Here is a 57,671-nt window from a genome sequence, read left to right on the forward strand (position 1 = left end):
GACGAACGCCGGCCCGAGCAGGTACCAGCTCGTTTTGAGCGAGGCCTGCGTGCTTTGCGCCAACGTATCGACCCTCGATCCACGTCCCCGAATAGAAATGCGAGGTTAGCCGAACCGCCCGCCCCGCAGCCATTCGCGGGTTACCAACGACGCCCTGCGCTACGCGGCGGTGCTGCTCAGCCCCTCGCCCCGGTCACCCGGGAACGTAGAGCCCCCGACCGGTGACCAGCGGCAGGTCCAGGGTCGTGACGATGCCCGGCGGGGCGGCCACCACCGCGGGGATCGCGTTGACCACCCGCATCGCGGTGGCGACGAGCCCGGCGTGGTTGTGATCGCCCAGTCGGCTGCTCAGGCAGATGTCCATGGCGTATGACGGTTCGCCGGTCAGCTCGATGCGGTAGGAGCCGCCGGGCTGAGCCGGCTGCGGCCAGTCGGGGCACAGGTCCTCGCGCAGCCGGGTGACGTGTTCGAGGGCGACAACGGGATCGCCGTTGACCATTCCGAACACCTCGAACCGCAGCGCCGCGGCGGTGCCCTTGGCGATGTGCCCCGATGCGATGTCGAAGTCCTCGGGTGCCGGCTCGCGGACGTATTCCTCGGCGACCGAGTCGAGCGAAAGGCCAAGGCCCGCCGCCAGTTGCCGGACAACCGACCCCCACGCCAGGCTCAGCACTCCCGTCTGCAGCAGCATCGGGATCTCGTCCAGGGGCTTACCGAAGCCCATCACGTCGAACATGACCGCGGCGCTGTTGTAGGTGGCGTAGTCGACGATCTCCATGCAGCGGATCTGCTGGATGTTCTGGCAGGTGCCGGCCAAGGCCAGCGGCAGCAGGTCATTGGCGAAGCCAGGGTCGATCCCGTTGACGTAGAGGCTCGAATTGCCTTTGCGCGCCGCATCTTCCAGCGGCTTGATCAACTCTTCGGGAATCACCTGCCACGGGTACTGGAGAAAGACCGGCCCGCTGCCGACGATGTTGATCCCGGCCGACAGGACGCGTCGATAGTCCTCCAGGGCCTCGGGCAGCCGGTTGTCGGCCAGGGCGTTGTAGACCGCGCATTCCGGCCCGGTGGCCAGCACGGCTTCCAGGTCGGTGTTGGCGAACACGCCGGTCGAATCCTCAAGGCCGGCAAGCTCCGCCGCGTCCTTGCCGGCCTTGGCGTCCGATGACACCCACACGCCGGTGAGCTCGAACTCCGGGTTGGTGATCAGCGCTTTGAGCGCGTGGACGCCGACGTTGCCGGTGCCCAATTGAACGACGGATATGGCCATTTACGGCCTCCTTAGCGGTCTTCGGTGGTCTTCAGTTCACAGGTCCGGCACGGGAATGTCGAGGTTGGGGAAGGTGAGCCCGCCGTCGACCTCCAGCGTCTTGCCGGTCAAGAAGCTGCCGGCGGGCGACGCCAAATAGACTGCGGCAGCTGCGATGTCGACGGGATCGCCGAGGCGGCGCATCGGCGTGACCTTTTCCATCGGTGCCCGCAGCTCCTCGTTGGAGGCCACCACGTCGAGCGCGGAGGTCAGGATCGACCCCGGTGCGATCGCGTTGACCCGGATGCGGGGGCACAGATCCAGCGCGGACAGCCGCGTGTAGTGCGACAGCGCGGCCTTCGCGGTGCCGTACGCGGCGAAACCGCGTCCCGCCAGCCGGCCCATGGTGGAGGTGATGTTGATGATGCTGCCGCCACCGGAGTGCTCCAGCATCAACGGCACCGCCGCGACGGTGAGCGCGTGGGCGGTGGCGACGTTGAAGGTGAATGCGTCCTTGAGGTCCTTGGTCGAAGTGGTCAGCAGGGTGTTGGGCATGGTGCCGCCGACGTTGTTGACGACGATGTCTAGTTTTCCGAAAGCCTCGACCGCTTGACCGGCCAGCTCCGCGGTCGCCTCCGGATGGGCCAGGTCCGCGGCGACGGCGTGGGCCCGTCGGCCGGTGGCACGGACCTGTTCGGCGACGGCGTCTAGTTGCGATTGTGTGCGCGACGCGATGAGGACATCGGCGCCTGCCTCGGCAAACGCCAAGGCGATGGCGGCGCCCAGGCCGCGGCCGCCCCCGGTAATGACGGCGACTTTGTCGTCCAGACGGAACCTGTCAAGGATCATTGCGGCCTCTCTATTTGAATTGTCGGCGAAACGGTAGCAAGCCTCGTCGGCCGGGATCGCGGCATTTCTGAAACAGGTTCTAGTTTGTCATAACGGCGCGACAATGCGACACCCCCAACGCTCGCCAGTGCGGCGCCGGTCGTTCGGCTTGAACGCCGGACAGAATTCGCCGAACGTTAACTTTGTTACTGTTAGCTTCATGGCTGCGAGAGATGACAGGTTGACGAGCCGCAGCCACCGGCAGCGGCGGATGTTTCATCCCTACTGTTAAGGAACTGAATTGAGACTCAACCAATTTGGCGCCGCGCTGGGTGTCCTGGTCAGTGCCGCGCTGGTGTTGTCCGGATGCGGAAATGACAACAACAAAGCCGCGGGAGGAAGCGCGTCGACGAGCGCCTCGGCGGGCAAAGTGAGTTGCGGCGGGAAGAAGACACTGAAGGCCAGCGGGTCGACGGCGCAGGCGAACGCGATGACCCGGTTCGTCAAGGCGTTCGAGCAAGCCTGCCCGGGCCAGACCCTCAACTACACGGCGAATGGTTCCGGCGCCGGAATCAGCGAATTCAACGGCAATCAAACCGATTTCGGTGGCTCGGACTCACCGTTGGCGCCGAACGAGTACGCGGCGGCGCAGCAGCGCTGCGGGTCGCCGGCGTGGAACTTGCCGGTGGTGTTCGGTCCGATCGCGATCACCTACAACATCAACGGCGTTAGTTCGCTGACTCTGGATGGTCCGACCGCGGCCAAGATCTTCAACGGTGCCATCACCACCTGGAACGACCCGGCGATCGCAAACCTCAACGCCGGTGTGACGCTGCCCGCGGAGCCGATTCACGTGGTGTTCCGCAACGACCAGTCCGGGACCACGGACAACTTCCAGCACTACCTCGATGCGGCATCCAACGGCGCGTGGGGCAAGGGCGCCGGAAAGACCTTCAACGGTGGCGTCGGTGAGGGTGCCAAGGGCAACGACGGCACCTCGGCGGCGATCAAGGCCACCGAAGGATCGGTCACCTACAACGAGTGGTCGTTCGCCAAGGCCCAGAACCTGAATATGGCCAAGATCATCACCTCGGCCGGTCCCGACGCCGTCGCGATCAGCGCCGACTCGGTCGGCAAGACGATCTCCGGCGCCACCATCAAGGGGCAGGGCAACGACATGGTGCTCGACACCAACTCGTTCTACAAGCCCACGCAGGCGGGCTCCTACCCGATCGTGCTGGCGACCTACGAGATCGTCTGCTCGAAGTACCCCGACTCTCAGGTGGGCACGGCGGTTAAGGCTTTCCTGCAGAGCACCATCGGCGCCGGCCAGAATGGCCTGGCGGACAACGGCTACATCCCGATCCCGGACTCGTTCAAGTCCAGGTTGTCGGCTTCGGTCGACGGGATCGCCTGATCCGGGATGTCATGACGCGCGGAGTACTCGCCAGTCCGTCGACCGGAATTCAGCCTGCGCTGAAGGCGACTAATCCGCACAGGGCGCGGCGGGGCGACCGACTGTTCAAGTTGGTCGCCGCCGCGGCCGGTTCCACGATCGTTCTCGCGATCCTGCTGATCGCGATATTCCTGCTGGTTCGCGCCGTGCCGTCATTGCGCGCGGACCACGCGAATTTCTTCACCAGCGCGGAATTCAACACCACGAAGGCCGAGCACCTGGCGTTCGGTATCCGCGACCTGTTCATGGTCACGGTGCTGAGTTCGGTCACCGCACTGGTGCTGGCCCTGCCTATCGCGGTAGGGATCGCGGTGTTTCTCACCCAATACGCGCCCAAACGGCTCGCGCGGCCGTTCGGTGCGATGGTCGATCTGCTGGCCGCGGTGCCGTCGATCATCTTCGGCTTGTGGGGAATTTTCGTGCTGGCGCCCAAAATCGAGCCCGTCGCGGAATTTCTCAACCGGAACCTGGGCTGGATTTTCCTTTTCAAGCACGGCAACGTCTCCCTCGCCGGTGGCGGCACCATCTTCACCGCCGGCATCGTGCTTTCGGTGATGATTTTGCCGATCATCACCTCGGTGTCGCGAGAGGTGTTCCGGCAGACGCCGCGCATTCAGATGGAAGCGGCCCAGGCCCTGGGCGCCACCAAGTGGGAGGTAGTGCGGATGACCGTGCTGCCGTTCGGCCGTAGCGGGGTCATCGCGGCGTCGATGCTGGGATTGGGCCGCGCGCTCGGGGAAACCGTGGCGGTGCTGATCATCCTGCGCTCGGCGGCCCACCCGGGCAATTGGTCGCTGTTCGATGGCGGCTACACCTTCGCGTCCAAGATCGCTTCGGCCGCATCCGAATTCAGCGAACCGTTGCCCACCGGCGCCTACATCGCCGCCGGATTCGCGCTGTTCGTCCTGACGTTCATCGTCAACGCCGCCGCCCGCGCGGTCGCCGGTGGAAAGGTCAACGGATGACCGGCGCCGGCGACGATGCAGAGCGAAGCGATGGGGAGGAGTGGCGCGCATGACCTCGCTGACGCGCACCGACGCGTTCGACCGGCCGGTCAAGCCGGAGCTCTTCAGCCATCTCAGCCTTCGGCGGCGATTCGCAAACAGCGCCGCCGCAACGTTTTTCCTTGCCTCGTTCGTCGTGGCCCTGGTGCCGCTGGTATGGGTGCTGTGGGTGGTGGTGCAACGCGGCTGGTATGCCGTCACCCGCTCGGGCTGGTGGACCCACTCGCTGCGCGGCATCCTGCCGGAGGAGTTCGCCGGCGGCGTATACCACGCGGTGTACGGAACGTTGGTGCAAGCCGGGGTGGCCGCCGTGCTGTCGGTGCCGCTGGGGTTGATGACCGCGGTCTTTTTGGTCGAATATGGCTCCGGGCGACTGGTGCGGGTGACGACGTTCATGGTCGACGTGCTCGCCGGGGTGCCCTCGATCGTGGCGGCGCTGTTCGTCTTCAGCCTCTGGATCGCGACCATGGGATTCGAGCAGAGCGCGTTTGCAGTGTCGCTGGCGCTGGTCCTGCTGATGTTGCCGGTGGTGGTGCGCTCCACCGAGGAGATGCTCCGATTGGTGCCCGACGACCTGCGCGAGGCCAGCTATGCCCTGGGCGTTCCGAAATGGAAGACCATCGTGCGGATCGTGTTTCCCATCGCGGCGCCGGGGATCGTCTCCGGGGTGCTGTTGGCGGTCGCGCGCGTGATCGGCGAAACCGCCCCGGTGCTGGTCTTGGTCGGTTACAGCCACGGCATCAACGTCGACATCTTCCACGGCAACATGGCTTCGCTGCCGCTGCTGATCTATACCGAACTGACCAACCCGGAGCGCGCCGGGTTCCTTCGGATCTGGGGCGCGGCACTGACCCTGATCATCATCGTGGCCGCGATCAACCTGGCGGCCGGGGCGTTCCGGTTCATTTCCAGCCGGCGGCGCTAAACGCGCCGAGGCCCACGGTCAGGATTTCGACGCCGCTTTGGAACGGGCCTTCTTCGCCGGTGCCTTCTTGGCGGTCGTTTTCGCGGGTGCCTTCTTGGCCTGCGAACCAGCCGCAGCCTTCTTGGCGGGCGCCTTCTTCGCCGGCGCCTCGCCGTCGCCCGAGCGCGCCTTCACGCTGGCCTCCAGCTTGGCCAGCAGGTCGGAGACGTCTTCGGTCTCGTCCAGTTCCTTCGGCTGCTCCTCGGTCGTAAAAGCCTCACCACCTTCGAGTTTCGCTTCGATCAGCTCCTGCAGCTGCTCTTGGTAGGTGTCGTGGTAGCGGTCGGGGTTGAAGTCGTCGGCCATCGACTCCACCACCTGCCCGGCCATCTTGAGCTCGGCCGGCTTGATGTCGACCTTCTTGTCCAGCACGGGGAAGTCGGGGTCGCGGATCTCGTCGGGCCACAACAACGTGTGCACCACCATCACGTCGCGCTTGCCGAAGTCCTTGACGCGCAACGCGGCCAGCCGCGTCTTATTACGCAGTGTGAAGTGAACGATCGCCATCCGATCAGTCTCCGCGAGCGTCTTGGCCAGCAGCACATAGGATTTCGACGACTTCGAATCCGGCTCCAGGAAGTAACTGCGGTCGAACATCATCGGGTCGACCTCGCTGGCGGGGACGAACTCCAGCACCTCGATCTCGCGGCTGCGCTCTTCGGGCAAGGTGGCGATGTCGTCGTCGGTGATGATCACCATCTGACCGTCGTCGGATTCGAAGGCGCGCGCGATGTCGCGGTATTCGACGACCTCGCCGTCGATCTCGCACACCCGCTGGTATCGGATGCGACCGTTGTCCTTGGCATGTACCTGACGAAACTTGATGTCATGATCCTCGGTCGCGCTATACACCTTGACCGGGACGTTGACCAGCCCGAACGCGATCGAGCCCTTCCAGATGGAGCGCATGTAAGTCAGTATGCCCATACTTTTCGGCCGCGTAACAGCGCGCCCCGGCCCTTGCCGCCCAACCGAGTGTCCGCGGGCGTAACGGCGCTGCGAGCTTCCGCTGAGTATTTCGCCGTGCGGTTACGCTCGCGAACAGTGACGGCATGTGGAAAGGCTATGGCCCCCAGTATGACTGACCGTTGAGCGCGGCCCGGTCGGGCAGGTCGGCACCGGCACGGCCGACCGTCAGCGCCGCCGACAGGCTGGCCGCCTCCAGCACCGCCGTCAGCGCGTCGAGCCCGACCCGGCCCAAATCGGCGCGCCGGCCGGCGCCCAACAGATCCAGCCCCCACAGCGCGTCGAGCAGGCCGACCATGAACGCGTCACCCGCTCCCACCGTGTCCACCACCGCAACCGGCCTGGCGGCCACCTCTGACTCGCCGGCCGAGCAGAACGCCACCGCGCCGCGATCGCCCCTCGTCACGACGACCATCGCGGGGCCCGACGCCAACCAACCTCGGGCAGTCCACTCGGGTTCGTGGTCGGGATCGATCCAGCTCAGGTCGTCGGCGCTGGCCTTGACGACGTCGCTGCGCTCGACGAGGCGGGCGATCCGTTCGGTGGCCAGGTTCCAGTCGGTGATCAGCGACGGACGTACGTTGGGGTCGAAGGTGACGGTGGCCGATGTGCGATAGGTGTCGAGCAGCGCCGCGACGGCCAGGCACCCGGGCTCTCGCACGCCGGCGATCGAGCCGGTGTGCACGAACAGGGGCGGCCCGACTTCGGGCGTACCGGAGAGCCGCCACTCCAGGTCGAAGCTATAGGCCGCCGAGCCGTCGTCGGCGATCGTCGCGAAGGCCGTCGGCGTCCGGCTTGCGGACATGCTTCCCGGAACTAGCTGTGCCCCAGAGGATTTGACGTATTCGGCGATGCGGCGGCCGGGCTCGTCGTCGCCGATGTGGGTCAAGAAGTCGACATCGCGCCCGAGCCTGGCCAGCCCGACGGCAACGTTGAGCGGGCTGCCGCCGACATGCTCGGCGCGGCCGTCGATGATGTCGATCAGCGCTTCACCGATCACCAGCCCGCGGGTCATCCGATCGCCCCCTCGTTGTGCAGCAACACCTCCAGCGTCGCCCGCGCCCCCCGAGCATGCAAAGACTCCAGCGCCCAGCCGTAGGCCTCGACAAAGCGGGGCACCCGGGCCAGATCCCCGAACAGCGCCGCGTTTTCGATGAAGGCCGTGGGACGTTGCCGCTGCGTGCGCGCGAGCGGCACCAGCGAGTCGGCCAGATTGTCGACGATCTCGATCGGCTCGCCACGCTCGTCGACAGCCTCGGCGTAGCGGGCCCAGCTGGCGACCGTTGCGGACGCCAGCCGGATGGGCCCGCCGGTGTCCAGGTTGTCGCGGATCACCGGCAGCAGCCATTTCGGGATGCGATCCGAGGAATAGGCGCACAACCGGGCCACCGTGTCGCGCACACCGGGGTTGGCGAAGCGTTCGATGAGGCCGCGGGTGTAAGCGCGCAGGTCGATGCCGGGGACTGGCCGCAGTGTCGGGACCGCCTCGGAATCGAAATAGGCAAGCAGGAATTCGACCAGCAGCGGGTCACGGGCCGCGTCGTGCACCATGCGATACCCGCACAGCACGGCGAAGTAGCAGAGACACTGATGCCCGGCGTTGAGCAGCCGCAGCTTCATCGCTTCGTACGGGCCCACGTCGTCGACCAACAGGACACCGGCCTCGTCCAGCGGCGGCCTACCGTCGGCGAAGTCATCTTCGAGCACCCATGCCGCGAACGCCTCGGCCACCACCGGCCACTGGTCGGCGACACCGTAGTCGCGCTCCACGGCGGCCACGACGTCCGGGGTGGTGGCCGGGGTGATGCGGTCGACCATCGAACTCGGGAAGCGGGCCTGCTCCGCAATCCAGTCGACGAGGTCGGGACGCAGCAGTTCGGCATGGGCCATGACGGCCCGCCGCGCGACCTCGCCGTTGTGCTCGACGTTGTCGCAGGACACGATCGCCGGCGCGGCGATACCGCGGTCGCGGCGCCGGGCCAGGGCCTCGACGATCAGGCCGAAGACGGATCCGGGGTCCGTGGCCTGGTAGCCGCCCTCGGTGATGGTCATCGACACGATGCGGGTCGTCGGTGCGGCCAGCACCTCGATCGTGGCGAGCGGGTCGTCGGGGGCGTAGCGGTAGTCGACGATCGAGCCGATCACCCGCGCGTCACGTCCCCCGTCGGGGCGTTCGAGGATCAGCGTGTACAGGCCGTCCTGGGCGCGCAGCACGTCTCTCATCCGGCGGTCGGCCGGCATCACCCCGATGCCGCAGATGCCCCAATTACGCGCCAGGCCCCGCTCGAGCAGCCGGTCGATGTACGTCGCCTGGTGGGACCGGTGAAATCCGCCGACCCCGAAATGCGCGATGCCCACCGCCAGGCTGTCGCGGTCGTAGCTTGGCGCCGCGAGCGGTAGCCGCCCCAGGGTGGCGCTGTTCAGGCGAACCACGGTGTCGACGGTACCGGCGGGCTTCAAGGTGCCGAAGCTTTCAGGACGCCTTCGTCGTCAACCGACCCGTGAACGACGTACGTTGACACCATGGGCACTGTGTCCACCGGGGCGGAGCAGCGGGTCAAGCTGACCAACGCCGACAAGGTGCTGTATCCGGCGACGGGCACGACCAAGGCCGACATCTTCGACTACTACACCCGCATCGCCGAGGTGATGCTGCCGCACATCGCCGGACGCGCGGTCACCCGCAAGCGCTGGCCCAACGGCGTCGGGCAGGAGTCGTTCTTCGAAAAGCAGCTGGCGTCGTCGGCGCCCGACTGGCTGCCGCGGGCCAGCGTCGCCCACCGGTCGGGAACGACGACCTACCCGATCATCGACAGCGCGGCCGGACTGGCGTGGATCGCGCAGCAGGCCGCGCTCGAGGTGCACGTGCCGCAGTGGCGGTTCGTCGCCGAGTGGACGCGCAGCAACGCCGAAGAGCTCAAGCCCGGCCCGGCAACGCGATTGGTGTTCGACCTGGACCCGGGCGAGGGCGTGACGATGGCCCAACTGTGCAAGGTGGCGCACGCTGTGCGGGACCTGATCACCGGTATCGGGCTGACCACCTTCCCGCTCACCAGCGGCAGCAAGGGCGTGCACCTGTACGCGCCGCTGGACGAGCCGGTGAGCAGCAGGGGTGCCACGGTATTAGCCAAACGCGTTGCGCAGCAATTGGAAAAGACGATGCCCAAACTGGTCACCGCGACCATGACCAAGAGTCTGCGGGCTGGCAAGATTTTCCTGGACTGGAGCCAGAACAACGGCTCGAAGACTACCATCGCGCCGTATTCGCTTCGTGGGCGCGAACATCCGACGGTCGCCGCACCCCGCACCTGGGAGGAACTCGAGGACCCCGCCGTGCGCCAGCTGCGCTACGACGAGGTACTGGAACGGGTCGCCCGCGACGGCGATCTGCTGGCGGCGCTGGACGCGGACGTGCCGATCCGCGATCGGCTGACCAAGTACCGCAGCATGCGTGACGCGTCGAAAACTCCAGAGCCGGTGCCGCCCTCCAAACCCGTCGTCGGCCAAGGCAACACCTTTGTCATCCAAGAACATCACGCCCGCCGGCTGCATTACGATTTCCGGCTGGAACGAGACGGTGTGCTGGTGTCGTGGGCGGTGCCCAAAAACCTGCCCGAGACCACATCGGTGAACCACCTGGCGGTGCACACCGAGGACCATCCGCTGGAATACGGCACGTTCGAGGGCAACATCCCCAAGGGCGAATACGGCGCCGGCAAGGTGGTCATCTGGGATTCCGGCACCTACGAGGCCGAGAAGTTCCTCGAAGACGAGGTGATCGTGAATCTGCACGGCAGCCGGATCTCCGGGCGCTACGCGCTGATTCAAACCAACGGCGACCAGTGGCTGGCGCACCGGATGAAGGACCAAAACGTCTTCGAATTCGACAAGGTCGCGCCCATGCTCGCGTCGGAGGGTTCGGTGTCGGCGCTCAAGGCCGGCCAATGGGCTTTCGAGGGCAAGTGGGACGGCTACCGGGTGCTGGTGGAGGCCGACCATGGCGCCCTGCGAGTTCGGTCCCGGCGCGGCCGCGAAGTCACCAACGAATATCCCGAACTTCGTTCGCTGGCAGCCGATCTGGCCCAACATCACGTCGTGCTCGACGGCGAGGCTGTCGTCCTGAACAAGTCGGGCGTGCCCAGCTTCAACGCGATGCAGAACCGGGGCCGCGGCACCCGCGTCGAGTACTGGGCGTTCGACCTGCTCTACTTGGACGGCCGTTCGCTGCTGCGCGCGCGCCACCAAGACCGGCGAAAACTGTTGGAAACGCTTGCGATTGGAAGCAATCTGGTCGTTCCCGAACTGCTGCCGGGCGACGGCGCGCAGGCCCTGGAGCACTCACGCCAACACGGCTGGGAGGGCGTGGTCGCCAAGAAGCGCGACTCCACGTATCAGCCGGGCCGGCGTTCGGCGTCGTGGATCAAGGACAAGAACTGGAACACGCAGGAAGTGGTCATCGGCGGCTGGAAGGCCGGGGAAGGCGGGCGCACCAGCGGCATCGGCTCGCTGCTGATGGGCATCCCCAGTGACGGTGGGCTGCGGTTCGCGGGGCGCGTCGGCACCGGGTTCACCGAACGTGATCTGGCGAACCTGAAGAAGACGCTGGCGCCGCTGCACACCGACCAATCGCCGTTCGACCCTCCGCTTCCCAGGAGCGAAGCCAGGGGTGTGACGTACGTCGAGCCGGTGCTGGTCGGGGAGGTGCGCTACAGCGAGTGGACCCCGGATGACCGGTTGCGCCAATCGAGTTGGCGCGGGCTGCGGCCGGACAAAAAACCAAGTGAGGTGGTGCGCGAGTGAAGTGGGTGACCTACCGGGGTCCGGACGGCGAGCGCACCGGCGTGCTCTCCGGCGACACCATCCACGCGACGCCACCGGGCGTGACGCTGCTCGACCTGGTCGGGCGCGGTCCCGACGGGCTGCGCCAAGCCGGTGAGGAGGCGTTGCGTTCGCCGTCGGAGGCGCTGCGGCTCGGCGAGGTGAGCCTGATGGCGCCGATACCGCGCCCGCCGTCGATCCGCGACTCGCTGTGCTTCCTGGACCACATGCGCAACTGCCAGGCGACGCTGGGCGCCGGCCGGGTGCTCGCCGACACCTGGTACCGCATCCCGGCGTTCTACTTCGCCTGTCCCGCAACCATTTTGGGGCCTTACGACGACGCCCCGACCGCCCCCGGAACCGCTTGGCAGGACTTCGAATTGGAGATCGCCGCCGTCATCGGCGCCGGCGGCAGGGATTTGACTGTCGAGGAGGCCGATCGGGCCATCATCGGCTACACGATCTTCAACGACTGGTCCGCCCGAGACCTGCAGCAGATGGAGAGCCAACTTGGGATCGGGCAGGGCAAGGGCAAGGACAGCGGCGTCACGCTGGGCCCTTACCTGGTGACCCCCGACGAGCTCGAGCCGTACCGGCGGGACGGCAGGCTCGACCTGCAGGTGACCGCGCTGGTCAACGACACGGTGATCGGTTCGGGGTCCACCGCCCAAATGGATTGGACCTTCGGGGAAGTCATCTCTTATGCCTCGCGCGGGGTGCCGCTGATCCCCGGCGACGTCATCGGCTCGGGAACGGTGCCCACCTGCACCCTCGTCGAGCACCTCAGCCTGACGGCGCTGGAGTCGTTTCCCGGCTGGCTGCGCGACGGCGACGTCGTCACGCTGCGGGTGCAGGGGCTGGGGGAGACCCGCCAGACCGTCCGCTCCAGCGGCGCGCCGCATCCGTTGGCGCCGCGGCCCAACCCCGACGGCGCCGCCGCCGCCGCCCGGGTCAACCGGGCGCCCGCCAAGCTGCCCTACACCCGCGGCCTGCACGAGGTGGCCGGCCGGGTGTGGGCGTGGACGCTGCCGGACGGGGGCTACGGCTGGAGCAACGCCGGGCTGGTCGCCGGCGAGGGGGCCTCCCTGCTGGTCGACACCCTGTTCGACCTGGCGCTGACCCGCGAGATGCTCACCGCGATGAAGCCCATCACCGATGGCGCGCCGATCACCGACGCCCTGATCACCCACTCCAACGGCGACCACACCCACGGCAACCAGCTGCTCGACGCCTCGGTGCGCATTATCGCCGCGCGGGGCACCGCCGACGAGATCGCGCATGGCATGGCCCCGGAGATGCTGGCGATGGTGCAGACGGCCAACCTCGGCCCGGTGGCAACCCCGTACACGCGAGATCGCTTCGGCCACTTCGACTTCAGCGGCATCAGAGTGCGCAACGCCGACCAGACCTTCGACCGCGAACTCACCGTCGAGGTCGGCGGGCGCCGCGTTAACCTGCTGAATCTGGGCCCCGCCCACACCGCCGCCGATTCCGTGGTGCACGTGCCCGACACGGGGGTGTTGTTCGGCGGCGACCTGCTGTTCATCGGCTGCACCCCGATCGTGTGGGCCGGCCCGATCGCCAACTGGGTCGCGGCCTGCGACGCGATGATCGCGCTGGACGCCCCGACGGTGGTGCCCGGCCACGGCCCGGTCACCGATCCCGATGGGATCCGCGCCGTGCGAGGCTATCTCGCGCATGTGGCCGAACAGGCCGAGGCCGCCTATCGCAAGGGGCTGTCGTGGTCGGAGGCCGCCGACACGATCGACCTCGGCGAGTACGCGACCTGGCTGGACGCCGAACGCGTCGTCGTCAACGTCTATCAGCGGTATCGCGAACTCGACCCGCAGACCCCGCAACTCGAGGTAATGGCCCTGCTGGTGATGCAGGCCGAATGGCTGGCCAAACGGTCGTGACGACCGCGCGACGACCTAGGGGCGCACGGCCCGCACGAAGCGGATCGTGCTGGCCGGCGCTTGGTCGACCTCCTGCAACTCGGGCAGGCCGGCGGCGGCGAAGAGGTCGGGGAGGTCGAATGTGGTCGTCTCCCAGCCGCTCGCGCCCAGGTGTGCAGCGACGTCGGTGTGCTCGCCGGGATAGGTCAGCTCGGAGATGTCTAGGTCCAGTCCCAGCTCACGCCAGCGGTCGGTCATTCGCTGCGCCTGCTCCCGCTCCTCCTCGGATTGTCCGGCGACCTGCCCGTAGTCGGCGGCGAATCGGCTGCCCTCGCTGGACAGCGGCGTGATGGAGTCCAGCAACCGAACCTCGGCCTCGGGCGGAAGGAACCCGATGAGCACACCCTCGGCCAGCCACGCCGTGGGCTGAGCCGGGTCGAAGCCCGCCTCCTGCAGCGCCGCCGGCCAGTCTTCGCGCAGATCGATTCCGACCGTGCGGAGCTCGGCGGTCGGGGCGGCACCGATGTCGGCCAGCGTCGCCGTCTTGAACGCGATGACCTCCGGCTGGTCGATCTCGTACACCGTCGTCCCGGCCGGCCATGACAGCCGGTAGGGGCGGGCGTCCAACCCGGATGCCACGATGACGACCTGGCGCACGCCCGCCTTGCCGGCCGCGGCGAAGTAGTCGTCGTAGAACCGGGCGCGGGCGGCGAACGTGTCGATCATTCTCGGGAAACCGACCCCGTCGTCGGCGTCGACGGCGTCCAGCTCGCCGGCGGCGATCCGGGTGAACAGGTCGATGCCGACCGCCCGCACCAGCGGCTCGGCGAACGGGTCGTCGATCACGGCCCCGGCGCGCCGGGCCGCGGCCGCCCGTGCCGCGGCGACCATCGTGGCGGTGGCTCCGACGCTGTTGGCCAGGTCCCAGGTGTCGCCCTCGGTGCGTCCCATGTTTTCTCCTTCTGTCGCAGGCAAGACCACCGTAGGCGCGACAGGTAAACGCCGACGTCGCTTACGGTTCTGCTATGCCCGCAGTGGAATTGAAAACCCTCGAAGACAACATCGCCTGCATCACGCTGAACCGGCCGGAGCGGCTGAACGCAATCGACGGGGCGCTGATCGACGGCGTGGACGACGCCCTGGATGTGCTCGGCGGCGGCCAGTTCCGGGTCGCGATCCTGACCGGCGCCGGACGCGGCTTCTGCGCGGGCGCCGACCTGAGCGGCACCGGCGAGCCGTGGACCAAGCCCAAACCGACCACCGCGCCGTTCAAGGTCAACTACGACTCCCAGGTTCGCCTGGCCGAGCTGTTCACCCGGATTTACGAGCTGCCCATCCCGGTGATCGCCGCGGTCAACGGCGTCGCGGTCGGCGGCGGGCTGGCCTTCACGCTCGTCAGCGACATCCGCGTCGCGTCCGAACACGCCCGGTTCGGGTCGGTGTTCATCAAGGCCGGCTTCTCGTCGATGGACATGGGCACCAGTTACCTGCTGCCGAAGATCGTCGGCGCGGGGGTGGCGCGTGAACTCATGTTGACGGGCCGCATCATCGACGCGTCGGAGGCCTACCGGATCAAGCTGGTGCACGAGGTGGTGGCGGCCGACGACCTGATGGCCGCGGCGCTCAGGATGGCCCGTTCGATCGCGGAGAACAACGCATATGGCGTGTGGCAGACCAAGATTGGGCTCAACGCGGCGCTGGATGCGCCGAGTTTGCGGCATGCCATCGAATTGGAGAACCGCACTCAGATCCTCAGCGGCTTCACCAACAATCCGCTCGAGGCCGCCACGGCGCACCGGGAGAAGCGGGCCCCGAAGTGGGACCCGCTGTGACGGTTAGAGTTTCGCGATCACGTTCTCGGCGAACATCTCCAGGTTGCGGATCTTCTTATCGAGCGGCTCGGTGTCGTCCCCCTTGATGTAGGGGATGCGGAAGCCGACGATGACGTCGGTGACGCCTTTGTCCTCGAGTCGCTTGATGCCGTCCAGGGTGTAGGCGTCGGCCGAGATGACGTGAATCTCGAACGGGCCCGTCTCGCCCTCTTCCTCGCGAAGTTGCTTGAGCCTGGCCAGCAGCCGGTCGAGTTCCTCGGGGTCGCCGCCACCGTGCATCCATCCGTCCGCGCGCGCGGCGCGGCGCAGCGCAGCGTCGGCGTGGCCGCCGATCAGGATCGGAATCGGCTGGGTGGGAGCCGGGGTCATCTTGGTCTTCGGGATGTCGTAGAACTCGCCGTGGAATTCGAAGTACTCGCCGGTCGTCAGGCCCCTGATGATTTCGATGCATTCGTCCATCCGCTTGCCGCGCTTGGCGAATGGGACGCCCATCAGCTCGTAGTCTTCGGGCCAGGGGCTGGTGCCGACACCCAGCCCCACCCGGTTGCCGATCAGCGCGGCCAGCGAACTGGCCTGCTTGGCCACCAGCGCCGGCGGCCGGATCGGCAGCTTGAGGACGAAGAAGTTGAACCGCAGCGTCGACGTCACCGCGCCCAATGCCGCAGTGAGGACGAAGGTTTCGATGAACGCCTTGCCGTCGAGGAATTCGCGGTTGCCGTCGGGCGTGTACGGATATTTGGAGTCGGACTCGAAGGGGTAGGCGATGCTGTCGGCGATGGTCATGCTGTGATACCCGGCGGCCTCGGCCGCCTTAGCCAACGGGATGTAGTACGTAAAGTCCGTCATTGCCTCCGCATAGCTGAACCGCACGTCATCCGCCTTCCTTGGGTGCCCCTTACCCGACACTAGAACGTGTTCTAGTTTTACTCGCGCTCGGGGCCCCGAACAAGAAGGCGGGTTACAGCTGGTTTTCTGGGCCGATGACCGCCCACACCGTCTTGCCCGACGAGGTGGGGGTGCTGCCCCACGCGCGCGACAACGCGTCCACGATCGCCAGGCCGGACACGTCGATGCCCTTGTCCGGCGACGGCAGCCGTACGGCCGGGGTGGTGCTGCCGTCGGCGACCGCGATGGTCGCGCTCGCGCCGTCGGTTTCCACCCGCATCATCGGGACGCTGGCGGTGTGTTCCAGCACGTTTTCGATGAACACGTTGACCACCACCAGCGCGACGGGAATCAGTGCCGACTGCGACCACGCGGTGAGCCACTCCCGGACCAGGCGGCGGGACTCCCGCAGGCTGGTGAGATTCGCGGGCAGCTCGGCATCGGCGTGCCGAAGGGTGCGACGGGCGAGCCGATCGAGCGCCTTCATTGCCCCCTTTTCGGTCGCATACACCGGCATGAAGCGCGAGACCTCGCTGTGGCTGATGGCGTCGCGGGTAGCGCGATCGGTGCACACCAGAATGATCGGGACGTGGGGCTGAGTGCCAACCTGCCAGCGCGCCCCGATGAAGGTTGACCAGGCCGATTTGGCGGGCACTTGGAGCGCGGTGACATTGACTATGACGGCGGAGGGCTCTTCGAGGGTGGCCTGCATGATGATGTCGCGCAGCACCGCGGAGTTGCTGTTGTTGAGCTCGCCTTCGACGGTCAGCACGACCATCGATTGATCGGTCCGACTCGCAACCGCCAGCGAGCTCGGCGACTCAGCTAACGAGCTCACCGCAGTCACCCCCTTCTCCGCAGGGCTTTATCCTCGCCGATCGGGAACCGCAAACCAATAGTTTGCGAGTCGGGGTGTCGCAGCCGCAATTCGGGCGCCCGGATGCCCCATGCGGCCGCCAACAGGCGCGACGTCGTATTGCGCGGCACCCGACCCCCTCGGCGTCAAGCCGTCCAAGCCCAGAAGAGAGCGGCATGGGTAACGGGATGTGGTGTTCGGCCGCATCACGTGCACGCACCGGGGTACCCCCTTCGCCTTTTGTGGCCAACCGCCGGTGTGGGGTGAATTCAGACTATTCCGATTACCCGAACGCAGCGCCAGGCAAACGCGAATTGACGCGGCCGGCGCCGTTGGGTCAGCTCAGCGCGTACGGCGGAGCGCCCACTCCGGCGACCGTATGCGTGCCCCACGGGGTTTGTTCGACGATGCGGGCCGGCGCACTGCGCGCGCCGACGGTCAGCGTCGCGGTCCTTGTCTGCTTGAGCGCCTCGTCCGGCACCGAGCTGAAAACCGTTCCCTGCCAATGGTATTGCCCGTCGATCGGGTCCAGGTGGCCCGCGAGCCGGACCCGCACCGAGTGTTCGGCGCCGGCGATCGCCAGTGTCGCGGCGCCGTCGTAGGTGTCATCATCCGCGGGTGCGTTCGAGGAAAGGTCGAAGGTCGACGACGCCCGATGTGGCTGGGCGGGCCGCACGTTGATCCGCTCGTTGAACACCTGATGGGTGCTGCGCCGCACCTCGATGCGGGTGCTGGCGGTGCGCTTCAGGAGGCCTACGCACTCCGCGATGTAGCGTGCTTGCGCGCCGGTGTCGGGCCCGGTGAGGAAGAAGTAGTTGGGGAAGCCGTGGAACGCGACCCCGAAGTAGGGCTCCATGCCGTCGCCCCAGGCCTGCCGGATCGTCAACCCCCCCGCACCGATCAGCGTCCCGTCAGGGGTGTCGTGCGGAATCGCGAACCCGGTGCCGTAGACGATGGCGTCGGCGTCATGCTCGACGCCGTCGGTGGTTCGGATGCTCGACGGGGTGATCGCGGCGATCGCCGATGCCACCAGTGCGGGTCCGTTGTCCGGAGTCGGCCGCAGGCGGCGGCGTAGCCAGCGTCTGGCGCGGGTGGCCGGCAGCGGCAACTCGTCGACGATCCGGCGCGGTGGGTGCGCGAAGACGGTGACCGACGCCGCCGATTGCATCAGGCGCGGCACCCAGTGACCGGCGGCGGCGTCGGTGCCGATGACCGCGACGCGCTTACCGGCCGCTTCGAAATGGCGGTCCCATGCCGCGGCGTGAAATGAATCGCCCAGGAAGTCGTCGCGTCCGGCGATATCGGGCAGCCAGGGCACCTGCACCGGTCGGTCGGCGGCGATGACGACACGAGCCTGCACCACCGCGCCGCCGGCCGTCGTCAGCAGCCAGCTGTCGGTGTCGTCGTCGAACCTGGAACTGAGGACCTCGCGGCCCGATGCGTTGTCGAGCGTCACCACGTCGGAGGCGCCGGTGGCCCGCAGCGCCTCGAGTGCGCTCTGGCCGCCGTCGCCCGCGCCGATGACGACGATCGGCGTTTGGGTCACAGGAACCTGCTGCGCTTCCAGCCGCGGCGAGCGATCGGGCCCATCAGGCCCACCTCGGTCAGAAACGCCGCCAGCGGCGCGAAGCCGGCGACCTGCGTCTCGCGGCGGTGCGGGCTGGTACGGGCGATCTTTCGGGCCCGCTTCGCGTCCAGGCCCGCCCGCGCGTACGGGATCGGATTGCTGAACAAGTAGTTGAAGAAATACCCGCCGAGGCCGTTGATGTTAGCCATGAACCAGCGGTTCAAGCGCGGCATTTCGGCGGCGCGTTTGCGCGCGCCGTCGCGGGCGAACTGGATGTGGCGGGCCTCTTCGGTGACGTGAATCCGCATGAGCCGCTGGATGATCGGCTGCAGCTGCGGGTCGTCCATCATCTGCCGTTGCAGCGAGTCGAAGATCTCTTCCCCGATCAGGGCCGCTACCCACAGCATCGAGCCGCGCTGGAACGCCAGCGGCAAGGCGTTGATGATCCACCGGTGAAACAGCCGCGGGCGCACCGGCTTGGCGCCGATGCGTTCAATGGCCTTGCCGAACATCACCATGTGGCGGGTCTCGTCACCGAGCTCGGTCAGCTTGTAATGCGTCGACCGACTGGTGGGGTCCTCGTGCAGGATCGTGCGCAGCAACGATTGGTTGAGCATGTTCTCGAACCAGATGCCGGCCGACAGCGTGTTGACCAGCTCCTGGCGGGACAGCTCGACCTGCTGCTCGCGGGTCATCTCGTCCCACATCGGGGTGTTGTACAGCGACACGAGCCGCGGCGGGAGATAGAACTTGTCCGGGTCCAGCGGGGCGTCCCAGTCGATGTCGACGACGGGCTCGTAGGACTTCTTGACCGAGCCCTTCAGTAGGCGATCGGAGAACTCTTCACGACTCGGGCCACCTGACTTCACCGCTGTAGTCATGACGCGCTCCTCCTCATCGCTTCGCAATGCATCGTCGCTGCGCGCGTCATGGCTGGCGTCCCTTCGTTGGGTACTTCAGGCGGTACCCATGGTACTGGGTACTTTGGGGTGTCGACTAGGCCCTTCAGGTTTCGATTCGGTTGACTGGCATCGTGGGTCGGCACATTCACGTCATCGGCATCGGCGCCGGGAACCCGGACTACCTGACTATTCAGGCGATCCAGGCGCTCAACGACACCCAGGTGTTCTTCGCCATGGACAAGGGGGAGGCGAAAAGCGCTCTGGTCGCCTTGCGCCGGGAAATCTGCGCGCGGTTCATTCGGGAGCCCGGATATCGCTTCGTCGAGCTGCCCGATCCCAAACGGTCGACCCCCGACAACACGCAAGTCGATTACCGCGGGGCGGTTGCCGACTGGCACGCGGCCCGGGCGCGGGTCTGGGCGCAAGCCATCTCCACCGAGCTGGGTCCCGACGGGGTGGGCGCCTTCCTGGCCTGGGGCGACCCGTCGCTGTACGACAGCACGCTGCGCATCCTCGATGCCATTAAGGTCGATGCCGCCGAACTCGACTTCACCTTCGACGTCATTCCCGGGATCACCGCGGTGCAGGCGCTGACGGCTCGGCACCGCATCCCGCTCAACGAGGTCGGCGAACCGGTGCTGATCACCACGGGCAGGCAGCTGCGCCAGCACGGACTGTCGGGTTCCGCTGTGGTGATGCTCGACGCCGAGTGCTCGTTTCGGGCGTGCCCGCCGGAAACCCGGATCTGGTGGGGGGCCTATCTCGGCACCGCCGACGAGCTGCTGGTGACGGGCGCCGTCGGCGAGGTCGGGCCGCGCGTCGTGGCGGCCCGGGCCGAAGCCCGTGCGCGGCACGGCTGGATCATGGACACGTATTTGCTCAGAGCGGCAGACTGAAGGCGTGCCCGAACTTCCCGAGATCGAAGCGCTGGTCGACCATCTGCGGCGCCATGCCGTCGGTTCGACGATCGGTCGCGTCGACGTCGGCGCCCTCTCAGTCCTGAAAACCTTCGACCCGCCCGTCAGCGCCCTACACGGCCAGGCTGTCACCGGCGCCCAGCGATGGGGCAAGTACCTGGGGCTGGAAGCCGGACCGCTGTTCCTGATCGCCCATCTGTCGCGCGCGGGCTGGTTGCGGTGGTCCGACAAGCTGGCCGCGGCGCCGCTGCGTCCCGGCAAAGGCCCGATCGCGTTGCGGGTGCACCTGGGCACGCCAGGTGAGGCGCCCGGCTTCGACCTCACCGAGGCCGGCACCCAGAAGCGGCTGGCGGTGTGGCTCGTCGACGACCCGAAGCTGGTGCCCGGCATCGGCGCCCTGGGCCCGGATGCGCTGGAGCTGGGCCCCGATGACCTGGCCGGGGTGCTGTCCGGCAACACCGGCAGGATCAAGACCGTCATCACCGACCAGAAGGTGATCGCCGGCATCGGCAACGCCTACAGCGACGAAATCCTGCACGTCGCGAAGATCTCGCCGTTCGCTACCGCCGGCAAGCTGTCCGACGAACAGCTCACCGCCCTGCACGACGCCATGATTTCGGTGCTGACCGACGCCGTGAGCCGCTCGGTCGGTCAGGGCGCGGCCATGCTCAAGGGGGAGAAGCGCTCCGGTTTGCGGGTGCACGCCCGCACCGGGTTGCCGTGCCCGGTGTGCGGGGACTCCGTGCGTGAGGTGTCGTTCGCGGACAAGTCTTTTCAGTACTGTCCGACGTGCCAGACCGGCGGGAAGGTGCTGGCCGACCGGCGCATGTCGCGGCTGCTCAAGTAGTCGCTGGGCCTGGTCGCTATGCTGCCCGGATGACCCGCCAGAAGATCCTCATCACGGGCGCCAGTTCCGGCCTGGGCGCCGGGATGGCGCGTGCCTTCGCCGCCAAGGGTCGCGATCTGGCGCTGTGCGCCCGCCGCACCGACCGGCTCGAGGAGCTCAAAGACGAGCTGTCGCAACGGTATCCGGGCATCAAGATCGCGGTCGCCGCGCTGGACGTCAACGACCACGAGCAGGTGCCCAAGGTGTTCGCCGAATTCGACGACGAGCTTGGCGGCATCGACCGCGTCATCGTCAACGCCGGCATCGGCAAGGGCGCCAAGCTGGGCTCGGGCAAACTCTGGGCGAACAAGGCCACCCTCGAGACCAATCTGGTGGCCGCACTGGTCCAGATCGAGACCGCGCTGGAGATGTTCAACAAACGCGGCTCCGGGCACCTCGTGCTCATCTCGTCGGTGCTCGGCAACAAGGGCATTCCTGGCGTCAAAGCCGCTTATGCCGCAAGCAAAGCCGGGATGCGCTCGCTGGGCGAGTCACTGCGCGCCGAATACGCCAAAGGCCCCGTCAAGGTCTCGGTGATCGAGCCCGGCTACATCGAGTCGGAGATGACGGCCAAGTCGGCGAGCGCAATGTTCATGGTGGACAACGAAACCGGAGTCGCGGCGCTGGTCGGCGCGATCGAACGCGAGCGGGGCCGGGCGGTGGTGCCGCGGTGGCCGTGGGCGCCACTGGTGCAGCTGATGCGGGTGCTGCCACCCCCGCTGACCAAACCGTTCGCCTAGGCGCCTCTGCCGCGAGCGTGCGTGTTTGTGCACGACACGCCGGGCATCCATGTGCAACTGCGCACGCTCGGCGCAAGCACGTCAGCTGGTGCGGCCTCGTTCGGTTCGGTAGCGACGGATCAGCGCATCGGTCGAGCTGTCGGACTGCGGCGCGGGCGAGGCGTCGGCGGTGATGACCGGAAGCAGCGCCTTGGCCTGTGTCTTGCCCAGCTCCACACCCCATTGGTCGAAGGAATCGATGCCCCAGATGACTCCCTCGGTGAAGACCTGATGCTCGTACAGCGCGATCAGTTGGCCCAGCACCGACGGCGTGAGCCGGTCGGCCAGGATCGACGTGGACGGCCGGTTGCCGGGCATCACCTTGTGCGGCACGACGTCGGGCGGCGTGCCCTCGGCCGCGATTTCTTCGGCGGTCTTGCCGAAAGCCAGCACCTGCGTTTGGGCGAAGAAGTTGCTCATCAGCAGGTCGTGCATGCTGCCGGTGCCTTCGACGGTGGCGAGGTCGTCCAGGGGCTGGCTGAAACCGATGAAGTCGGCCGGCACCAGCCGGGTGCCCTGGTGCAGTAACTGGTAGAAGGCGTGCTGGCCGTTGGTTCCCGGTTCGCCCCAATAGATTTCGCCGGTGTCGGTGGTGACCGGTGTGCCGTCGGCGCGCGTCGACTTGCCGTTGGACTCCATGGTCAGCTGCTGCAGATAGGCGGCGAAACGCGCCAGGTCGTTGGAATACGGCAGCACGGCACGCGATTGCGCGCCCATGAAGTTGGAGTACCACAGCCCGATAAGGCCCAGCAGCGCAGGCACATTGGACTCCAGCGGGGCGGTCTTGAAATGGCGGTCGACGATATGGAATCCGGACAGGAAATCCGCGAAGGCTTCCCGGCCGATGGCGGCCATCACCGACAGCCCGATCGCCGAATCGACCGAATACCGCCCGCCGACCCAATCCCAGAACCCGAACATGTTGTCGGTGTTGATGCCGAAGTCGTCGACCAGGCGCTTGTTGGTGGAGACGGCCACGAAATGCTTGGCCACCGCGGAGTCGCCGAGCGCGCCGGTCAGCCAGCGGCGCGCGGCCGTCGCGTTGGTCAGCGTCTCCAGCGTGGAGAAGGTCTTCGAGGCGACGATGAAAAGCGTTGTGGCGGGGTCTAAGTCGGCCAGCTTCGCGATCAGGTCGGCGGGATCGACGTTGGAGACGAAGCGCGCCGAGATTCCGGCGTCCGCGTAGTGGCGCAGCGCCTGGTAGACCATGACGGGGCCCAGGTCCGATCCGCCGATGCCGATGTTGACCACCGTGCTGATCCGTTTGCCGGTGGCCCCGGTCCATTCGCCGCTGCGCAGCCGATCGGTGAAGTCGCCCATGGCGTCGAGGACGGCGTGGACCTCCTCGACCACGTTTTGGCCGTCGACGACAAGTTCGGTGTCCCGGGGCAGCCGCAGTGCGGTGTGCAGCACGGCCCGGTCCTCGGAGGTGTTGATGTGCACCCCGGAGAACATTTGATCCCGGCGCTCCTCGAGGTTAGCGGTGCGCGCCAAATCGACCAGCAACTGCAGCGTCTCTCGGGTGATGCGGTGTTTGCTGTAGTCGATGTAGAGGTCGCCGACCGTGACGGTGAGGTCGCGGCCCCGGTCGGGATCGTCGGCGAAGAACTGCCGCAGATGGGTCTGGCCGATTTGTTCGTGATGCCTGCGCAGGGCGTCCCACGCCGGGGTGGCGGTGATGTCGGGGATGGTTTGCAGGGAGGTCATGGTTCGAGCCTAGTGACGGTCGCGAGCGCGGCGCAGCCGGGCGCTGCGGGCCGTCACCATGGGACTAGTGACGGTCGCGAGCGCGGCACAGCCGGGCGCTGGGCCGTCACCATCGGTTCGAGCGCGGTCCGACGTGACGGAGCCAGGTGTAGCGGATGGCGGAACGGGCCGCGGCAACTCGAAACGTCTGCGGTATCGGCGCGTCTTCAGTGGCCGAGGCGGCCCCGGCCCAACCTCAGCAGCAGCATGGCCAGGTCCTTACCTTCCGGACCGAGCTCGCTGTAGCGTTCGATGACCTTCATCTCTCGGCTGTGGACCAACCGGGTGCCGCCGGAGGCCATGCGGACCTTGCCGATCGCCTGGGACACCTCGGCACGGCGCTTTACCGCGGCGAGGATTTCGGCGTCCAGCCGGTCGATCTCGTGCCGCAACTCGTCGATGTCGGCGGCCGGTTCAGTGTCGATCATTTCGGTGTTCATTTCTGCTAACTCCGCGTTCTCGTTATGTGGGGGTTTTGGTCTCATCCGGTGTAGGGCCTCACAAAAGAGATGAGCCCCGTATCCGGAAGCGGACCACGGGGCTCTGCGATAGCAGCTAAACCACGGGGACCGCTGGCCGGTACCCGTAGAAAAATCGGCTGGGCCACTCGGGGGCCGAGAGCTGCCGATGGGACTGCGCGTTGAGCACCAAACGAGTGTGCCACCAATGCCCACACCAGCGCAAAAACAATGCGCAGACGCCGCGCCGATCTTCGTCAGCGGCTTCGGCGCCTGGCGTCGGTCGGCGGCGGTAAGTTTGGATCGACATGACTGTGCACGTGACCGATGCCAATCCCGAAGTGGATCGACTGCTCGACGACCTCAACCCGCAACAGCGCCAAGCGGTCGTCCACGAGGGCTCGCCGCTGCTGATCGTGGCGGGCGCCGGCTCGGGCAAGACGGCGGTGTTGACCCGGCGCATCGCCTATTTGATCGCGGCCAGGGGCGTGGGGGTCGGCCAGATTCTGGCCATCACCTTCACCAACAAGGCCGCCGCGGAGATGCGCGAACGGGTGGTGCGGCTGGTGGGCCCCCGGGCGCGCGCCATGTGGGTGTCGACGTTTCACTCGACCTGTGTGCGGATCCTGCGCAACCAGGCGTCGCTGATCGACGGCCTCAACTCCAACTTCTCGATTTATGACGCCGACGATTCGCGCCGCCTGCTGCAGATGATCGGCCGCGACATGGGGCTGGACATCAAGCGCTACTCGCCGCGCCTGCTGGCCAACGCCATCTCCAACTTGAAGAACGAGCTGATCGACCCCGACCAGGCCGTGGCGAACCTGTCGGACGCCTCCGATGAGTTGAGCCGCACCGTGGCGTCGGTGTTCGGCGAATACCAGCGGCGGCTGCGGGCGGCCAACGCGCTGGACTTCGACGACCTGATCGGCGAAACCGTCGCGGTGCTGCGGGCCTTTCCGCAGATCGCCCAGTACTACCGGCGCCGCTTCAGGCACGTCCTGGTGGACGAATACCAGGACACCAACCACGCGCAGTACGTGCTGGTGCGCGAGTTGGTCGGCCGCGACGCAGTCGAAGAGGACCAAGGCTCGCCCGACTCGGCTGATCAGGTGCCGCCGGCCGAACTGTGCGTCGTCGGCGACGCGGACCAATCCATCTATGCGTTCCGCGGTGCCACCATTCGCAACATCGAGGACTTCGAGCGCGACTATCCCGACGCGACAACCATTCTGCTGGAACAGAATTACCGCTCGACGCAAAACATTCTGTCGGCGGCCAACTCGGTGATCGCCCGCAACACCGGACGCCGCGACAAACGGCTGTGGACCGACGCCGGCGCCGGCGAGTTGATCGTCGGCTATGTTGCCGACAACGAGCACGACGAGGCCAGGTTCGTCGCCGAGGAGATCGATGCGCTCGCCGAGCGGGGCGAGATCACCTACAACGACGTGGCCGTGTTCTACCGCACCAACAACTCGTCGCGGTCGTTGGAAGAGGTGTTCATCCGCGCCGGCATCCCGTACAAAGTCGTTGGGGGAGTGCGCTTTTACGAGCGCAAGGAAATCCGCGACATCGTCGCCTATCTGCGAGTGCTGGACAACCCCGGTGACGCGGTCAGCATGCGGCGAATCCTCAATACGCCGCGCCGCGGCATCGGTGATCGGGCCGAGGCGTGTGTGGCGGTGTATGCCGAGAACACCGGCGCCAGCTTCGCCGACGCGCTTGTCGCCGCCGCCGAGGGCAAAGTGCCGATGCTGAATACCCGAGCGGAGAAGGCGATCGCCGGTTTCGTCGAGTTGCTTGACGACCTGAGGGGCCACCTCGACGACGATCTCGGCGACCTGGTCGAGCTGGTGCTCGAGCGCACCGGATACCGCAGCGAGCTGGAATCGTCGACCGACCCGCAGGAGCTCGCCCGGCTGGATAACCTCAACGAATTGGTCAGCGTCGCACACGAATTCAGCACCGACCAGGCCAACGCCGCCGCCCTCGACGAGTCGTTGCAGGCCCCCGAGGACGAAGACGTGCCCGACACCGGTGTGCTGGCCGCGTTCCTGGAGCGGGTGTCACTGGTCGCCGACGCGGACGAAATCCCCGAACACGGCGCCGGCGTGGTCACGCTGATGACGCTGCACACCGCGAAAGGCTTGGAGTTTCCCGTGGTGTTCGTCACCGGCTGGGAGGACGGGATGTTCCCGCACATGCGGTCGCTCGACGATCCAACCGAGCTGTCCGAAGAGCGGCGGCTTGCCTACGTCGGCATCACGCGGGCGCGCCAGCGGCTGTATGTGAGCAGGGCGATCGTCCGATCTTCCTGGGGCCAGCCGATGCTCAACCCGGAATCGCGCTTCCTGCGGGAGATCCCGCAGGAGCTCATCGACTGGCGGCGAAGTGCGCCCCCGCCGTCGTTCAGCGCGCCGGTCAGCGGCGCCGGCCGGTTCGGAGCGCCGCGACCGTCACCGACCCGTTCCGGTGCGGGCAAACGCCCCCTGCTGGTGCTGCAGCCCGGCGATCGGGTGACGCACGACAAGTACGGCCTGGGCCGGGTCGAGGAAGTCTCCGGCGTCGGCGAATCGGCGATGTCGCTGATCGACTTCGGTAGCTCGGGACGGGTGAAGCTGATGCATAACCACGCCCCGGTCAGCAAGCTCTAATTTGGTTGCATCGAGCGTGAAAGCAGCGCGAAAAAACTCCGAATTCTTCGCAATCAGTGCACGTTCGGTGTGGCATAGGCCTGCAACCACCGCTTGGTCTGCGGGTGCATCGCAAGTACCACGCTGGCGATCGGCAACAGCGGAAGCGCGTGCACGATCCACGCGACCCGGGCGCCGGCGATGAACACGCCGCCGTAGGTCAGCACCGCGACCACCGCACCGGCCACGATGAGGTAGCGCCCGGCGGGCCGGTGTTGCAGCAACAGGATCACGCCCGACACGGTGGTGATCGCGAATACCAGCGCGAGGAACGCGACCGCGATGCAGAACAGCCGGTCGGTCCTCCACCAGCCGGCGATCAGGTCGGTGGCCACCACCGAGGTGGCCCAACCGCTGACGATGCTGACCGCGCACGTGGCCACGGCCGTCCGGTCGCTCGGCTCATCGGCCGGCAGGGCCGAAACACCGCGCCGAACCGCGCCCTGGTAGGGCGGCGGCTGCGGGGGGATCTGGGTGGTCGGCGACTCCGGCACGACGGGCATCGGCCCGGTGGGTGCCCGCCGGATGATCCGCGTCCGCGATTCCGAGGGGGGCTCGGAAGGCTGCGGCGGGGCGGGAGGGTCGGTCGGCGCTGTCACCTCAGCCAGCGTAGTTGCCGACGTTAAGTCCTCGCTTAGCCAACCATGGGACGGGATCAATTCTTTCGGTGCCACCCTGCAGCACCTCGAAATGCAGGTGGGGACCGGTGGAGTTGCCCCGGTTGCCCATCGTGGCTATCTGGTCGCCGGCCATCACGTGCTCGCCGACGCTTACGAGCGTGGTGTTGACGTGGCCGTAGAGGGTGACGGTTCCGTCGGCGTGGCGCAGCTTGACCAGTGCCCCGTAGCCGGCGGCCGGCCCCGCGTCGATGACCACGCCGTCGGAAACGGCATAGATCGGTGTTCCGATTGAGTTGGCGAGGTCGATGCCGGCGTGCAGCACACCCCAGCGGTAGCCGAAGTTGGACGTGAAGATGCCCTTTGTCGGCATCACGTACAGCGGTTGCTGCAGCCGCGCCTCGCGCTGGGCACGATCGTTGGCGTAGGCCAGGCCCTTGGCGAGTTCCTCGTTGTGCACCGCGGCGTTGGCCGCGGGCTGGACCGCGATCACCTGGGCGCCCCGAACGGTGTTGCTGTCCGACCCGCCGGTGAGCGCCGAGGCGTTGGCGGTGAGCACGGCGCCCTCGGTCTTCGGTGTGTCAGCGTGGCTGGTCGCGGTGTGGGCCGCCGCGGCCGAGGCGCCGGCGGCCATCGCCGAGATGAGCAGGCGTCCCTTGGCCGCGCTGGTCGGTTGCTTCCGATGCTGGCCGCCGCGGCGTATCACGGGGAGGACGTCGGTGATGTCGGAGTGGTTGGAACGACGCGCGTCGCTATTCAGGTTGTCGGGCTGGAACCTCGCCGGAACCGGCACGGCGGTGGGGGTGGCCAGCACTCGCGGGCGCAGGTCGTCTGCTTCGTGAAGGTCGTCTAGCTCGGGAGCGAGCAGTACTCGGACCTCGTTGTCGAAAGTCGAATCGTTGCTGAAATCCAGGTCCTTGAGGTCGCTGAACTCATCGGCGAGGTCGAGGTCTATGAAGTCGAACCCGTCGAGCGGCAGGATCTCGGTGACTTCGTTGCGGTGCGGCTCCGTCCAACGGGCGCCGGCCGCGCGACCTACTCTCACCACGCCTGTTTCGGCAGAAGAATGAGCGAAACGGTGCTGGGACAAGCTGAAATGTCCTCGTATCGTGACCATAACGTTATCTGGACCTAAGGAAGGTAGCCGCTAACCGACGGGCCTGGCAACCCGGGACCAAAGTCCGAGCCCATATTGTGAGTCGCATCACGTTTCAGGCTCGCCGGTATGCCGTGAGCTGTGCCACATCGGTGGACGCGACCGTAGCAGGCGTTCGGCGGGTCGATACAGTGCCAGCGTGCGAGTGCCGATCGCGGCACCGCCTACGTATAGGCCTAGCAGTACGTCGAGCGAAGACAGTGAGCCCATGGACCTTTTCGAGTATCAAGCAAAAGAATTGTTCGCCAAACACAACGTACCGAGTACGCCGGGCCGAGTGACGGACACCGCCGAGGGGGCCCGGGCCATCGCGGAGGAAATCGGTCGCCCGGTGATGGTGAAGGCGCAGGTCAAGGTGGGGGGCCGCGGCAAGGCCGGCGGCGTCAAATACGCGGCGACGCCCGAGGACGCCTACGAGCACGCTAAGAAGATCCTCGGCCTGGACATCAAGGGCCACATCGTGAAGAAGCTGCTGGTCGCCGAGGCCAGCGACATCGCCGAGGAGTACTACATCTCCTTCCTGCTGGACCGCGCCAACCGCACCTACCTGGCGATGTGTTCGGTCGAGGGCGGCATGGAGATCGAAGAGGTGGCCGCCACCAAGCCCGACCGGCTCGCCAAGGTCGCGGTGGACGCCGTCAAGGGCGTCGACGAGGCGACGGCGCGCTCGATCGCCGAGCAGGGCCACCTGCCGGCCGAGGTGCTCGACGCCGCCGCGGTCACCATCTCCAAGCTGTGGGAGCTTTTCGTCGCCGAGGACGCCACCCTGGTCGAGGTCAACCCGCTGGTGCGTGACCCGGACAACCGGATCCTGGCGCTGGACGGCAAGATCACGCTCGACGCCAACGCCGACTTCCGCCACCCCGATCACACCGAGTTCGAGGACCGCGACGCCACCGACCCGCTGGAGCTCAAGGCCAAAGAGAACCACCTCAACTACGTCAAGCTCGACGGCCAGGTCGGCATCATCGGCAACGGCGCGGGCCTGGTGATGTCGACGCTCGACGTCGTCGCCTACGCCGGCGAAAAGCATGGCGGCGTCAAGCCGGCCAACTTCCTCGACATCGGCGGCGGCGCCTCCGCGGAGGTGATGGCCGCCGGCCTGGACGTCGTCCTGGGCGACGAGCAGGTCAAGGCCGTGTTCGTCAACGTCTTCGGCGGCATCACCGCCTGTGACGCGGTCGCCACCGGGATCGTCAAGGCGCTGGAAATCCTCGGCGACGAGGCCAACAAGCCGCTCGTCGTGCGGCTCGACGGCAACAACGTCGAGGAGGGCCGCCGCATCTTGGCCGAGGCCAACCACCCGCTGGTGACGCTGGTGCCGACGATGGACGAGGCCGCCGACAAGGCCGCCGAGCTGGCAAGCGCCTGAAAAGGAGAAATGACCCAATGGCTATATTCCTGACCAAAGACAACAAGGTCATCGTCCAGGGCATCACCGGCAGCGAGGCCACCGTCCACACCGCCCGCATGCTCAAGGCCGGCACCCAGATCGTGGGCGGGGTCAACGCGCGCAAGGCGGGCACCACCGTCACGCACGAGGACAAGGGCGGCCGGATCGTCGAGCTGCCGGTGTTCGGCAGCGTCACCGAGGCGATGGAAAAGACCGGCGCCGACGTGTCGATCATCTTCGTTCCGCCGAAGTTCGCCAAGGACGCGATCATCGAGGCCATCGACGCCGAGATCCCGCTGCTGGTGGTGATCACGGAGGGAATCCCCGTGCAGGACAGCGCATATGCGTGGGCCTACAACCTGGAGAAGGGCGGCAAGACCCGCATCATCGGGCCGAACTGTCCCGGCATCATCACCCCCGGCCAAGCGCTGGTGGGCATCACGCCCGCCAACATCACTGGCAGCGGGCCCGTCGGGCTGGTGTCGAAGTCCGGCACGCTGACCTACCAGATGATGTACGAGCTGCGCGATTTCGGGTTCTCGACGTCCATCGGCATCGGCGGGGACCCCGTGATCGGGACCACCCACATCGACGCCATCGAGGCCTTCGAGAAGGATCCCGACACCAAGGTCATCGTGATGATCGGGGAGATCGGCGGCGACGCCGAGGAGCGCGCCGCCGACTACATCAAGGCGCACGTGTCCAAGCCGGTCGTCGGCTATGTCGCGGGGTTCACCGCGCCGGAAGGCAAGACGATGGGCCACGCCGGCGCGATCGTGTCGGGTTCGTCGGGCACCGCGGCCGCCAAGAAGGAGGCCCTGGAGGCGGCCGGCGTCAAGGTCGGCAAGACCCCGTCTGAGACGGCCGCGTTGGCCCGGGAGATCTTGGCCAGCCTGTAGCCCCGGCTAGCGCCGGCAGACGCAAAAGCCTCGCGACACGCCGTTCTCGCGGGGCTTTTGCGACTCGCGCGGGAGACCGCTCCTATACCGCCGCGGCCAGCTTGCCGGCCAGCCGCTCCACGTAGGCGGCGACCTCGTCGTCGGAGCGGTCCGGCAGGCCGAACAGCACTTCGGTCACCCCGAGTTCGGCCCAGCGCGCCAGCTTCTCGGGCACCGGCTTGAAGTCCAGGGCCACGATCTGGGGTGCGCCGTCACGGCCGGCCGCCGCCCAGGTGTCCTGCAGCAGCTTCACCGGCTCGTCGATGTCGAAGTCGCGCGGGGTGGTGATCCAGCCGTCGGCGCTGCGGGCGATCCACTTGAAGTTCTTCTCATTGCCGGCCGCGCCCACCAACACCGGAATGTGTGGCTGGACGGGCTTGGGCCACGCCCAGCTGGGCCCGAACTTGACGAACTCGCCGTCGTAGGCCGCTTCTTCCTGCGTCCACAACGCGCGCATTGCCTCGATGTACTCGCGCAACATGGTGCGGCGCCGCCCGGGCGGCACGCCGTGGTCGGCGAGTTCGTCGGTGTTCCAGCCGAACCCGACGCCCAGGCTGACCCGGCCGCCGGACAGGTGGTCCAGGGTCGCGATGCTTTTGGCCAGTGTGATCGGGTCATGCTCTACGGGCAGCGCCACCGCGGTGGACAGGCGCACCCGCGACGTCACGGCGCACGCGGCGCCCAGGCTCACCCATGGGTCTAGCGTGCGCATGTAGCGGTCGTCCGGAAGCGACGCGTCACCGGTGGTCGGATGGGCCGCCTCGCGCTTGACCGGGATATGGGTGTGTTCCGGCACGTAGAACGTCTTAAAGCCGTGGTCGTCGGCAAGCTTGGCGGCTGTCGCCGGGGAGATGCCGCGATCGCTGGTGAAAAGCACAAGGCCGTAATCCATGCACAGGATTAGAACGTGTTCTACCTCTGCCGGGCAAGCGGCGACGCCAGACATCGATCCGCGACGGTGATCGGCGCTGGTCGCGCCAAGGGGCCGGTCGCAGCGGCACGGCCACCCGAACGTGCGCTAGCGTGGTTGATCGATCGCGTCGCACGCAAGATCCCCGGGGGTGTTTCGACCGCGGCGCGCCCGAGAGCACAGCGTCGCACCGCGATGTGGTGCCGCTAAGGCCTTCGAGGCACAGAAAGCAACAGGAGGAGTAATGACCTACTCGCCCGGAAGTCCCGGATATCAACCCGCGCAACCCGGCGGCTCCTATGCAGGCGCCACACCGTCTTTCGCCAAGACCGACGACGGCGAAAGCAAGCTTCCGCTGATCTTGAACGTCGCCGTGCTGGTGCTCGGCCTCGCGGTGTATCTGCTGAACTTCGGACCCACCTTCACCATCAGCGCCGACCTCGGCCCGGGTGGCGGGCGCGCCGGCGATGCCGGCACCGCGGTCATCGTCGCGGTGCTGGCCGCGCTGCTCGCCGGCCTGAGCTTGCTGCCCAAGGCAAAGAGCTACGTGGGGATCGTCGCGGTCATCGCGGTGTTGGGCACGCTGCTGGCCATCACGGAGGTCGTCAATACGCCCGCCGGCTTCTCCATCGGCTGGGCGATGTGGCCCTTGGTGGGCTGCAGCGTCTTCCAGTCGATCGCGGCGATTTACGCGTTGCTGCTGGACACGGGCGTCGTCACCGCCCCCACGCCGCGCCCCAAGTACGACCCGTACGCGCAGTATGGCCAGTACGGGCAATACGGCCAGTACGGCCAACAGCCGTACTACGGACAACAGCCGGGCGCCCAGCAGCACGCCGGACCCCAGTCGCACACCCCGCAGTCTTCGGGCTACGGCGCCCAGTACGGCGGTTACCCGTCGAGCCAGTCCCCGACCCAGCACGCGATCCCGACCTCTACCGGCGGGTACGGTGCCCAGCCTGGGCCGCAGTCGGGTCCCCAGCCGGCGGCGCAGCAGCAGGGACCGTCCACGCCGCCCACCGGATTCCCCAGCTTCAGCCAGCCGCCGTCGGCCGGCGGCACGGAGTCGCACGTCGGCTCGGCCCCGGGCGACTACTCCGGTCAGGCGGGCAGCCAGCACAACCAGGAGCAGCAGCAGTCGCCGTCTGGGCCGGCGCCGGCCTAACCGTGCGCCCTCGCGCGTAGCCGGGCACGTGCGCCAAGAGTGAAAAGGGTGTCAGAAAGCGCGGACAACCGGGCAACGGGCGCTCGCCAGGCGCGCGATCTCGTCCGGGTGGCGTTCGGTCCGGCCGTGGTGGCCTTGGGCGTGGTCGCCGCGGTCACGTTGCTGCAGCTGTTGATCGCCAACAGCGACATGACCGGGGCGTTGGGCGCCATCGCCAGCATGTGGCTGGCGGTGCACCAGGTGCCGGTGTCGATCGGTGGCCGCGAACTGGGCGTAATGCCGCTGCTGCCGGTGCTTTTGATGGTGTGGGGCACCGCCCGCAGCAGCGCCCGGGCCACCTCCCCGTATTCGTCGTGGCTGGTGGTCCGCTGGGTGATCGCGTCGGCGCTGGGCGGGCCCCTGCTGATGACGGCGATCGCGCTGGCGGTCATCCACGACGCGTCGTCGGTGATCACCGAGCTGCAGACGCCCAGCGCCCTGCGGGCGTTCGTCAGCGTAGTGGTGGTGCACGCCATCGGTGCCGCGATCGGCGTGTGGTCGCGGGTGGGCAGACGTGCGTTGACGGCTTCGCCGCTGCCCGACTGGCTCGGCGATTCCCTGCGCGCGGCCACGGCCGGCGTGTTGGCGTTGCTCGGCCTGTCGGGGCTGGTGACCGCGGGCTCGTTGGTCGTGCACTGGGCGACGATGCAGGAGCTCTACGGGATCACCGATTCGATCTTCGGCCAGTTCAGCCTCACCCTGCTGTCGGTGCTGTACGCACCCAACGTCATCGTGGGCACGTCGGCCATCGCCGTCGGGTCCAGCGCCCATCTGGGCTTCGCGACGTTCAGTTCGTTCACCGTGTTCGGTGGCGACGTCCCGGCGCTGCCGATTCTGGCCGCGGCGCCCACCCCGCCGCTGGGTCCGGTGTGGGTCGCGCTGCTCATCGTGGGCGCAGCGTCCGGTGTGGCGGTCGGCCAGCAATGTGCCCGGCGGGCGCTGACGCTGCTTCCGGCGATGGCCAAACTGCTGGTCGCGTCGGTCGTTGGGGCGCTGGTGATGTCGTTGCTTGCCTACGGCGGCAGCGGCCGGCTGGGCAACTTCGGGGATGTCGGCGTCGACCAGGGGACGTTTGTGGTCGGCGTGTTCTTCTGGTTCGCGGTCGTCGGCTGCGTCACGGTGGTGATGGCCGGTGGGATCCGGCCCGTCGTGCTGAGAAGGCCCAGGCGGCCCAAGCCCGCGCCGACGCCCGCCGCCGAGGAGCCGGCGGACTTCGGGTCGCTGTTCGACGACGCCGATAACGAGCCGGGCGAGGAATTCGCCGAGAAGCACGCCGAGGAGCACGACCGGCCCGCTGAGGCCGCGGCGGACGAAGACGAGTCGCCGCCGGTGTAGATCGAGCCTGCGCTGAGCGCGGCGACACGCGGCGCGAGGTAGCGCTGGACGCAGAGTCGACGCCTCGGCCCGCCGACTAGGCTCGCCGGTGTGTCCGAACCGCTCCACGTGCCCCCCAGCGCTCCGGCGCGGGTGGTGGTGTTGGCGTCGGGCACCGGTTCGCTGCTGGCCTCGCTGATCGACGCCGCCGTCGGCGACTACCCCGCCCAGGTGGTCGCGGTCGGCACCGATCGCGACTGCCGGGCGAACGAGATCGCCGCCGCGGCATCGGTCCCCGCGTTCACCGTCCGCCTGGCCGATCATCCCGACCGCGACGTCTGGGATACGGTCATCACCGACGCCGCCGCCGCGCACTCGCCCGACCTGATCGTGTCCGCAGGGTTCATGAAAATCCTTGGGCCACGGTTTCTTTCGCGGTTCTACGGACGCATCCTCAACACCCACCCCGCGCTCCTGCCCGCGTTCCCGGGTGCGCACGGTGTGGCCGACGCATTGTCCTACGGGGTGAAGGTCACAGGCTGTACGGTGCACCTGGTGGACGCCGGTACGGACACCGGGCCGATCGTGGCGCAGCAATCCGTTCCGGTTCTCGACGGCGACGACGAACAGACCCTGCACGAACGCATCAAAGTCACCGAACGGCAGCTGTTGGTGGACGTGGTGGCGGCGATCGCGACCCGCGGGGTCACCGTGGTCGGACGAAAAGCCACGATCGGACGAAAGGCGACCATACGATGAGCCCCGACGACGCCCTGAGCGCAACCAAACGGCCGATCCGCCGCGCGTTGATCAGCGTGTACGACAAGACCGGTCTGATCGACCTCGCCAAGGGACTGGCCGAGTCGGGGGTCGAGATCATCTCGACCGGTTCGACAGCGAAAACCATTGCTGACAAAGGAATCCCGGTGATTGGGGTGGAGGAACTGACCGGCTTCCCGGAGGTGCTCGACGGCCGGGTCAAGACGCTGCACCCGCGGGTGCACGCCGGCCTGCTGGCCGATCTGCGCAAGCCCGAGCACGCCGCGGCGCTCGAGAAGCTCGGCATCGCGGCGTTCGAGCTCGTCGTGGTCAACCTGTATCCGTTCAGCGAGACGGTCGACTCCGGCGCCGGCATCGACGAGTGCGTCGAGCAGATCGACATCGGCGGCCCGTCGATGGTTCGCGCGGCCGCCAAGAACCACCCCAGCGTCGCGGTGGTCACCGACCCTCTCGGGTATGACGGAGTGCTCGCCGCGGTGCGCAATGGCGGATTTACCCTCGCCGAGCGCAAAAGGCTGGCGTTGCTGGCCTTTCGGCACACCGCCGAGTACGACATCGCCGTCGCCGGCTGGATGGAGTCGACGCTGGCGCCCGAACATCCGCCCACGGCGTTTCCGCCGTGGTTGGCCGGCAGCTGGCGGCGCACGGCGATGCTGCGCTACGGCGAGAACCCGCATCAGCAAGCGGCGCTCTACAGCGACCCCGGCGCCTGGCCGGGCCTGGCGCAGGCCGAGCAGCTGCACGGAAAAGAGATGTCCTACAACAACTTCACCGATGCCGACGCCGCGTGGCGGGCAGCCTTCGACCACGAAGAGATGTGCGTGGCAATCATCAAGCACGCCAACCCTTGTGGGATCGCAATCTCGTCGGTATCGGTCGCCGACGCGCATCGCAAGGCCCACGAATGCGATCCGCTGAGCGCCTACGGCGGAGTGATCGCGGCGAACACCGAAGTCAGCGTCGAGATGGCGGAGTACGTGAGCACCATCTTCACCGAGGTGATCGTGGCGCCCGCCTACGCGTCCGGCGCGGTCGACGCGCTGACGCGCAAGAAGAACATCCGCGTGCTGCTGGCCTCCGAGCCGCTGACCGGCGGCACCGAGCTGCGACCGGTCAGCGGCGGCCTCTTGGTGCAGCAACGCGACCAGCTCGACGCGCACGGCGACAACCCGGCCAACTGGACCCTGGCGACCGGATCACCGGCGGACCCGAAGAGTTTGACCGACCTGGTCTTTGCGTGGCGCGCCTGCCGCGCGGTCAAGTCGAACGCGATCGTGATCGCCGCCGACGGCGCCACCATCGGCGTCGGCATGGGTCAGGTCAACCGGGTCGACGCCGCCCGGCTGGCCGTTGAAAGAGGGAATGCACGCGGTGGCGAACGGGTGCGCGGCGCGGTCGCGGCCTCGGATGCCTTCTTCCCATTCCCTGACGGGCTCGAGACGCTGACCGCCGCCGGGGTGAAGGCCGTCGTGCATCCGGGCGGATCGGTGCGCGACGACGAGGTCACCGCGGCGGCCGCCAAGGCCGGCGTCACCGTCTACCTGACCGGAGCCCGCCACTTCGCGCACTGAACGTTCGGCGGGTGGGGTGTGCAGGCAGCGCGTAGCGTGGAGTGGTGCCATCACCGAGTCACCTGCCCCGAACCGTCGGCGAACTGCGCGCCAGTGGCCATCGCGAACGGGGAGTCAAGCAGGAAATCCGCGAGAATCTCCTGACCGCGCTGGCCGAGGGAGACGAGATCTGGCCGGGCATACTGGGCTTCGACGACACCGTCTTGCCGCAGCTGGAGCGGGCGCTGATCGCGGGGCACGACTTCGTGCTGCTGGGCGAGCGCGGCCAGGGCAAGACCCGGCTGCTGCGGGCGCTGGTCGGGCTGCTTGACGAATGGACACCGGTGATCGACGGGGCCGAACTCGGCGAGCACCCGTACACCCCGATCACGCCGGAGTCGATCCGGCGGGCCGCCACGCTCGGCGACGACCTGCCCGTGGCGTGGAAGCACCGCAGCGAGCGCTACACCGAGAAGCTGGCCACCCCGGACACCAGCGTCGCCGACCTGGTCGGTGACATCGACCCCATCAAGGTCGCCGAAGGCCGCAGCCTGGGTGACCCCGAGACCATCGCCTACGGGCTGATCCCGCGCGCGCACCGCGGCATCGTCGCGGTCAACGAGCTGCCCGACCTGGCCGAGCGCATCCAGGTGTCGATGCTCAACGTCATGGAGGAGCGCGACATCCAGGTCCGCGGTTACACGCTGCGCCTGCCGCTGGACGTGCTGGTGGTGGCCAGCGCCAACCCAGAGGACTACACCAACCGGGGCCGCATCATCACCCCGATCAAGGACCGGTTCGGCGCCGAGATCCGCACCCACTACCCGCTGGAACTGGAGGCGGAGGTGGGCGTGATTGTTCAGGAGGCGCACCTGAGCGCTCAGGTCCCCGACTACCTCATGCAGGTGATCGCGCGATTCGCCCGCTACCTGCGGGAGTCCAGCTCCGTCGATCAGCGGTCCGGGGTGTCGGCGCGGTTCGCGATCGCCGCGGCCGAGACGGTGGCCGCCGCCGCCCGGCATCGCGGGGCGATGCTGGGGGAGACCGACCCGGTGGCCCGGGTGGTCGACCTGGGCACCGTGATCGACGTGCTGCGCGGCAAGCTGGAATTCGAGTCCGGCGAAGAGGGCCGCGAGCAGGCGGTGCTGGAACACCTGCTGCGCCGCGCGACCGCCGACACCGCCGCCAGGGTGCTGGGCGGCATCGACGTCGGTTCGCTGGTGACCGCCGTCGAGGCCGGGTCGGCAGTGACGACGGGGGAGCGAGTGTCGGCCAAGGACGTGCTGGCCGCGGTACCGGGCCTGCCGGTGGTGGATAGGATCGCGACCAAGCTCCATGCCGAGTCCGAAGGCGAGCGCGCCGCGGCATTGGAACTGGCGCTCGAGGCGCTGTATTTGGCCAAGCGCATCGACAAGGTGTCCGGGGAGGGCCAAACCGTCTATGGCTAGAGCGCACTCTTCGCGGTACTCGGCGTACACCGGCGGGCCCGACCCGCTGGCGCCGCCGGTGGATCTGCGTGAGGCGCTTGAACAGATCGGCCAAGATGTCATGGCCGGCACTTCGCCACGGCGTGCGCTTTCCGAGCTGCTGCGCCGCGGCACCCAGAACATGCGCGGGGCCGACCAACTGGCGGCCGAGGCTAACCGGCGCCGACGGGACTTGTTGCGCCGCAACAACTTAGACGGCACCTTGCAGGAGATCAAGAAGCTGCTCGACGAGGCGGTGCTGGCCGAACGCAAGGAGCTGGCCCGCGCCCTGGACGACGACGCGCGCTTCGGCGAGCTGCAGCTGGACGCGCTGCCGGCGTCGCCGGCCAAGGCCGTACAGGAGCTCTCAGACTACAACTGGCGCAGCGCCGAGGCGCGCGAAAAGTACGAGCAGATCAAGGATTTGCTGGGCCGCGAGATGCTCGACCAGCGCTTCGCGGGCATGAAGCAGGCGCTCGAGGGCGCCACCGACGAGGATCGCCAGCGCGTCAACGAGATGCTGGACGACCTCAACCAGCTGCTGGACAAGCACGCCCGCGGCGAGGACACCCAGCAAGACTTCGACGACTTCATGGACAAGCACGGCGAGTTCTTTCCCGAGAACCCCCGCAACGTCGAGGAGCTGTTGGACTCGCTGGCCAAGCGGGCCGCTGCCGCGCAGCGCTTCCGCAACAGCCTGAGCCCCGACCAGCGCGCAGAGCTGGATGCCTTGGCGCAGCAGGCATTTGGCTCCCCGGCGTTGATGCAGGCGCTGAACCGGCTCGACGCGCATCTGCAGGCCGCCCGGCCGGGCGAGGACTGGACCGGCTCCGAGCAGTTCTCCGGCGACAATCCGTTCGGCATGGGCGAGGGCACCCAGGCGCTGTCGGACATCGCCGAGCTCGAGCAGCTGGCCGAGCAGCTGTCGCAAAGCTATCCGGGCGCCACCATGGATGACGTCGATCTGGACGCGCTGGCCCGCCAGCTCGGAGACGAGGCGGCCATCGACGCGCGGACACTGGCCGAATTGGAACGCGCACTGGTCAATCAGGGATTCCTGGATCGCGGTTCCGACGGCCAGTGGCGGTTGTCGCCGAAGGCCATGCGACGGCTCGGCGAGACGGCGTTACGTGATGTGGTGCAACAGCTTTCCGGCCGGCGCGGCGAGCGGGATCATCGGCGCGCGGGGGCCGCCGGCGAGCTGACCGGTGCGACCCGGCCCTGGCAGTTCGGCGACACCGAGCCGTGGAACATCGCGCGCACGCTGACCAACGCAGTGCTGCGGCAGGCGGGAACCGCGACGCTCGACGGCCAGGCGGGCCCGATCCGGATCGCCGTCGACGACGTCGAGGTGTCCGAGACCGAGACGCGCACGCAGGCCGCGGTGGCGCTGTTGGTGGACACCTCGTTTTCGATGGTGATGGAGAATCGCTGGCTGCCGATGAAGCAGACGGCGCTGGCGCTCAACCACCTGGTGTGCACCCGCTTTCGCTCAGATGCCCTGCAGATCATCGCGTTTGGCCGGTATGCCCGCACGGTGACGGCCGCTGAGCTCACCGGTCTGGAGGGCGTCTACGAGCAGGGCACCAACCTGCACCACGCGCTGGCGCTGGCCGGTCGTCACCTGCGGCGCCACCCCAACGCGCAGCCCGTCGTGCTGGTGGTGACCGACGGTGAGCCGACCGCGCACCTGGAGGACTTCGACGGAGAAGGCTCGGCGGTGTTCTTCGATTACCCACCACACCCGCGGACCATCGCCCACACGGTGCGCGGGTTCGACGACATGGCCCGCCTCGGTGCGCAGGTGACGATCTTCCGGCTCGGCAGCGACCCTGGCCTGGCACGGTTCATCGACCAGGTCGCCCGCCGCGTCGAGGGGCGCGTTGTGGTGCCCGACCTGGATGGCCTGGGTGCGGCCGTGGTGGGCGACTACCTGCGGTCCCGGCGCCGCCGTTGACCATGGCGCCCCTACGTTTTCGACGTGATTTCGGGCACGGGTAGCCGCCGTCTTAACGGGGTACCTGGAGCGAGAAGGAGGAAGCCCAATGACCAACGTTCCAACGATCGAACTCAACGACGGCGTCCGCATTCCGCAGCTTGGATTCGGCGTATTCCAGATCAAACCCGACGAAACCGCCGAAGCGGTCAAGCGGGCCCTCGAGATCGGATACCGCCACATCGACACCGCTGAAATGTACGGAAACGAAAAGGAAGTCGGCCAGGGCGTGCGCGACGCCGGCCTCGACCGTGCCGAGGTTTTCATCACCAGCAAGCTGAACAACGGCTTTCACAAGCCCGACGATGCGCGCCGAGCATTCGACAAGACGCTGGACGCCCTCAATTCGGATTACGTCGACCTGTTCCTGATTCACTGGCCGCTGCCCACCCTCTACGGCGGGGACTTCGTGTCCACCTGGAAGGTGCTCGAAGAGTTCGCCAAAGACGGACGCGCGCGCAGCATCGGCGTGTCGAACTTCCAGCCCGCACATCTCGATCGGCTCGCCGACGAAACCGACACGGTCCCTTCGGTCAACCAGATCGAGGTCCATCCCTACTTCGCTAACGAGGCGGTCCGCGCCTACGGACGCGAGCACGGCATTGTCACCGAGGCGTGGTCGCCGATCGCCCAGGGCAAGGTGCTCGACGACCCCGTGATCAACCGCATCGCCGAGGCCCGCGGCAAATCACCGGCGCAGGTGGTGCTGCGCTGGCACATCCAGCGCGGAGACATCGTGTTCCCCAAGTCCGTAACGCCGGAGCGGATCAAAGCCAACTTCGAGCTGTTCGACTTCGAGTTGGACAACTCCGACATGGACGCGATCTCGGGTCTGGACAAAGGCGAGTCGGGCAGGAACGGCCCACATCCGGACCAATTCGACTACGTGCCGAAATAGGCTCGGGCAGAACGCTTCTGCGCTGAGACCTGCCGCTAGGGGCGGTGCCTGCGGGCCTTGCGACGGACGCCCACACCGCCCCACAGCGAGAAGCCGCGAATCTTGACCTTCGGCGCGCCGGGTGTGCCCTGGCCCAGGACACTGTGGTCGAAGCCACCCATCACGCCGCGGCCCTCGATCTCGACGTTGACTTCCGGTGGTAGCAGGATGTTCTGCGCACCCATGATCGAGATCGCGTGGATCTCGACCTCGGTCGAGGTGAAGTCGGCGTAGCGCAGATCCACCACCCCGGTGCCCCAGAACGTGAACGTCGTCAGCTTCTTGGGCACGTTCCACCGGCCGCGCCGCTCGAATCCGCTCATCAGCGCGAGCAGCAACATCGACGGCGCCGGGTTGGGTTTGCCGCCCCTACGCGGGCTTATCGCAGTGCCCGGCAGGTCCGCCCGGAGCTCGTCCAGCTCTTCGTACGTCGTGGCCGCATAGGCCCTGGTAAGGCGGTCTTCGTAGTCCTTCAGCTGCAGGCGGCCCTGCTCTGCCGCGTACGCCAGCAACTGCGCGAGCTGTATGCGATCCGTGTCGGCCGCGCGCGACGATTCGTCACGCGTGTCCTTCGCGTCGCGCTGCGCTGAGTTGCTCATCATCCACGAGCGTACGACGTCCAGGTTTTGCTGCAAGTGTGTTGGCTAAACTGCAACGTTCTTCGAAGGCCGCACTCAATTGGCGCCACCGTCAACGGGCGCCCAGCCGGGCGGGCGCTTCTGCAAAAACGCCAGCATGCCTTCGCGGGCTTCCTCGGACACGAACAGCCGGGCCGACTCCTCGGCGAGCCGTTCGGCATCGCGGTCGAAGCCTTCCAGCACGGCGGCCGTCGTCAGCGCCTTCGACGCCGCAAGGCCCTGCGGCGAACCGCGGCTCACGTCGGCGAGCAGCTTCCGCACCGCGGCTTGCACGTCGTCGGTCGCCAGGGTGATGAGCCCCATCTCGGCGGCTTCCGGCGCACCGAACGTCGCGCCGGTGAGGTAGTAGCGAGCCGCCGCCCGTGCCGACATCTTCGGCAGCAGCGTCAGGGAAATGATCGCGGGGGCGACCCCGATGCGGGCTTCGGTCAGTGCGAAGGTGCTGCGCGGCCCGGCGACCGCGATGTCGCAGGCACCGACCAAGCCGAACCCCCCGGCCCGGACATGCCCGTCGATTGCGGCGATCACGGGCAGCGGTGACTCAACGATGGCGCGCAGCAGCGCCGTCAGTTCCCGGCCGCGGGCCGCGGCCAGGTCAAATGCCGATGGTGGCGACCCGCTTCGCCCGGCTGCGCCGCGCTCGCGATCGCCACGCGGGTCGTCGCCGCTGGCCTCACTCAGGTCGGCGCCGGCGCAGAAGGTGCCGCCGGTGTGCCCGAGGACCACCGCTCGCACGGTCGGGTCCGCCGCCGCGTCGCGCAGGCCCTGATGCAACTGCTCGACGAGCGCGGTCGAGAGGGCGTTGCGATTGTGGGGCGAGTTCAGCGTCAGCCGCGTGTACGGGCCGCCGGCATCGGCTGGCCCGGCGTATTCGACCAGGGTGTCCATCAGTAGGGCTTCAGTAGCTTCGGGGCAGGCCCAGCGACGTCTGCGCAACGAAGTTCAGCACCATCTCGCGGCTGATCGGGGCGATCCGGCCCAGCCGCGCCGAGGTCAGCATCGCGGCGACGCCGTACTCCTTGGTCAACCCGTTGCCGCCCATCGACTGCACCGCCTGGTCGACCGAGCGGGTGGCCGCTTCGGCGGCGGCGTACTTGGCCATGTTGGCGGCCTCGGCCGCGCCCATGTCGTCGCCGCTGTCGTAGAGCGTGGCGGCCTTCTGCATCATCAGCTTGGCCAGTTCGACCTCGATGTGGCACTGCGCCAAGGGATGTGACAGCCCCTGGTGGGCGCCGATCGGCGTGGACCACACCTTGCGGGTCTTGACGTAATCGACGGCCTTTTCGAGGGCGAACCGTCCCATGCCCACCGAGCTGGCCGCGCCCATGATCCGCTCGGGGTTCAAACCGGCGAAAAGCTGTGCGATGGCGGCGTCCTCGGCCCCGACCAGCGCATCGCTTGGCAGCCGGACGTCGTCGAGGAAGACCTGGAATTGACGCTCCGGGCTGATCAGCTCCATTTCGATTGGCGTGTAGGTGAATCCGGGGGCGTCCGTGGGCACCACGAACAGGGCTGGGCGCAATGATTCGGACTTTGCTCCTGTCTCTTTGAAGGTGCGCGCCACCACGAGCACCGCCTGCGCCTGGTCGACGCCGGAGATGAACACCTTCTGGCCCTTGAGGATCCAATCGCTGCCGTCGCGCCGGGCGGTGGTGGTGATCTTGTGGGAGTTGGATCCGGCGTCCGGTTCGGTGATGGCGAACGCCATCGTCAGCGAGCCGTCGGCGATGGCCGGGATCCAGCGCTTCTTCTGTTCTTCGGTGCCGAACTTGCTGATGATGGTGCCGTTGATGGCGGGTGACACCACCATCAGCAGCAGCGCGCTGCCCGCGGCCGCCATTTCTTCCATCACCAGTGACAGCTCGTACATCCCGGCGCCACCACCGCCGTACTCCTCGGGCAGGTTCACCCCGAGAAATCCGAGCTTGCCCGCCTCGGACCACAATTCGGTAGTGTGCTCGTGAACACGGGCTTTCTTGAGGTAATACTCGGCGCCGTAGCCGGACGCCCACTCGGCCACCGCCTTGCGCAGTGCGCGGCGTTCCTCGTTTTCGATGAAGCTGGTGTCGGTCACGGTGAATCTCCTTCTGCTTGCGGCGCTTCCACTCGTGCCAGGACGGCGCCAACTTCGACTTGCTGACCGGTTTTGACGTTGAGTTCGGCGAGCACACCGTCGACCGGCGCGGCGATGGTGTGTTCCATCTTCATCGCCTCGAGCCAGATCAGCGGCTGCCCGGCGGTGACGGTGTCGCCGGCGGCGGCGCCGAGACGGATGACGTTGCCGGGCATGGGTGCCACGAGGGAGCCCTTTTCGAGGGTCGATTCCGGCTCGGGGAACCGTGGGAGTGCGACCAGGTGAACCGGCCCGCGGGCGGAATCGACGTAGACATCCGAAGCGTAGCGGTGCACCGAGAAGCTGTGGTCCACCCCCGCATCGGCCAGCACAACCCGGTCCGGGGCGGACGAGACGAGCCGCACCGACGCATCATCGGGAAGCTCCAAACCGGTTCTGCTGAACCGGTATTCGATCCGGTGCTCAGTGCCCGCACCGTCGCGGTAGCTCTTGACCTGGTGGCCCGACGGCAGGTTTCGCCAGCCGCTGGGGATCGAGCCGAACACCGCGGCGTGGGCTCGGTTGTGCGCGGCGTCGGCGAGGGCGGCGGCGATCGCCGACAACCGGACCGTCGCGGCGTCGGCCAGCGGGGCCGACAGCTCCGCCAGGCCGTGTGTGTCGAAAAATGCGGTGTCGGTGGCGCCTTCGAGGAACGCCGGGTGGCGCAGCACGTTCACCAGCAGCTCGCGGTTGGTGCGCAGGCCGTGCACCCGGGCGCGGGCCAGCGAGTCGGCCAGCACCAGCGCCGCCTGCCGGCGCGTCGGGGCGTACGAGATGACCTTGGCCAGCATCGGGTCGTAATGGATCGACACCACCGAGCCGTCGACGATTCCGGAATCCAGCCGGATCCCGGTCCGGTGGTCCAGCGTGCTGAACTGCGCGCGAACTCCTGGCACGTCGATCGCGTGCACCAACCCGGCTTGGGGCTGCCAGCCGTGCGCCGGGTCCTCGGCGTAGAGCCGGGCCTCGATCGAATAGCCTTCGGAGGCAGGCGGTTCGGCGTCCAGGCGCCCGCCGTCGGCGACCGCAAGCTGCAGTTCGACGAGGTCCAGGCCCGTGGTCTCTTCGGTGACCGGATGCTCGACCTGCAGCCGCGTGTTCATCTCCAGGAAGTAGAACTCCCCGTCCTCATCGGCGAGGAACTCCACCGTGCCAGCCCCGGTGTAGCCGATCGCGCCGGCGGCCAGCCGGGCCGCGTCGAACAGCTTGGCCCGCATGCCCGGCGTGCGTTCGACCAGGGGGGACGGGGCCTCCTCGATGATCTTCTGGTGCCTGCGTTGAATCGAGCATTCGCGTTCCCCGACGGCCCACACCGTGCCGTGGGTGTCCGCCATGACCTGCACCTCGACGTGGTGGCCGGTGGGCAGGTAGCGCTCGCAGAATACCGTCGGGTCGCCGAAGGCCGACTGCGCCTCGCGCCGTGCCGCCGCGACTTCGCCGGGCAGAGCGGACAATTCGCGCACCACCCGCATCCCGCGGCCGCCGCCGCCCGCGGAGGCCTTCACCAGCACCGGCAGCTGGGCTTCGGTCACCGCGTCGGGGTCCAGCTCGTCGAGCACCGGTACCCCGGCGGCGGCCATCAGCTTCTTGGACTCGATCTTGGAGCCCATCGCGCGCACCGCGTCCACCGGTGGCCCGACCCAGGTCAGGCCGGCGGCCTGCACGGCGGTGGCGAATTCGGCGTTCTCCGAAAGGAACCCGTAACCGGGATGCACCGCGTCGGCGCCGGCGGCTCGGGCCGCCCCGATGATGGCCTCGGCGTTGAGATAATCGTTGGCCTGGGCCAGGCGCACGCGGGCGTCGGCCTCGGCGACGTGCGGCGCGGCCGCGTCGGGATCGGTGTAGACGGCGACGGTGCCCAGGCCCACTCGCCGGCAGGTCGCGAACACCCGTCGGGCGATCTCGCCGCGGTTGGCGACCAGCACTCGTGTGATCCCCATGACGCTCACATCCGGAAGACGCCGAAGTTCGACGTCCCCTTGATCGGGCCATTGGCGATGGCGGACAAACACATTCCCAGCACGGTGCGGGTGTCGCGCGGGTCGATCACCCCGTCGTCATAGAGCATCCCGGACAACACCATCGGCAGCGACTCGGCCTCGATCTGGCCCTCTATCGCAGCCCGCATGGAAGCATCGGCCGCGTCGTCATATTCCTGCCCGCGGCCTTCGGCGGCCGCGCGGGCCACGATCGACAGCACGCCCGAGAGCTGCGCGCCGCCCATCACTGCGGCCTTGGCGCTGGGCCAGGCGAACAGAAATCGCGGGTCGTAGGCCCGCCCGCACATCCCGTAATGGCCGGCGCCGTACGACGCACCGATGAGCAGCGAGATGTGCGGGACCGTCGAGTTGGAAACGGCGTTGATCATCATCGACCCGTGCTTGATCATCCCGCCCTCTTCGTAGTCCTTGCCCACCATGTAGCCGGTGGTGTTGTGCAGGAACAACAGTGGCGTGTTGGAGCGGTTGGCGAGCTGAATGAACTGGGTGGCCTTCTGCGACTCCTCGCTGAACAGCACACCGCGCGCGTTGGCCAGGATGCCCAGGGGATAGCCGTGCAGCCGGGCCCAGCCGGTCACCAATGACGAGCCGTACATCGCCTTGAATTCGTCGAATTCGGAGCCGTCGACGATGCGGGCGATCACCTCGCGGGGGTCGAACGGGATGCGCAGGTCCGCGGGCACGATGCCGATCAGCTCCTCGGTGTCGAACAGCGGCTCGGTGACGGGGCCGGGGGCGGGTCCCTGCTTGACCCAATTCAGCCGGGCGACGATGCGGCGTCCGATGCGGATCGCGTCGAGCTCGTCGACGGCGAAGTAATCCCCCAAACCCGATATGCGGGAGTGCATTTCGGCGCCGCCCAGGGATTCGTCGTCGGACTCCTCGCCGGTGGCCATCTTCACCAGCGGGGGACCGGCCAAAAACACCTTCGAGCGTTCCTTGATCATCACCACGTGATCCGACATGCCGGGCACGTACGCGCCGCCCGCGGTGGAGTTGCCGAAGACCAGCGCGATGGTCGGTATGCCGGCCGCCGACAGCCGGGTCAGGTCGCGGAACATCCGTCCGCCCGGGATGAAGATCTCTTTCTGCGTCGGCAGATCTGCGCCGCCGGATTCGACCAGTGAAATGACGGGAAGACGGTTCTCGAAGGCGATTTGGTTGGCCCGCAGTATTTTCTTCAGCGTCCACGGATTGCTGGTCCCGCCTTTGACCGTCGGGTCATTCCCGACGATCATGCATTCCACACCGGACACGGCGCCGATCCCGGTGACCGTACTGGCGCCGACCTTGAACGCGCTGCCATAGGCGGCGAGCGGACTCAGCTCCAAGAAGGGTGAGTCCGGGTCGACGAGCAGCTCGATGCGTTCCCGGGCGGTCAGCTTGCCCCTGGCGTGGTGGCGCTCAACATATTTGGGGCCTCCGCCCGCCAGCGCGTTGGCCAGTTCCGCGTCGATCTCGTCGAGCCGCGACGTCGCCGCCGATGCCGCCTCGGTGAAGGCGGCAGAGCTCGGGTCGAGCGTGGACTGAAGCGTGGTCATATGGCGCCGCTCCTCCTCATCGCTGCGCTCTGCATCGTCGCCGGCGCGGTCACGGTTGATATCCCAACGTCTTTGCGGCCAGTGCGGTCAGTATTTCGGTGGTGCCGCCGCCGATGCCGAGGATCCGCATGTCCCGGTATTGGCGTTCTACTTCGGACTCGGACATATAGCCCATGCCGCCGAACAGCTGGACGGCCTGGTTGGCCACCCATTCCCCGGCCTCGACCGCGGTGTTCTTGGCGAAACACACCTCGCCGATCAGGTTGGTCTCCCCGGCGAGCTTGCGCTCCACCACGTGGCGCGCGTACACCCGCGCCACGTCGGTGCGCCGGGCCATCTCGGCCAGCGTGTTCTGCACCGGCTGGCGAGAGATCAGCGGCCGGCCAAACGTCTCCCGGTCGCGACACCACTGGACCGTAATGTCCAGGCAGCGCTGCGCGCTCGAATAGGCCTGCGCCGCAAGGGCGATGCGCTCCGAGACAAAGGCCTGCGCGATCTGGGCGAACCCGCTGTTCTCGGCGCCGACCAGATTCGCGGCCGGCACCCGCACGTCGGTGAAGGACAGCTCCGCGGTGTCCGACGAACGCCACCCCATCTTGTCCAGCTTGCGGGTGACCTCGAAGCCGGGCGTGCCCTTGTCGATCACCAGCAGCGAAACCCCGCCCGCCCCGGGGCCGCCGGTGCGCACGGCGGTGACGACGTAGTCGGCGCGCACCCCGGAGGTGATGTAAGTCTTGGCGCCGTTGACGACGTAGTGGCCGTCGCCGTCCCCGCGGACAAACTCAGCCGCGGTGCGCAGGTGCCCGACGTCTGAACCACCGCCCGGCTCGGTGATGGCGAGCGCGCCGATCTTGTCGCCGGCCAGCGTCGGGCGGACGAACTCCTCGATCAGCCGCTCGTCGCCCGAGGCGATCATGTGTGGCACCGCGATGCCGCAGGTGAACAGCGACGCGTAGACACCCCCCGGGGCGCCGGCCTGATGCAGCTCCTCGCAGATGATCAGCGGGTCCGCGGCGTCGCCGCCGCCACCGCCGGCCGCTTCGGGAAAGCCCGCGCCCAGCAGCCCGGCCGCCCCGGCGCGCCGGTGCAGCTCGCGCGGCAACTCGCCGGTGCGCTCCCACTCGTCAACATTGGGCAGGATCTCGCGCTCGGTGAACGCGCGGACCGTCTTTCGCAGCTGTTCGCGCTCGGGTGTGGTCCAGATGCTCATAACAGCCTTTCCGGAATGTCGACGTAGCGGCCGCGCAGCCATTCACCCAGCCCCTTGGCCTGGGGATCGAAGCGCGCGTTATAGGCCACGCCCTGGCCCAGGATGCCGTCGATGACGAAGTTCACCGCCCGCAAATTGGGCAGCACGTGTCGGGTGACGGCGAAATCGGCCGCCTCGGGCAGCAGCTCGGTGAGCAGCTCCACGGTCAGCGCGTTCGCCAGCCAGCGCCATTGCTCGTCGGTACGCACCCACACCCCGACGTTGGCCGAACCGCCCTTGTCGCCGCTGCGGGCGCCGGCGATGCGACCCAGCGGCACCCTGCGCACCGGGCCGGCCGGCAACGGCTCCGGCAGTAGCGGGGGATCGGCGGGCGCAAGCTCCAAAGTATCGGTGGCGCAGGGGATCTCGGCGCGGCTGCCGTCGGCGTGCACCGCGATGTGCGGCACCTGCCTTGCGTCGACGTAGCCGGGGGTGAACACGCCGTAGACCTGACCCTCCCCGGGTGGAGCGGTCACGTGAAAGCCCGGATAGCTGGCGAGCGCCAGTTCCACTGCGGCCGAGGAGAATTGCCGTCCGACGTTGGCCGGGTCGGGGTCGCGGACGACGCAGTGCAGCAGCGCGCTGGCGGCTTCCTCGGTGTCGGCGTCGGTGTGGTCGGTGCGGGCCAGGGACCACTCCAACTCGGCGGGCTTGACCGTCAGCGCGGCCTCCAACTGCCGGCGCACCAGGACCGCCTTGGCCTCGATGTCCAGACCGGTCAGCACGAACGTCATGGCGTTGCGGAAGCCGCCGATGCTGTTCAGCGACACCTTCAGCGTGGGCGGCGGCGGTTCGCCGCGCACACCGTTGATGCGCACCCGGTCGGGGCCGTCGGAAGCCAGCTCGATGGTGTCCATCCGGGCGGTCACGTCGGGATTGGCGTAGCGGGCGCCGGTGATCTCGTAGAGCAGTTGCGCGGTGACGGTGTCGACGCTGACCAGGCCGCCGGTGCCGGGGTGCTTGGTGATCACCGACGAGCCGTCGGCGTGGAGCTCGGCCAGCGGGAAACCGGCGTGGGTGAGGTCGGGCACCTCCGTGAAGAACGCATAGTTGCCGCCGGTGGCCTGCACGCCGCATTCGATGACGTGTCCGGCCACCACCGCGCCGGCCAGGGCGTCGTAGTCGGTGCGTTCCCAGCCGAAGTGTGCGGCCGCCGCCCCGACGATCACCGAGGCGTCGGTGACCCGCCCCGTGACGACGACATCGGCGCCGTCGTTGAGGCAATCGACGATGCCCCACGCGCCCAGGTACGCATTCGCCGTCAACGGCGTGCCCAGCCCCAGCTCCGCCGCGCGCGGTTGCAGGTCGTCGCCCTCGACGTGGGCGACCCGGGCTGCGATGCCCAGGCGCTCGGCCATGGCGCGGATGGCGTCGGCCAGCCCGGCGGGGTTGAGGCCGCCGGCGTTGGCGACGATGCGGACGCCTCGGTCGCGGGCCTCGCCGAGGCAGTCCTCGAGCTGGGTCAGGAAGGTCTTGGCGTAGCCACGGTCGGGGTGCTTCATCCGGTCGCGGCCCAGGATCAGCATGGTGAGCTCGGCCAGATAGTCCCCGGTGAGGTAGTCCACTTCACCGCCGGTCAGCATTTCCCGCATCGCCGCCAGCCGGTCGCCGTAGAACCCGGAGCAGTTCGCGATCCGGACAGCGCCAGGAGCTCCGGAGCCACCAGAAGTAGAGGCCATGCGCGTCCTCCATTCGTGGGCATGCCGGTCGGCGCAACCAACCAACCACTCGGTAGGTTAGCGGGTGGCGCCGGTGGCCCGTCAAGGACGTCCGGGTGGGCCCTCGCGCCGAGATCGCCGTAGTGGACGTTCTCGGCCCCAGATCACAACCTTGACGGCAATCTCGGTGCCCCCGGGCGTCGTTTTGGCCGCCAGCAGGTCACCGACTATCCTGATACGCAATCGTCGCACGTTAGGCCCGACCGGCCACGCCCCGCGACATGCCCCCGACACGAGGAGTTAGGCCCGACCATGGCCGTACCCAAGCGCAGGATGTCGCGCGCGAACACCCGAAGCCGTCGCGCGCAGTGGAAGGCCACCCGGACCGAGCTGGTCGGTGTGACGGTGGCCGGCCAGAAGCACAAGGTGCCCCGCCGGCTGCTCAAGGCCGCCCGCCTCGGTCTCATCGACCTCGACCGCCGCTAATCTCGGCAAATACACGGCGCGCCTCTCAGCCGGCTCTCAGGCGCTAGGACGAAACTGGTGGCCGTGCGGATACTTGTCGTCGACGACGATCGCGCGGTGCGCGAGTCGCTGCGCAGGTCGCTTTCCTTCAACGGCTACTCGGTCGAGCTGGCGCACGACGGGGTCGAGGCCCTCGGCATGATCGCCAGTGACCGGCCCGACGCGCTCGTCCTGGATGTGATGATGCCGCGGCTGGATGGCCTCGAGGTGTGCCGTCACCTGCGCAGTACCGGAGACGACCTGCCGATCCTGGTGCTCACCGCCCGCGACTCGGTGTCCGAGCGCGTCGCCGGGCTGGACGCCGGCGCCGACGACTACCTGCCGAAGCCCTTCGCCCTCGAAGAGCTGTTGGCGCGGATGCGTGCACTGCTGCGCCGCACCAAGCCGGACGACGACGCCGAGTCGGTGGCGATGACGTTCTCCGACCTGACCCTGGACCCGGTCACCCGCGAGGTCACTCGGGGACAGCGCCGAATCAGCTTGACCCGCACCGAGTTTTCATTGCTGGAAATGTTGATCGCCAACCCGCGTCGGGTGCTCACCCGCAGCCGCATCCTCGAGGAGGTATGGGGATTCGACTTCCCCACCTCGGGCAACGCGCTGGAGGTCTACGTCGGCTATCTGCGTCGCAAGACCGAAGCCGACGGCGAGCCGCGACTGATCCACACGGTCCGCGGGGTGGGTTACGTCCTTCGGGAGACGCCACCGTGATGGTCCAACCCCAACGATGATCCGATTCCGTCGGCGCCGGCGCACACCGCTGCGGGCCACCAGCTCGCTGTCCCTGCGGTGGCGGGTGATGCTGCTGGCGATGTCGATGGTGGCCATGGTGGTCGTGCTGATGGCATTTGCCGTCTACGCGGTGATTTCGGCTGCGCTGTACAGCGATATCGACAACCAACTGCAGAGCCGCGCGCAGTTGCTGATCGCGAGCGGCTCGCTGGCCGCCGACCCCGGGAAGGCCATCGAGGGCACCGCCTATTCCGACGTCAACGCGATACTGGTGAACCCCGGCCACTCCGTCTACACCGCCAATCAGCCCGGACAGACCCTGCCGGTCGGACCGACCGAGAAGGCCGTGATCCGCGGCGAGCTGTTCATGTCGCGGCGCACCGCGGCGGATCAGCGAATCCTTTCCATCCACCTGCCCAACGGCTGTTCACTTCTGATCTCCAAGAGTCTGAAGCCGACCGAGGCGGTGATGACCAGGCTGCGGTGGGTGCTGCTCATCGTCGGCGGCATTGGTGTCGCGGTCGCCGCGGTGGCCGGGGGCATGGTCACCCGGGCGGGGCTGCGCCCGGTGGCCCGGCTCACCCAGGCCGCCGAGCGGGTGGCCCGCACCGACGACCTGCGGCCCATCCCGGTGTTCGGCAGTGACGAATTGGCCAGGCTCACAGAGGCTTTCAACCTGATGCTGCGGGCCTTGGCCGAGTCCCGGGAGCGGCAGGCGCGGCTGGTCACCGATGCCGGACACGAATTGCGCACCCCGCTGACGTCGCTGCGAACCAACGTCGAGTTGCTGATGGCCTCGATGGAGCCGGGGGCGCCGCGGCTGCCCGAACAGGAGATGGTCGGCCTGCGCGCCGACGTTCTCGGGCAGATCGAGGAATTGTCCACGCTAGTAGGCGATTTGGTGGACCTCACCCGCGACGACGCCGGTCAGGTGGTGCACGAGACGGTCGATATGCCCGACGTGATCGATCGCAGCCTGGAGCGAGTCAGGCGGCGCCGCAACGACATTCACTTCGATGTCGACGTCAGCCCCTGGCAGGTCCACGGTGACGCCGCCGGCCTGTCGCGCGCGGTGCTGAACCTGATGGACAACGCCGCCAAGTGGAGCCCGCCGGGCGGCAGCGTCGGGGTAAAGCTGCGGCAACTCGACCCGTCGCACGCCGAGCTGGTCGTTTCCGACCATGGCCCGGGCATCCCGCCGCACGAGCGGCGGCTGGTGTTCGAGCGGTTCTACCGATCGACGACGGCGCGCGCGTTGCCCGGGTCGGGCCTGGGGCTGGCGATCGTCAAGAAGGTGGTCCTCAACCACGGCGGGTTGCTTCGCATCGAGGACACCGTGCCGGGTGGCCAGCCCCCGGGCACTTCCATTCACGTGCTGCTTCCCGGCCGGCCGATGCCGGATGCGGCATATCCGACGCCTGCGCCCGGCACTAAAATCGACAAGACCGAAGACGAGACCGGCCCCGCCGTGCCAGTGACGGACAAAGCGGCGAACTCTCGGGATTCGGCGAGCGTTATCTCAGTGGACTCTCAGTCCGCGCGGGCAAGGTAGGTCTGCAGTTACTGTTGGACTCGAGCGAAGTCGATCCGACATTGATCCGATATCTCCGATATAGAGGAAGAGCGACGTAGCGACATGACGAATGACCCGAGGTATTCGCCGCCGCCGCAGCAGCCGGGTTACCCCACCGGGCCTAATCAGCCTGTCCACCCTGCCTATGCCCACGGGCAGCAGCCGTACAACCAGCAGTTCGACTGGCGTTACCAGCCGCAGCAGCAGCCGGCGCCGACGGGCCAGTACCGTCGGCCCTACGAGCCGTTCGGCAACACCGGGCCGGGCCGGTTACCGGGCGGCGGGCCCGGTCCCATCCCCGGCGGTACCGGGGCCATTCCCCTTTCCGGGACGACCGGGACCGGTCCGATACCCGGAATGCTGCCGCCGATGCCGCCCCCGCACGGCCCGGTACGCGAAAAGCGTTCCCGCGCAGGCCTACTGGTCGCGAGCGCGCTGGCGATCGCGGTCGTCTCGGCCGGTATCGGCGGCGCCGCGGCAACGGCTGTCGAACTGGGCACGCACTCGGCGGCCGGCAACGGCCGCGGGATAATCCCGGGGGCAGCCCCCAGCGTTCCGGCCGCGAACATGCCGCCGGGCAGCGTCGAACAGGTCGCCTCCAAGGTGGTGCCCAGTGTCGTCATGCTGGAGACCGACATGGGTCGCCAGTCCGAAGAGGGCTCCGGCATCGTGCTGTCGGCCGACGGGCTCATTCTGACCAATAACCATGTAGTGGCGGCCGCGGCCAAGCCGGGCGGTCCCCCCGGGCCCAGCGGGCCCCCCGGGCCCCCCGGGCCCTCCGGTGCGCCCGGTGGTCCGCCGCCGAAAACGACGGTGACCTTCTCTGACGGCCGCACCGCGCCGTTCACGGTCGTCGGCGCCGACCCCACCAGCGACATCGCCGTGATTCGCGTGCAGGGCATCCCCAACCTCACCCCCATCTCGATGGGTTCCTCGACGGATTTGCGGGTCGGCCAGCCGGTGGTGGCGATCGGCTCACCCCTGGGTCTGTCGGGCACGGTGACCACCGGGATCATCAGCGCGCTGAACCGGCCGGTGTCCACGACCGGCGAGGCGGGCAACCAGAACACCGTGCTGGACGCGATTCAGACCGACGCGGCGATCAACCCGGGTAACTCCGGTGGGGCGTTGGTAAACATGAGCGGCCAGCTGGTGGGCGTGAACTCGGCGATCGCCACGCTGGGTGCCGATTCGCCGGACGCCCAGAGCGGCTCGATCGGCTTGGGCTTCGCGATTCCGGTCGACCAGGCCAAGCGCATCGCCGACGAGCTGATCAGCACCGGCAAGGCGACGCACGCCTCGCTGGGCGTGCAGGTGACCAGCGACAAGGCCGCCCCCGGCGCCAAGATCGTCGACGTCGTGCCCAACGGCGCGGCTGCGGGCGCCGGGGTTCCCAAGGGCGTCGTCGTCACCAAGGTGGACGACCGCCCGATCAACAACGCCGATGCGCTGGTTGCCGCCGTGCGGTCCAAGGCGCCGGGCGACAAGGTGACGCTGACCTACCAGGATCCCGGCGGCGCGAGCCGCACCGTGCAGGTCACGCTCGGCAAGGCGGACCAGTAATGAGAGTCGAAGAACCCTTGAACGAGTCACTGTCGGAACTCGGATATACCGTTGCACCCATGGAGACGGGTGCGGAATTGGTGGTCGGCCGGGCGCTGGTCGTGGTGGTCGACGACCGCACCGCCCACGGCGACGAGGAGGACCACAGTGGGCCCCTGGTCACCGAGCTGCTCACCGAGGCGGGCTTCGTGGTCGACGGTGTGGTGGCGGTGGCGGCCGACGAGGTCGAGATCCGCAACGCGCTGAACACCGCGGTGATCGGCGGGGTGGACCTGGTGGTCTCGGTCGGTGGGACCGGAGTCACCCCGCGCGACGTCGCACCCGAGGCCACCCGCGACATCCTGGATCGAGAAATCCTGGGCATCGCCGAAGCTATCCGCGCCTCGGGGCTGTCCGCGGGAATCATCGATGCCGGCTTGTCGCGAGGCCTGGCCGGGGTGTCCGGAAGCACGCTGGTGGTCAACCTCGCCGGCTCCCGTTACGCGGTGCGTGACGGAATGGCGACGCTGAATCCGCTTGCGGCTCAGATCATCGGCCAGTTGTCCAGCCTGGAGATCTAGAAGCGGGCTGTCACTGCGATTCGGCCTCCGCTCGCGGTCCGCGCTCCGGAGGCGGTGTCTTGGCCGCCGCGCCACCGTGCCGGCCCGCCGAGTCCCCGTTGGTCTGGCCGAGCAGGTCGCGGATTTCGGTGAGCAGGACGATCTGGGCGTCGTCCGCCTGCTCCACCTCGCCGCGCTTGCGGAATGTGTTGTAGGGCAACACGACCAGGAAGTACACCACCGCGGCCACAATGACGAAGTTGATCGCGGCCGAAATGACGTTGTTGAGGTCGATGGCCTGACCGCCGCCGATGCTGATCCGCAAGATGCCGTAGTTGGACTGCTGGTTGACGCCTACCCGGTTGACCAACGGCTTGATGATGTTGTCGGTGAACTGCGTGACCAATGCGGTGAAGGCGGTACCGATGACCACCGCGACGGACAGGTCGACGATGTTGCCCCTTGAGAGAAACTCCTTGAACCCCTTGAGCATTCAGATGTCCTTTCTGGGACTGGACACAGTTTGCTGCGGATCACGCGGCGAGCCGCGGCCAGGCACTCAGTGCAGGGTGAGCGTCACCGTTTGACCCAGCACCGCGCCTGCCACCGTGTTCGCCACGCGAGCCGGCAGCGCGACCAACACTACGCGGTCGCTATCGGCAGCCTGAACCTTCTGCTTGGCCGAAACAAGCACGACGACGGCGTCGGTTGCTACCACTTTGGTCACGGGCTGGGTTCCCGCCGGCGAGTCGGTGGTCGGCGCGGCCAGCACGTCGACGACGTCGCCGGCGCGGACCAGGTCGATCAGGGCGCCATCGGCCAGGTGCAGCGGGACGATGCGGGACCCCGGCCCGGCCTTCGATCCGATCGCGGCCTCGGCCAACCGGCTGCCCAGCAACCGGACGTCGGTGAGCACCTCGCCGCGCCTGGTCGGGCCGGCCAGTGTCGAACCGACCACCGCGCCCAGGTCGCCCTGCGACCCATCGGGAATCGTTGCGGCCAAACGCTTTTCGAGCCGGACATCGTCGGGTGTCAACGCGGCACCGGGGCGCAGGTCGCGGACGGCCACCACCACCTGGGCGCTGTCGCCGTCCGGGTTGGACCGTAGCGCCGCGATGGCGGCCAACACGACGAGGCCGGCCGCGGCCACGCGCCGGGCCAGCACCGTGCGGGTCCAGTCCGGGCGCAGCGACGCCGATATCCGGCGCAATAGCGTCGGGTTCAGCGATGGTTCCCGCACGCCGCAACGGTAAGCGCGGCGCGGCCGCGGCGCTGCCGGTCAGAAAGCCGGTTGTGGATAAGCGTTAGGCCTAATGGCGCCGACCCGCGGCGCCCGGCGCCGGCGCCGCGCTTGCGATCGCCGCTAGGTCGAGGCGCCCGCGGTGGACGGGGCTGGGCTGCTGGTCGACTTCTCGCTCGACCCGTTGCTGGAACCGTTCTTTTCGCTCGACCCCGAGCTTGACGCCGCATCGCTGGTCGAGGACGCGTTGGCCGCGGTCTTTGACTTTTTGCTTTCCTCGCGGCTGTCGGTGCGGTAGAAGCCGCTGCCCTTGAACACGATTCCGACGGAGTTGAACAGCTTGCGCAGCCGACCGGAGCACTCCTCGCAGGTGGTCAGGGCGTCGTCGGTGAAGGCCTGCACCATGTCGAAGCGGTTGCCGCACTGGGTGCACTCGTAGCTGTAAGTCGGCACTAGGGAACCTCCGTGAACGTAAAGTCTGTTAGCACTCTACCGTGTCTAGTGCTAGAACCGCTGCGTGAACTTTCTCATTCCCCGCCGCGGCCGCCAGAAAACACCGCGATCAAACCGCGCCGGGGCGTGAGCACATGGGTCATCGGCACGTCGTGCGCCTCCGCGGGCAGCTCGTCGAGGAACTCGTCGTCGCGCACCACGGCGACCAGACGCGCGTGCGGGTCCCGGCCGCCCAGCGAGCGGTCGTAAAACCCGCGCCCCCGACCCAGTCGCACGCCCCGACGGTCGACGGCCAGCGCCGGGACGATCACCAGGCCCGCCTCGACGAGCGCGGACTCCGGCAGCCACGGCTCCGGCGGCTCGAGCAAGCCCCAGCGACCGGGGATGAGCCGGCCCGGCCGGTACTCGCCCCACCGCAGCGGCGACGGCACGCCGTCGGCGTCGGTGCGCGCAACCGGCAGCAGTACCCGTCCCGCCCGGCGCAGCAACGCGTCCAGCATCTCGACCGAACCCGGCTCGGTGCCCACCGGCACGTAGGCGCACACCGTGGTGCCGCTGCTCACCGCGCCCTCTAGGTGGTCGCTGAGCATGCGGGCCTCGGCGGCCCGGACGGCGTCGGCAACGGCGGCGCGGGCCGCCAGCAGCCGGTCCCGCAACCCGGTTTTGCTCGCGGTCGCCATGCGTTAACCATGACAGCATGGGTATTCGGCCTGCCATGCAGCGGCCGCAAACCCTATGAGCGCTATGGTGTGAACGATGTCACGGCCAGATGAAGTCCCGATCCCGTACACGGCGATCGTCCCCGCGGCCGGCCTGGGCACGCGTTTCCTGCCGGCAACCAAGACGGTGCCCAAAGAGCTGCTGCCCGTCGTCGACACCCCC

52 protein-coding genes and 1 pseudogene (1 of these 53 running past the window's edge) are annotated in these 57,671 nt (G+C 67.8%); 26 read left to right on the plus strand and 27 right to left on the minus strand.

Annotation, left to right across the window (positions count from 1 at the left end):
• The 3 genes from A5764_RS29480 to A5764_RS18830 all read right to left on the minus strand — a co-directional run.
• On the minus strand, nucleotides 1-99 hold a 99-nt coding region (locus A5764_RS29480; protein WP_369807342.1), incomplete at its 3' end, for a hypothetical protein.
• Nucleotides 100-193: 94 nt separating this feature from the next.
• Nucleotides 194-1,270: a diacylglycerol kinase gene (locus tag A5764_RS18825; RefSeq protein WP_067115381.1), complete on the minus strand. Its 1,077-nt coding sequence runs from the start codon at nucleotides 1,268-1,270 to the stop codon at nucleotides 194-196.
• A 36-nt stretch (nucleotides 1,271-1,306) separates the two neighbouring features.
• On the minus strand, nucleotides 1,307-2,098 hold the full coding sequence (locus A5764_RS18830) for an SDR family oxidoreductase (protein ID WP_067115384.1): 792 nt from the start codon (nucleotides 2,096-2,098) through the stop codon (nucleotides 1,307-1,309).
• Between the two features lie 280 nt (nucleotides 2,099-2,378).
• Here A5764_RS18830 and pstS point away from each other — a divergent pair, with 280 nt between their 5' ends.
• Genes pstS through pstA form a run of 3 tightly spaced genes read left to right on the plus strand, consistent with a single transcriptional unit; the run spans nucleotide 2,379 to nucleotide 5,462 of the window.
• Nucleotides 2,379-3,494 carry a phosphate ABC transporter substrate-binding protein PstS gene (gene pstS, locus A5764_RS18835; protein ID WP_067115387.1) on the plus strand — a complete coding sequence of 372 codons (1,116 nt, stop codon included), beginning with the start codon at nucleotides 2,379-2,381 and terminating at the stop codon, nucleotides 3,492-3,494.
• 11 nt (nucleotides 3,495-3,505) lie between these two features.
• Nucleotides 3,506-4,498 (plus strand): phosphate ABC transporter permease subunit PstC, encoded by a 993-nt coding sequence (pstC, locus tag A5764_RS18840; protein WP_067115390.1) that lies wholly within the window; start codon nucleotides 3,506-3,508, stop codon nucleotides 4,496-4,498.
• A gap of 49 nt (nucleotides 4,499-4,547) precedes the next feature.
• Nucleotides 4,548-5,462, plus strand: a complete 915-nt coding sequence (pstA, locus tag A5764_RS18845; protein WP_067115392.1) for a phosphate ABC transporter permease PstA — start codon at nucleotides 4,548-4,550, stop codon at nucleotides 5,460-5,462.
• A gap of 18 nt (nucleotides 5,463-5,480) precedes the next feature.
• Here pstA and A5764_RS18850 read toward each other — a convergent pair whose 3' ends face one another.
• The 3 genes from A5764_RS18850 to A5764_RS18860 form a co-directional block, all read right to left on the minus strand.
• On the minus strand, nucleotides 5,481-6,410 hold the full coding sequence (locus tag A5764_RS18850; RefSeq protein WP_067115394.1) for a Ku protein: 930 nt from the start codon (nucleotides 6,408-6,410) through the stop codon (nucleotides 5,481-5,483).
• A 154-nt stretch (nucleotides 6,411-6,564) separates the two neighbouring features.
• On the minus strand, nucleotides 6,565-7,482 hold the full coding sequence (locus A5764_RS18855; protein ID WP_067115397.1) for a carbohydrate kinase: 918 nt from the start codon (nucleotides 7,480-7,482) through the stop codon (nucleotides 6,565-6,567).
• Nucleotides 7,479-8,900, minus strand: a complete 1,422-nt coding sequence (locus A5764_RS18860; RefSeq protein WP_067115531.1) for a mannitol dehydrogenase family protein — start codon at nucleotides 8,898-8,900, stop codon at nucleotides 7,479-7,481. Before A5764_RS18860 ends, A5764_RS18855 begins: the two co-directional genes overlap by 4 nt.
• A gap of 90 nt (nucleotides 8,901-8,990) precedes the next feature.
• Between A5764_RS18860 and A5764_RS18865 the strand changes: the two genes are divergently transcribed.
• Complete coding sequence (locus A5764_RS18865) at nucleotides 8,991-11,267, plus strand: ATP-dependent DNA ligase (RefSeq protein ID WP_067115400.1); 2,277 nt, start codon at nucleotides 8,991-8,993, stop codon at nucleotides 11,265-11,267.
• On the plus strand, nucleotides 11,264-13,201 hold the full coding sequence (locus A5764_RS18870) for a fumarylacetoacetate hydrolase family protein (protein ID WP_067115403.1): 1,938 nt from the start codon (nucleotides 11,264-11,266) through the stop codon (nucleotides 13,199-13,201). Before A5764_RS18865 ends, A5764_RS18870 begins: the two co-directional genes overlap by 4 nt.
• Before the next feature lie 15 nt (nucleotides 13,202-13,216).
• Here A5764_RS18870 and A5764_RS18875 read toward each other — a convergent pair whose 3' ends face one another.
• On the minus strand, nucleotides 13,217-14,131 hold the full coding sequence (locus tag A5764_RS18875) for a class I SAM-dependent methyltransferase (protein ID WP_067115406.1): 915 nt from the start codon (nucleotides 14,129-14,131) through the stop codon (nucleotides 13,217-13,219).
• Between the two features lie 83 nt (nucleotides 14,132-14,214).
• On the opposite strand from A5764_RS18875, the gene A5764_RS18880 reads away from it, so the two are divergent.
• Entirely contained in the window at nucleotides 14,215-15,012 is a 798-nt protein-coding gene (locus A5764_RS18880; protein ID WP_197501631.1) for an enoyl-CoA hydratase/isomerase family protein, read from the plus strand.
• Nucleotides 15,013-15,015: 3 nt separating this feature from the next.
• On the opposite strand, the gene A5764_RS18885 is transcribed toward A5764_RS18880, so the two are convergent.
• The 4 genes from A5764_RS18885 to A5764_RS18900 all read right to left on the minus strand — a co-directional run bounded on the left by A5764_RS18885 (nucleotide 15,016) and on the right by A5764_RS18900 (nucleotide 19,201).
• On the minus strand, nucleotides 15,016-15,882 hold the full coding sequence (locus tag A5764_RS18885) for a TIGR03619 family F420-dependent LLM class oxidoreductase (protein WP_067115412.1): 867 nt from the start codon (nucleotides 15,880-15,882) through the stop codon (nucleotides 15,016-15,018).
• Between the two features lie 88 nt (nucleotides 15,883-15,970).
• Nucleotides 15,971-16,744 (minus strand): STAS domain-containing protein, encoded by a 774-nt coding sequence (locus tag A5764_RS18890; RefSeq protein WP_231989752.1) that lies wholly within the window; start codon nucleotides 16,742-16,744, stop codon nucleotides 15,971-15,973.
• A gap of 346 nt (nucleotides 16,745-17,090) precedes the next feature.
• Nucleotides 17,091-18,071, minus strand: a complete 981-nt coding sequence (locus A5764_RS18895) for a DUF4873 domain-containing protein (protein ID WP_231989754.1) — start codon at nucleotides 18,069-18,071, stop codon at nucleotides 17,091-17,093.
• A 224-nt stretch (nucleotides 18,072-18,295) separates the two neighbouring features.
• Nucleotides 18,296-19,201, minus strand: a complete 906-nt coding sequence (locus tag A5764_RS18900) for a diiron oxygenase (RefSeq protein ID WP_067115415.1) — start codon at nucleotides 19,199-19,201, stop codon at nucleotides 18,296-18,298.
• A 152-nt stretch (nucleotides 19,202-19,353) separates the two neighbouring features.
• On the opposite strand from A5764_RS18900, the gene cobF reads away from it, so the two are divergent.
• The 4 genes and pseudogenes from cobF to A5764_RS18915 all read left to right on the plus strand — a co-directional run bounded on the left by cobF (nucleotide 19,354) and on the right by A5764_RS18915 (nucleotide 21,765).
• Nucleotides 19,354-20,118, plus strand: coding sequence for a precorrin-6A synthase (deacetylating) (gene cobF, locus A5764_RS18905; protein WP_067115418.1), 765 nt, complete (start codon nucleotides 19,354-19,356; stop codon nucleotides 20,116-20,118).
• Nucleotides 20,119-20,122: 4 nt separating this feature from the next.
• Nucleotides 20,123-20,365: pseudogene (locus A5764_RS29485) on the plus strand (DNA-formamidopyrimidine glycosylase family protein); the annotation flags it as partial.
• A gap of 150 nt (nucleotides 20,366-20,515) precedes the next feature.
• Nucleotides 20,516-20,986: a zinc finger domain-containing protein gene (locus tag A5764_RS29490; RefSeq protein WP_231989755.1), complete on the plus strand. Its 471-nt coding sequence runs from the start codon at nucleotides 20,516-20,518 to the stop codon at nucleotides 20,984-20,986.
• Between the two features lie 29 nt (nucleotides 20,987-21,015).
• Nucleotides 21,016-21,765, plus strand: a complete 750-nt coding sequence (locus A5764_RS18915; protein ID WP_067115424.1) for an SDR family oxidoreductase — start codon at nucleotides 21,016-21,018, stop codon at nucleotides 21,763-21,765.
• 81 nt (nucleotides 21,766-21,846) lie between these two features.
• Here A5764_RS18915 and pgi read toward each other — a convergent pair whose 3' ends face one another.
• Entirely contained in the window at nucleotides 21,847-23,511 is a 1,665-nt protein-coding gene (gene pgi / locus A5764_RS18920; RefSeq protein WP_067115427.1) for a glucose-6-phosphate isomerase, read from the minus strand.
• A 206-nt stretch (nucleotides 23,512-23,717) separates the two neighbouring features.
• The gene (locus tag A5764_RS18925; RefSeq protein ID WP_082951789.1) at nucleotides 23,718-24,035 is read right to left on the minus strand and encodes a chorismate mutase; all 318 of its coding nucleotides are present in this window, start codon (nucleotides 24,033-24,035) and stop codon (nucleotides 23,718-23,720) included.
• Between the two features lie 281 nt (nucleotides 24,036-24,316).
• On the opposite strand from A5764_RS18925, the gene pcrA reads away from it, so the two are divergent.
• On the plus strand, nucleotides 24,317-26,665 hold the full coding sequence (pcrA, locus tag A5764_RS18930) for a DNA helicase PcrA (RefSeq protein ID WP_067115432.1): 2,349 nt from the start codon (nucleotides 24,317-24,319) through the stop codon (nucleotides 26,663-26,665).
• 53 nt (nucleotides 26,666-26,718) lie between these two features.
• Here pcrA and A5764_RS18935 read toward each other — a convergent pair whose 3' ends face one another.
• Both A5764_RS18935 and A5764_RS18940 read right to left on the minus strand, forming a co-directional pair.
• Entirely contained in the window at nucleotides 26,719-27,303 is a 585-nt protein-coding gene (locus A5764_RS18935) for a hypothetical protein (protein WP_197501627.1), read from the minus strand.
• A 1-nt stretch (nucleotide 27,304) separates the two neighbouring features.
• Nucleotides 27,305-28,411, minus strand: coding sequence for a M23 family metallopeptidase (locus A5764_RS18940; protein ID WP_067115543.1), 1,107 nt, complete (start codon nucleotides 28,409-28,411; stop codon nucleotides 27,305-27,307).
• A gap of 274 nt (nucleotides 28,412-28,685) precedes the next feature.
• On the opposite strand from A5764_RS18940, the gene sucC reads away from it, so the two are divergent.
• Both sucC and sucD read left to right on the plus strand, forming a co-directional pair.
• The gene (sucC, locus tag A5764_RS18945; protein WP_067115435.1) at nucleotides 28,686-29,849 is read left to right on the plus strand and encodes an ADP-forming succinate--CoA ligase subunit beta; all 1,164 of its coding nucleotides are present in this window, start codon (nucleotides 28,686-28,688) and stop codon (nucleotides 29,847-29,849) included.
• A 17-nt stretch (nucleotides 29,850-29,866) separates the two neighbouring features.
• Nucleotides 29,867-30,769, plus strand: coding sequence for a succinate--CoA ligase subunit alpha (sucD, locus tag A5764_RS18950; RefSeq protein WP_067115438.1), 903 nt, complete (start codon nucleotides 29,867-29,869; stop codon nucleotides 30,767-30,769).
• Between the two features lie 82 nt (nucleotides 30,770-30,851).
• Here the strand turns inward: sucD and A5764_RS18955 are convergent, their stop codons facing one another.
• Nucleotides 30,852-31,700, minus strand: coding sequence for an LLM class F420-dependent oxidoreductase (locus A5764_RS18955; RefSeq protein WP_067115441.1), 849 nt, complete (start codon nucleotides 31,698-31,700; stop codon nucleotides 30,852-30,854).
• Nucleotides 31,701-31,962: 262 nt separating this feature from the next.
• Here A5764_RS18955 and A5764_RS18960 point away from each other — a divergent pair, with 262 nt between their 5' ends.
• From A5764_RS18960 to A5764_RS18990, 7 genes are all read left to right on the plus strand, one after another.
• Nucleotides 31,963-32,883, plus strand: a complete 921-nt coding sequence (locus A5764_RS18960; RefSeq protein ID WP_067115443.1) for a DUF5336 domain-containing protein — start codon at nucleotides 31,963-31,965, stop codon at nucleotides 32,881-32,883.
• Between the two features lie 39 nt (nucleotides 32,884-32,922).
• Entirely contained in the window at nucleotides 32,923-34,257 is a 1,335-nt protein-coding gene (locus A5764_RS18965) for a DUF6350 family protein (protein ID WP_067115445.1), read from the plus strand.
• Between the two features lie 90 nt (nucleotides 34,258-34,347).
• Nucleotides 34,348-34,995, plus strand: coding sequence for a phosphoribosylglycinamide formyltransferase (gene purN, locus A5764_RS18970; RefSeq protein ID WP_067115448.1), 648 nt, complete (start codon nucleotides 34,348-34,350; stop codon nucleotides 34,993-34,995).
• Nucleotides 34,992-36,587 (plus strand): bifunctional phosphoribosylaminoimidazolecarboxamide formyltransferase/IMP cyclohydrolase, encoded by a 1,596-nt coding sequence (gene purH, locus A5764_RS18975; RefSeq protein ID WP_067115451.1) that lies wholly within the window; start codon nucleotides 34,992-34,994, stop codon nucleotides 36,585-36,587. Before purN ends, purH begins: the two co-directional genes overlap by 4 nt.
• Before the next feature lie 41 nt (nucleotides 36,588-36,628).
• Nucleotides 36,629-38,014, plus strand: a complete 1,386-nt coding sequence (locus A5764_RS18980) for an ATP-binding protein (RefSeq protein ID WP_067115454.1) — start codon at nucleotides 36,629-36,631, stop codon at nucleotides 38,012-38,014.
• Nucleotides 38,007-39,989: a VWA domain-containing protein gene (locus tag A5764_RS18985; RefSeq protein ID WP_067115458.1), complete on the plus strand. Its 1,983-nt coding sequence runs from the start codon at nucleotides 38,007-38,009 to the stop codon at nucleotides 39,987-39,989. Before A5764_RS18980 ends, A5764_RS18985 begins: the two co-directional genes overlap by 8 nt.
• 88 nt (nucleotides 39,990-40,077) lie before the next feature.
• Nucleotides 40,078-40,926, plus strand: coding sequence for an aldo/keto reductase (locus A5764_RS18990; RefSeq protein ID WP_067115461.1), 849 nt, complete (start codon nucleotides 40,078-40,080; stop codon nucleotides 40,924-40,926).
• Between the two features lie 35 nt (nucleotides 40,927-40,961).
• On the opposite strand, the gene A5764_RS18995 is transcribed toward A5764_RS18990, so the two are convergent.
• The 7 genes from A5764_RS18995 to A5764_RS19025 all read right to left on the minus strand — a co-directional run bounded on the left by A5764_RS18995 (nucleotide 40,962) and on the right by A5764_RS19025 (nucleotide 50,185).
• Nucleotides 40,962-41,564, minus strand: coding sequence for a DUF1707 domain-containing protein (locus A5764_RS18995; RefSeq protein WP_082951795.1), 603 nt, complete (start codon nucleotides 41,562-41,564; stop codon nucleotides 40,962-40,964).
• Nucleotides 41,565-41,639: 75 nt separating this feature from the next.
• Entirely contained in the window at nucleotides 41,640-42,491 is an 852-nt protein-coding gene (locus A5764_RS19000) for an enoyl-CoA hydratase family protein (RefSeq protein WP_067115463.1), read from the minus strand.
• Nucleotides 42,492-42,501: 10 nt separating this feature from the next.
• Nucleotides 42,502-43,677 carry an acyl-CoA dehydrogenase family protein gene (locus A5764_RS19005; protein WP_067115466.1) on the minus strand — a complete coding sequence of 392 codons (1,176 nt, stop codon included), beginning with the start codon at nucleotides 43,675-43,677 and terminating at the stop codon, nucleotides 42,502-42,504.
• Nucleotides 43,674-45,656: a biotin carboxylase N-terminal domain-containing protein gene (locus A5764_RS19010; protein WP_067115468.1), complete on the minus strand. Its 1,983-nt coding sequence runs from the start codon at nucleotides 45,654-45,656 to the stop codon at nucleotides 43,674-43,676. The genes A5764_RS19005 and A5764_RS19010 overlap by 4 nt, the downstream gene beginning before the upstream one ends.
• Nucleotides 45,657-45,661: 5 nt before the next feature.
• Entirely contained in the window at nucleotides 45,662-47,257 is a 1,596-nt protein-coding gene (locus A5764_RS19015) for an acyl-CoA carboxylase subunit beta (protein ID WP_067115472.1), read from the minus strand.
• Nucleotides 47,258-47,306: 49 nt separating this feature from the next.
• Entirely contained in the window at nucleotides 47,307-48,467 is a 1,161-nt protein-coding gene (locus tag A5764_RS19020; protein WP_067115475.1) for an acyl-CoA dehydrogenase family protein, read from the minus strand.
• On the minus strand, nucleotides 48,464-50,185 hold the full coding sequence (locus A5764_RS19025) for an acyclic terpene utilization AtuA family protein (RefSeq protein WP_067115481.1): 1,722 nt from the start codon (nucleotides 50,183-50,185) through the stop codon (nucleotides 48,464-48,466). The genes A5764_RS19020 and A5764_RS19025 overlap by 4 nt, the downstream gene beginning before the upstream one ends.
• A 291-nt stretch (nucleotides 50,186-50,476) precedes the next feature.
• Here A5764_RS19025 and rpmF point away from each other — a divergent pair, with 291 nt between their 5' ends.
• From rpmF to A5764_RS19050, 5 genes are all read left to right on the plus strand, one after another.
• Nucleotides 50,477-50,650, plus strand: a complete 174-nt coding sequence (rpmF, locus tag A5764_RS19030; RefSeq protein ID WP_067115484.1) for a 50S ribosomal protein L32 — start codon at nucleotides 50,477-50,479, stop codon at nucleotides 50,648-50,650.
• Between the two features lie 63 nt (nucleotides 50,651-50,713).
• Nucleotides 50,714-51,400 carry a two-component system response regulator MprA gene (gene mprA, locus A5764_RS19035; protein ID WP_067115549.1) on the plus strand — a complete coding sequence of 229 codons (687 nt, stop codon included), beginning with the start codon at nucleotides 50,714-50,716 and terminating at the stop codon, nucleotides 51,398-51,400.
• Nucleotides 51,401-51,416: 16 nt separating this feature from the next.
• Nucleotides 51,417-52,973, plus strand: a complete 1,557-nt coding sequence (locus A5764_RS19040; RefSeq protein ID WP_067115486.1) for a HAMP domain-containing sensor histidine kinase — start codon at nucleotides 51,417-51,419, stop codon at nucleotides 52,971-52,973.
• A gap of 84 nt (nucleotides 52,974-53,057) precedes the next feature.
• A complete protein-coding gene (locus A5764_RS19045; RefSeq protein WP_067115489.1) occupies nucleotides 53,058-54,557 on the plus strand; it encodes a S1C family serine protease in 1,500 nt (499 codons plus the stop codon).
• Nucleotides 54,557-55,117: a molybdenum cofactor biosynthesis protein B gene (locus tag A5764_RS19050; RefSeq protein WP_067115492.1), complete on the plus strand. Its 561-nt coding sequence runs from the start codon at nucleotides 54,557-54,559 to the stop codon at nucleotides 55,115-55,117. The genes A5764_RS19045 and A5764_RS19050 overlap by 1 nt, the downstream gene beginning before the upstream one ends.
• 10 nt (nucleotides 55,118-55,127) lie before the next feature.
• Here the strand turns inward: A5764_RS19050 and mscL are convergent, their stop codons facing one another.
• The 4 genes from mscL to A5764_RS19070 form a co-directional block, all read right to left on the minus strand.
• A complete protein-coding gene (gene mscL, locus A5764_RS19055) occupies nucleotides 55,128-55,589 on the minus strand; it encodes a large-conductance mechanosensitive channel protein MscL (protein WP_067115495.1) in 462 nt (153 codons plus the stop codon).
• A gap of 66 nt (nucleotides 55,590-55,655) precedes the next feature.
• A complete protein-coding gene (locus A5764_RS19060) occupies nucleotides 55,656-56,336 on the minus strand; it encodes an SAF domain-containing protein (protein WP_067115498.1) in 681 nt (226 codons plus the stop codon).
• Nucleotides 56,337-56,459: 123 nt separating this feature from the next.
• Nucleotides 56,460-56,789 (minus strand): FmdB family zinc ribbon protein, encoded by a 330-nt coding sequence (locus A5764_RS19065; RefSeq protein WP_067115501.1) that lies wholly within the window; start codon nucleotides 56,787-56,789, stop codon nucleotides 56,460-56,462.
• A 74-nt stretch (nucleotides 56,790-56,863) separates the two neighbouring features.
• Nucleotides 56,864-57,469 carry a 5-formyltetrahydrofolate cyclo-ligase gene (locus tag A5764_RS19070; RefSeq protein ID WP_067115504.1) on the minus strand — a complete coding sequence of 202 codons (606 nt, stop codon included), beginning with the start codon at nucleotides 57,467-57,469 and terminating at the stop codon, nucleotides 56,864-56,866.
• Between the two features lie 76 nt (nucleotides 57,470-57,545).
• Here A5764_RS19070 and A5764_RS19075 point away from each other — a divergent pair, with 76 nt between their 5' ends.
• Nucleotides 57,546-57,671, plus strand: partial view of a UTP--glucose-1-phosphate uridylyltransferase gene (locus tag A5764_RS19075; protein ID WP_067115509.1) — the start only. It continues 789 nt past the right edge of the window; the window shows 126 of its 915 coding nt (coding positions 1-126); its start codon is at nucleotides 57,546-57,548; the stop codon falls past the right edge of the window.

The organism is Mycobacterium sp. 852002-51057_SCH5723018 (genome assembly GCF_001667035.1).
Classification (GTDB): Bacteria; Actinomycetota; Actinomycetes; order Mycobacteriales; family Mycobacteriaceae; genus Mycobacterium.

Coding starts and splice junctions, on each gene's coding strand:
- pgi (WP_067115427.1), bottom strand. CDS start 23,511: ATGACCTCCCTGCAAACCATCCCCGACATCACCGCCACCCCGGCGTGG.
- A5764_RS19010 (WP_067115468.1), bottom strand. CDS start 45,656: ATGGGGATCACACGAGTGCTGGTCGCCAACCGCGGCGAGATCGCCCGA.
- sucC (WP_067115435.1), top strand. CDS start 28,686: ATGGACCTTTTCGAGTATCAAGCAAAAGAATTGTTCGCCAAACACAAC.
- mscL (WP_067115495.1), bottom strand. CDS start 55,589: ATGCTCAAGGGGTTCAAGGAGTTTCTCTCAAGGGGCAACATCGTCGAC.
- A5764_RS19040 (WP_067115486.1), top strand. CDS start 51,417: ATGATCCGATTCCGTCGGCGCCGGCGCACACCGCTGCGGGCCACCAGC.
- sucD (WP_067115438.1), top strand. CDS start 29,867: ATGGCTATATTCCTGACCAAAGACAACAAGGTCATCGTCCAGGGCATC.
- A5764_RS18855 (WP_067115397.1), bottom strand. CDS start 7,482: ATGACCCGCGGGCTGGTGATCGGTGAAGCGCTGATCGACATCATCGAC.
- A5764_RS18960 (WP_067115443.1), top strand. CDS start 31,963: ATGACCTACTCGCCCGGAAGTCCCGGATATCAACCCGCGCAACCCGGC.
- A5764_RS18955 (WP_067115441.1), bottom strand. CDS start 31,700: ATGGATTACGGCCTTGTGCTTTTCACCAGCGATCGCGGCATCTCCCCG.
- A5764_RS19070 (WP_067115504.1), bottom strand. CDS start 57,469: ATGGCGACCGCGAGCAAAACCGGGTTGCGGGACCGGCTGCTGGCGGCC.
- A5764_RS19025 (WP_067115481.1), bottom strand. CDS start 50,185: ATGGCCTCTACTTCTGGTGGCTCCGGAGCTCCTGGCGCTGTCCGGATC.
- pstA (WP_067115392.1), top strand. CDS start 4,548: ATGACCTCGCTGACGCGCACCGACGCGTTCGACCGGCCGGTCAAGCCG.
- A5764_RS18985 (WP_067115458.1), top strand. CDS start 38,007: ATGGCTAGAGCGCACTCTTCGCGGTACTCGGCGTACACCGGCGGGCCC.
- A5764_RS18875 (WP_067115406.1), bottom strand. CDS start 14,131: ATGGGACGCACCGAGGGCGACACCTGGGACCTGGCCAACAGCGTCGGA.
- purH (WP_067115451.1), top strand. CDS start 34,992: ATGAGCCCCGACGACGCCCTGAGCGCAACCAAACGGCCGATCCGCCGC.
- A5764_RS19000 (WP_067115463.1), bottom strand. CDS start 42,491: ATGGACACCCTGGTCGAATACGCCGGGCCAGCCGATGCCGGCGGCCCG.
- A5764_RS19020 (WP_067115475.1), bottom strand. CDS start 48,467: ATGAGCATCTGGACCACACCCGAGCGCGAACAGCTGCGAAAGACGGTC.
- A5764_RS18865 (WP_067115400.1), top strand. CDS start 8,991: ATGGGCACTGTGTCCACCGGGGCGGAGCAGCGGGTCAAGCTGACCAAC.
- A5764_RS18990 (WP_067115461.1), top strand. CDS start 40,078: ATGACCAACGTTCCAACGATCGAACTCAACGACGGCGTCCGCATTCCG.
- A5764_RS18995 (WP_082951795.1), bottom strand. CDS start 41,564: ATGAGCAACTCAGCGCAGCGCGACGCGAAGGACACGCGTGACGAATCG.
- A5764_RS18850 (WP_067115394.1), bottom strand. CDS start 6,410: ATGCGCTCCATCTGGAAGGGCTCGATCGCGTTCGGGCTGGTCAACGTC.
- pcrA (WP_067115432.1), top strand. CDS start 24,317: ATGACTGTGCACGTGACCGATGCCAATCCCGAAGTGGATCGACTGCTC.
- rpmF (WP_067115484.1), top strand. CDS start 50,477: ATGGCCGTACCCAAGCGCAGGATGTCGCGCGCGAACACCCGAAGCCGT.
- A5764_RS18830 (WP_067115384.1), bottom strand. CDS start 2,098: ATGATCCTTGACAGGTTCCGTCTGGACGACAAAGTCGCCGTCATTACC.
- A5764_RS19015 (WP_067115472.1), bottom strand. CDS start 47,257: ATGACCACGCTTCAGTCCACGCTCGACCCGAGCTCTGCCGCCTTCACC.
- A5764_RS18925 (WP_082951789.1), bottom strand. CDS start 24,035: ATGAGACCAAAACCCCCACATAACGAGAACGCGGAGTTAGCAGAAATG.
- pstC (WP_067115390.1), top strand. CDS start 3,506: ATGACGCGCGGAGTACTCGCCAGTCCGTCGACCGGAATTCAGCCTGCG.
- A5764_RS18825 (WP_067115381.1), bottom strand. CDS start 1,270: ATGGCCATATCCGTCGTTCAATTGGGCACCGGCAACGTCGGCGTCCAC.
- A5764_RS19045 (WP_067115489.1), top strand. CDS start 53,058: ATGACGAATGACCCGAGGTATTCGCCGCCGCCGCAGCAGCCGGGTTAC.
- A5764_RS18915 (WP_067115424.1), top strand. CDS start 21,016: ATGACCCGCCAGAAGATCCTCATCACGGGCGCCAGTTCCGGCCTGGGC.
- A5764_RS18900 (WP_067115415.1), bottom strand. CDS start 19,201: ATGACTACAGCGGTGAAGTCAGGTGGCCCGAGTCGTGAAGAGTTCTCC.
- A5764_RS19050 (WP_067115492.1), top strand. CDS start 54,557: ATGAGAGTCGAAGAACCCTTGAACGAGTCACTGTCGGAACTCGGATAT.